Below are 45,653 nucleotides of genomic sequence, written 5' to 3'. Positions count from 1 at the left end.
TCAGCTATCAGCTATCAGCTATCAGCTATCAGCTATCAGCTATCAGCTATCAGCTATCAGCTATCAGCTATCAGCTAAAACTTTAAAGTGGTTCATTTTAAAAGCAAGTTTTATAACTTAAACATTAGCATTAAGTTATAAATACTGACAGGGAAATAAATGAGAAGGCAGCGAGCTTCGAGTGACGAGTATCGAGCAACGAGCTAGTGCTAAAACCTGAGACCTTTAATCTACTCTTTTAGCGCAGCGTCTCTTTGTCCTCTTTGTGAATAATGACCTTGCGCGGTATAAAGCTCCGCCTACAGTAAATTCAGAAGTTAACCATATCAGTAGGCGGGAGTTTACCTCGCGCATTTGTGTTTAATATCCTAGACCTGACGCGATATAAAATCGCTGCTACGAAAGGCACTTACTGCTAAAAACAATTTTTCACCACAGAGGGTTCCGAGGCGCTTTGCGCTACACAGAGGTGAATTGGTATTTTTTTTAAGCATTTCTCTGTGAACTCAGTGTTCTCGGTGGTAAATATTTTTTAAATTAATGACCTTGCGCGGCATAAAGCCCCGCCTAAAATAAATTTAGAAGGTAACCATATCAGTAGGCGGAAGTTTACCTCGCGCATTTTAATCTGACATCTAAAGTCTAATTTCTTGTTTAAACACAGAGAAGTGAATGAGAGTAAATGAGAAGACAACGGGCTTCGAGTGACGAGCTGCGAGCGACTGCTAAAACCTTTAACCTGAAACCTAGGAACCTAAAACCCGTGGCCCGCCCCCCGAGACCCGAATCTCACACCTAAATTTCAGGCATAAAAAAAGCCGCATAAAATGCGGCTTTGGGGGTTTAGTCTCACTTCACTTTGGGCGTGTCTCCAAAACTTAGTGAATACGTTACCAAGGAACTGTTGTATTTAACCTAAGAGATTAATTAAATTGACTCTAGGGCAATTTTAACCATTTCGTTGAACGTGGTTTGACGCTCATCTGCAGGTGTTGCTTCGCCTGTGATTACATGATCACTGACGGTAAATAATGCCATTGCTTTTGCACCGTATTCTGCTGCTACGCCGTATAAGCCAGCTGTTTCCATATCAACAGCGAGTACACCTAGTTTGTCTAGATCTTTATAAAACGTGTCGTCTGCTTGATAAAAAGTATCGGTAGTAAATACGTTGCCTACTTTTGCATCAATACCTAAATCTTTAGCTGCATTTACGCCGTTTAAAAGTAGGTCAAAGTTAGCAATGGCAGCAAAGTCAGTACCACGAACGCGGGCACGATTTACGTTTGAATCTGTGCTTGCACCTTGTGCAAAAATTACGTCGCGAATTTTAATATCGCTACCAATACCACCACAGGTACCTATACGAATAATATTTTTAACGCCAAAACTGACAATAAGCTCACGAGCATAAATTGACATTGAAGGAATGCCCATGCCAGAACCCATAATGCTCACTGGCTTACCTTTGTAAGTTCCAGTAAAGCCGTACATGTTACGTACGCCGGTTACTTGCACTGCATCATCTAAAAAGTTTTCAGCAATATATTGTGCGCGTAGCGGATCGCCTGGCATTAATACTGTTTCGGCAAAATCACCTACGTTTGCACTGATATGCGGAGTACTCATCGATTGTTTTCCTTTTGTTTGGCTAAAAGCCCTATTACTTTAAAAATAACGAGCGTATTTTTAAGTTACTTAACTGTGTTCAGCTTATCAATAAAGCCATCACCATATTCTAACGCTTTAAGATTAAACCATTGTGCAAGCGTTTGGCCAATATCGGCAAAGCTATTGCGTTCGCCCAGCGGGGTATTTTTCATCCCTGTCTGATAGGCAATAACCGGCACATATTCACGGGTGTGCTCAGACCCTGGAAAGGTCGGGTCACAGCCATGATCGGCGGTGATCATTAATAAATCATCCGGCTTTAATTGCGCTAAAATAGTGGGTAAGTAATCATCAAACTCTTTGAGCGCTTTCGCATAGCCAACAGGATTTCGGCGGTGACCAAACTTTTCATCAAAATCAACTAAATTGGTAAAAATCAAACTGTGATCCGGCGCAGTCGCCACCACTTCGCTGGTTTTTTCTAGCAAGTTCATTAACCCTGGCGCTTTATGCTTTTGGGTAATGCCTTGATGCGCATAAATATCTGAAATTTTACCAATGCTGATAACTTCGCCACCGTCTTTTGCAAGTACATCAAGCAATGTTGGCGATGGCGGTAATACTGAATAATCACGACGATTACCTGTTCTGGCAAAATCTTGATTATTAGAACCCAAAAATGGCCGCGCAATCACTCGCCCTATATTCATTTCATCAAGCAGCGCCCGTGCGATTTCGCAAACTTGATAAAGCTTCTCTAGGCCGAATGATTCTTCATGCGCGGCTATTTGAAACACACTGTCAGCTGAGGTGTAACAGATTGGTTTACCTGTTTTTACGTGCTCTTCACCTAGCTGCTCTAAAATCGTGGTTCCTGAGGCATGGCAATTGCCTAAAATGCCCGGAATACCTGTGCGAGCAATAAACTCGTCTACAAATTCTTGTGGGAAACTCGGCTGTGTTTTAGGGAAGTAACCCCAATCAAATAACACTGGCACGCCTGCCATTTCCCAATGACCCGATGGCGTGTCTTTACCGCTTGAAAGCTCTTTTGCGTAACCCCATGCACCTTGTGGTTCATGCCGCTCAGCAACTAAACAGGGTTCTTTACCAGCGGCTTCACATGCATCCACTAACCCTAATTTTGAAAGGTTAGGAAGCGAAAGCTTACTGCCAGTCTCGTCATAATATGCCTTGAGTAAATGTGCGAATGTATTAGCACCAACATCACCAAATTTATCTGCATCGGGTGCTGCGCCAATTCCTAAACTATCCGCCATTAAGATAATTGCTCTTGCCATTGTGACCTCACATCTGTTCTAGGTGGTTACTTTATCTGCTCTTCGAATTTTCCGTACAGGACATAAGTCCTGTTTCATAAAACCTAAACATTATAAATTTGCACTCTTAAGCGAAGCAAAAGAGATTAATCGTGTCTTTTTTGCTATTGTGATCTACCAACAATATATCCTTCTGTGTGGGTGAGAACTTTAGTGACACGAACTATTATAGCTATTGCAGGCGCATCGGCGTCCGGCAAATCTCTATTTAGCCAAACTATTTACAATGAATTGGTAAATGAGCTTGAACCAGGCGCTATCGCCATTATTGAAGAAGATGCTTATTACAAGGATCAATCGCATTTGCCGATGGCACATCGTACGCAAACGAATTACGACCATCCTGATGCATTTGAACACGAGCTATTGCTTGAGCATTTAACGCAACTTCGAAATGGCCACTCTGTTGAAGTACCAACTTATGATTATGCTCAGCATACACGTAGCGATAAAACGCGCCGTGTGGCTTCGGCTAAAATACTCATTGTAGAAGGCATTTTATTACTGAGTGATAAAGCGCTTAATAAAGAATTTGATATCAAGGTGTTTATAGATACGCCATTGGATATTTGTTTAATGCGCCGAATGCAACGCGACATGGAACAAAGAGGCAGAACATTACAATCTGTTGTTGAGCAATATCAAGCAACTGTTAGACCGATGTTTTATCAATTTATTGAGCCTTCAAAGCATAACGCTGACTTAGTTGTGACTCGAGGCGGTATGAATCGCGTTGCGATTGATATTATAAAAAGTAAAATAAAGTACATTTTACAAGAATAACAACGGGAAACGTTTGTATGACAACATTTATGAGCTTAGTAGGCATGCTAGTGCTACTAGGCATCGCTTTTGCGGCCTCAACTGATCGCAAAGCAATAAAACTAAGAACCGTGGGTATCGCATTTTTAATGCAAGTCATTATCGGCGGTTTTGTACTGTTTTTTGAAGCAGGCAAAAATGTATTAGCGAGTATGTCTCGCGCCGTTTCATCGGTTATTGGGTATGCCAACGATGGAATTGGCTTTTTATTTGGCCCATTAGCATCGCAAGATACGCTAGGGTTTATTTTTGCCATTCAAGTATTGCCAGTTATTGTGTTTTTCTCAGCACTTGTTGCTGTGTTATACCACTTAGGCATTATGGATTGGATAATTAAAATTTTAGGCGGTGGTTTACAAAAATTATTGAAAACCTCTCGCACCGAGTCGCTTTCAGCCACCGCAAATATTTTTGTTGGCCAAACTGAAGCGCCACTCATTGTTAAACCGTTTATTGCGACAATGACCAAATCTGAGTTATTTGCCGTAATGGTAGGTGGTTTGGCCACCGTAGCAGGCTCTGTAATGGCCGGTTACGTAATTATTGGTGTAGACCTTAAATATTTAATTGCAGCCAGTTTTATGGCAGCACCAGGTGGTTTCTTAATGGCAAAAATGATAGTGCCAGAGACAGAAACACCTAAAGATGATTTAGCCGATATAGATTTAGGCGACGACAAACCGGTTAATGTTATTGACGCAGCAGCATCAGGCGCAGCAAACGGTATGCACTTAGCATTAAACGTAGGTGCTATGCTTTTAGCATTTGTTGCACTGATTGCGTTATTAAACGGTTTATTAGGCGGTATTGGTGGGTTGTTTGATTACCCTACATTAACGCTACAAGAAATTTTAGGCTACTTGTTTGCCCCTGTTGCATGGTTATTAGGTGTACCGTGGAATGAGGCAATTTTAGCCGGCAGCTTTATTGGTCAAAAGTTAGTAGTAAATGAGTTTGTTGCTTACTTAGACTTTATAAATTATCGCGATACGTTGAGTGCGCATACACAAGCAATTGTTACCTTTGCCTTGTGTGGCTTTGCTAACTTATCATCGATAGCCATTTTACTAGGTGGATTAGGCGGTATGGCGCCTAGTCGGCGAAAGGATATCGCACGCTTAGGGCTCAGAGCAGTGTTAGCAGGATCTATGGCTAACCTTATGAGCGCAGCAATTGCTGGGTTTTTCCTCTCGCTAGCTTAGAAACTTAATGAGACGATCCAACTGTTGCAAAACAATAGGATAGCGCTTTAAGGGGTTAAAGCACTATCTGACTTGAACGATACTTCACCAAGGGCCGCAAGGCCCTTTTATCGTTTTTATAGCCTCTACTTTCTAAATCCTCAGAAATTCATACCTAAAAATTCCCTAGCAAAGCTTTCATTCACGCACTCTTTACGCCATCAAAAGCCATCATTGCACTTATACCAATCCGCAATAATACTTAATCATTTTGCGGGGCTAAACGTGTCGCTACCTGTGTTAAAAAATTCTCATTTAGAACAACTAAATAGCGAATTTTTTGCCTAGCTATCAACTCGTTTTTCCAGCCTCAAAATAGACCACTTAATTAAGCGAATTGGTATTACTAAAAAATATGAACAACTGTGTAGCTGTAGGAGCATTTACTTATTAGCCCTTTACAAGGCACTTGAGAGTATAAAAGGTAGCGAAGTTAACAAGAATGAATGGCTGTGAAGAGGTAATATAGGCATTATTGAGTGGGAACTTTTTGAGTTTTTCTGTGCTTAGGCGTGTTTAATATTGTCTATAGGCTTAATTTTTTACATAACGTTTAATGTAAGTTTCATAGCCAGACTCTGCCTTAAGCTGCTCAAGTGCTTGATTAAAGCGTTTTACTACCACAGGTGAAGCGGCTTTGTTAAAGCCAATATAGTTGCCTTTAAGCTCATCCACATGAATTTGCTTGAGCTTCACCAAGTCATCCCTAGAGTACCCAAATGGCTCAGTTTGATGATCAATAGTAAAGTCAGAGCCAATAATTAAATCGATGCGTTTTTTAAAAAACAGTCGCATAAATGAGTCTGCTTCACTAAACAGTAATAAGTTTTTATCGGTAACAAACCCAAGTCGACGCACCAGCATTTCATAAATGTCGCCTCGCACTATGCCCAACGAGTAGTTTTTAGCTTGTGATATATCATTCATCACAATATGGTCGCTAGTTTTTAATTTAAAAAAGTAGGTTTGGCTCGATACCAAAGGTCCCACCCATTCAAAAAGAGGAATACGTTCTTGCGTTTTTGCTAGAGAAATGATGGCTGAGTGTGGGTTATTTTGCACTAACTGGTAAGCACGCTTCCAAGGTAACATAATAAATTCGCACTCTAGTGCGGCACGAGCACAAGCATCTTTCACTATATCATGATTAATACCCGCTAGCTGCCCAGCTTCATTTTGAAAATTGTAAGGGGCAAAGCTTTCGGTATAAATAACCAATTTAGGCGCATTAGCCTGGATATTATGGCTAAATAGCAACCCTAACGCTAATAATGTAAATTTAAAAATAAACACCCCCTATAATTTAAGTAATAACCTTAACCTAGAAAGCATGTAGAAACTATTAATTTATAGCACTTTTATAATGTTAAAAATAGCAGGTGATGTAAATAGAAATGAAAATGACCGTGGTGATATATTTGCGCAACACAGTGGTGGCAGATCTTAAATTTTAGACACAAAAAAAGCGCCTTAAGCGCTTTTTTTCATTTTACTTAAAAGTAAAATTATAGAGCTGTGATGTTATCAGCTTGAGGACCTTTTTGACCTTGTGAAAGAGTGAACTCTACACGTTGGCCTTCAGCTAAAGTTTTGAAACCTTCGCTTTTGATTGCTGAGAAATGTGCGAAAACGTCTGGACCATTTTCTTGCTCGATGAAACCAAAACCTTTAGACTCGTTGAACCACTTAACTGTACCTGATACGATGTTAGACATAGTATTATTCCTGATATAAAAATTAAATTGTGCCCTAATGGGCGGTGTAGCAAAAAATGAGATGGTACTTAAAAACTTCAGGACGGTACTACAAGTATTACTTATACAACAACGAAATGGAGATTTATAAATTATCATGCTTTCTTTCTAGCTGCGGACTACTATATAGAGTTACAGACTCAAGTCAACCCTTAATGCGATTTAATTTATAAAATAGCTTAAGCAGCCCGCTTTATAAATTAAGTACTTGTTTAAAGAGCTTAAAATTCAAATTCTAGTGCCATTCTAAAGCTATGATTTTTCTCTGACTGGCTGATTTCAGTAATAAAACCGGCTTCCCACTTTAATTGTTTTTGTCCATCAAAGCGATGTAACCCTATAAATCCGGGGCCAATACCGACAAAGTCTTCGCCAAGATAAACCTCAACCGCGGGCTGAAAAGCAGACAAATAGCGGTAGCGATATTGCGCTCTAAATTCGCTTTCCCACTCATTTTGTATATCTTGGCCCCACTCGTACACTAAAAATGCATTCATAGTGAGACTTGCACGACCAAACTCTTTTTCAATCACAAAACCGGTGGTTGCTTCGTATGCGTCGGCGTCATGCTGTTTTTCAAATTCAAATAACGCGCCCCAATCAGCCCATAGCCTGCCTTGCTCTATTAACTGCCAACGAAGTTCTAACTCATACGCTTGCAAGCCAAAGTCACCATTATCATCGCGCTCGCCCACTAAATAGCCTTCCAATGCCATGGTGTCGTTAATTGCGCCGCCTAAGCCAACGCGCTGCGCTAAAATATTACCACTGTCGGTTTGATGTGACACAAGCCGCCACTCTAGCTCGCGCTCAAACGGCAACACATAAGGATGATAAACTTTATCAACCACTATGCCATCAGCATAAGCCAGCTTAGGTATTAATAAACAAAAACCAATTAATACAGTGGCTGCAAATAGGTTTATTGCTTTCATGATTGTTCCTTAGTTATTGATTTAGGAATAAAATAACAAACTGATAAAAATAACACGCTGCTCAGCACATAACTTAAAACACTGGTTAAATTAGGCGTAGCCTCATAACCGATAAGTGCGCGCAAAACCCGTCCAAACTCTGAGTTTTCAGTTAAAATAGCACGTAAATCCCATACGGTTGCCGTTGTTGCTATCAAATCAATTTGGCTCGCCAAATCAAGTGCCACAACCAGTTTTGCCGCACTGTTTAATGCTAACAATACCAATAAAGGGATAAGCCCAAAGCGCTGTTTGATTGCACTCAATAAAAAATACAACAACACACTAAAGCTACTGCATATCCCTAAGCCTAAAAAAGTGCCAATAAATAAGCTTTGTGCTGCTTCGTTGTTTTGCCAAAAGCCAATCAGGTAAATAATGTAATGACTTAAATAAAGAGTCATTACACTGATAATCGCAATCATAAATGCAGGCGTTGCTTGTTTAATGGCGTAGTACAGCGCACTGATAAACACTAAAACACATAAAGCAATTTGGGTATATTCTAAACCCTGGTAGTCGAACAAGGGACTAATTAGCGGAGCACTTTTTACAAATAAAAATGATAACCCCACACCTAAAACAAGCATCCCCAGTACCTTCACTAAACTTTGCTTGGCAATCACTTGGAGTAAAATAAGTAAAATGGCCACCGGCAATAACTGATTGAGGCTCATCACAAGGCTAGTTATTAGCATCAGAACCCTCCTTTTCGGTCGCTATTACAGCACCACGCGCCGTATTGGGCGAGAACTCGCCAAAAAATTCATAACGCCCAGGAGTTAGCGGCCCAATATAGATAACGCTTTTGCGATTAGGGTAAAGTACTTTCTCTCGGTTGAGATCGAAACTGTCGAATTCTTCAGGCGTACTATCTTGATTTTCGATTAACAAGCGTACCTTTTTATTGGCTGGCACCACGATTTCTGCGGGATAAAACAAATGATCTTTAAGTACAATAAGATAGTCTTTACTGGCGGCGTTAAATGATAAAAATACGCAACAATATAAATAGGGGTGAATAAGTCGTTTAATCACATTTAGCTCCTGCAAAAACTACCTGTACTTTTAAGCCGCCCAAATCGCTGTCTGTTAAATTAATTTCAGCGCTATAAATAGCAATAATGTGCTGGACTATTGCCATGCCTAAGCCCGCACCTTGTTCACCCGAAGGATGTTGGTCACCGCCAACGCGATAAAAACGGTTAAATATCCGTTGTTTTTGATCGTCCGTCATACCTGGACCGCTGTCTTCTATTTGCCAAATACGCTGCCTGTGCATCTGCTTTAGGGTAATTTTTATTTGTCCGTTTGCAGGCGCGTACTTTATAGCATTACTCAGTAGGTTTGAAATCAACGTCACTAAGGTAAACTCATCACCGTTAATAGTAAAGTCATCTCCCTCAAGGCTAATAGTGTGATTTTTAGCCTCTATTTTTTCATATAGTTGGCTAACTACTTCTTGCGTGATCGCTAATAATGACTGTTCTTTAAACTGCTTTTGCCACTGCTCTGGCTGAGTACGCCCTAGTATTAGCATTTGCTCCACTATATTGGTGAGTCGATTAATACCTTGAGTCATGGCTTGTAATTCTTGGTTATCGCCTTGTTGGGCGGCCAAATTATGCACATTAATTTTTAAACTGCTCAGGGGTGTACGTAATTCATGGGCGGCATCTGAGGCAAAAAAACGCTCTCGTAAATAGGCCGTTTCTACGCGTTTAAATAAGTCGTTTAAGCGGCTGATCACTGGTTTTATTTCTTCATCCGTCACCTGCCAATTGATCGCTGTGAAATCATTTGCTTGGCGCAGGGCTAACTGTTTTGATAAACGGGTTAACGGTGCCAGTGCATATTTAACAAAAAAGCTAATAAATAGCGCAAGCAAAGGAACCGCCCATAACATGGGTAACATGGCTGATAAAATCACCGCCTCGGCAAGCTCAAACCGCTTAGCAATCGGCTCGGCAACAATAACGGTGCGTAAAGAAGTAGCAAAAACGAATACCCGCATTCGCTGCCCTGCAATATTAAGCGTTTGAAAACCTGCTTGATATTGGCTCAAATCAAGATTTAATTCGTCAGAACCGCTAAGTAGCTCACCACTTTGCCAAATTTGATACAGTAACTGGGCGCTTTCTTGCATTTTTGGCGCCATAGCGTTTATAGATAGAGGCTGTTGCATCAAGACTCCAGCCACCACTTTTAGCTCACTATCGAGTAATTGCTCACCATGGCTCATACTTTTTTGATAGCCTTTTACTAAAGCTAAAAAGCAGGTTAACACCATCATTGACAGTAAGATAAGTGTTAAACGCTTACGAATTGACATAGTGCATGGTTACCTTTGTAAATTCAAGTTTGTGCAATCTAGGGGTGTTTTAATCACGTGAGCTATCTCTTTCCCACAACATAGCCAATACCACGGAGAGTTTTAATAAAATCGCTGTGGAATTTTTTTCGTAGGTGATGAATATGCACCTCAATGGTGTTAGAGCCAACCTCTTCACCCCATTGATAGAGTTTATTTTCTAACTGCTGCTTAGATTGCACGCGACCTTGGTTTTCCAGTAACGCTTTTAGCAGCATGTACTCTTTTCGCGGTAGAGAAAGTAGCTCATCGTTAAGTGTGACACTGTGCGCTGACGTATCCATAGTAACATCACCACATTGTAATAAGCTCGACTGAGCTTGATTTACACGTCGGCTCGCTACGCGCAAACGAGCAAATAATTCGGCTGGTTCAAATGGCTTAGCTAAATAATCATCAGCCCCCATATCAAGCCCTTGCACTTTATCATCTATGCTACTGCGAGCGGTTAGTATCACCACCGGAATGACTTTTTTTTGTGCTTTTATGTGCTTTAAAATTTGCGAACCATCACCATCAGGTAAGCCTAGGTCAAGTATAACCAACTCTATTTCGCCACTGCCTAAACATTGCAACGCATGCTTAACCGTTGCGCTGTGTTCTACACTGTAGCCTTCTTGGCGCAATGAGCGGCAAAGCCCTTGCGCCACAAGATGATCATCTTCAACTAATAATAAATGCATTGTTTGTTTTGTTATCTCTTTAGTTTTTTATCAACTTTAGCTAATAATTGGCTAATTGCTTGCTGACGATATTTGTCCGCTTTAGCGCGAGTATCACGAATACCGGCCGCTTGTGCAACTAACAAATGGGCTTTGGCTTGCTTATATTCACGTTCGTCGTATAAAAACTCACCATACAAGTAATTAGTATCAATGCCTTTTTGATTAAAAGCGAGTGCTTGCTTAAAAAACTTATCGGCGGTGTCATCATCACCAAAGCCAATTGGCCACCCTGGTACTTTACTGTATAAAGTTGCCAGGCTGGCATACGCTGAGCCACCTAAAGCACTGTCGTCTATTTTAAGGGCTTGCTCTAATGATGCCTTTGCATCTTTGGCATAACCCAACGCCCCTAAGCCGCCTTTTGCACCCGCAAAACTTGCCAGCACAATGCCGTTCCACGTATAGCTATTTGCTGAATTAGGATAGTTTTCGATAAATTGAGCACTTTGCTCACTCAGTTGAGTAAAGGCTTTGATTTGTGCGTCATCTTTAAGCTCATAATTAGCGACCGCCCATTGCTGTTGAATAGCGAGTAAGTCGCTTTGTTCGTCTGCAAATACCGGCGATGAAAACACACTAACAATGCTTAAATAAGCTGCTAAAGTAAATTTTTTCATAATAAATCCTCTATTATTTAGGGTCTGCTGACCTTTCAAGGTTGAATTTGCAGCAGCCTGTTTGGTATTTAGGCAAGGCAGCGCCTATGTGGTGTGGTTATTCCCCATAAATTGGCGATAACGCAGCATCAATGCCAAACAGGCGCTGCCCGAAGGGTTCTGCCTAGGGGCGATTTACTCTTTGTTGCTCGGTTTTTACTTAGCCCACTAGGTTACAAACCTCGCGCCGCGATTAAATCGCCCCTAGTTTGAACAAATTTCAATCCGCAAAGGTCAACAGACCCTAGTGAACAACTAACCTAAAAAGCTTTTTATTTTAGGGAGTTGTTTAGCAATTGCGTTATCTACAATACGTGGAAAAACGCCATTGATACGTGCAAAAAGTTTCTCAGGAAAACCAATAAATCGTCTGGTTTTATTTGAGTTTAATAACGCAACTAACTCATCAGCCACCAACTGCGGAGAGTCCATTTGATTACCAAGCGCTTTGTTCATTGCCCGCGTTTGAGCATCATTAATGTCGGTATCAGTTGCTCTAGGTGCCAAATAAGTAACTCTAACGCCAGTGTCTGAAAGCTCTCGTGATAACGCTTCGCTAAAACCACGCAAACCAAATTTACTGGCACAATAAAGTGTTTGATATGGGTAACCTATGCTGCCAAAAGACGACCCAACATTAACTATGGTGCCTGTATTTGCTTGCAGCTGCTCTAAAAACAGTTGGCATAGTTTCATCGGGACGGCTAAATTAGTGCTTAGTAGATTATCAATTTGTTCACTACTACAACTACTTAAGCTTTGCATAACATTAATGCCTGCATTGTTTATGAGTAATTTAGCACCGCCCAATTTTTTGGCTTTAATTGCCAATGCCAGCATGTTTTCTGCAACGGTTAAATCTCCCACAAAAGTCATACTACCTGGGCACTGGCTACTTAGCGCATTTAGCGCATCGCCATTACGCCCTACTAATAGTAATTGCCAACCTTGTACGTGCAGTGTTTTGGCAATCGCTTGGCCAATTCCCCCTGTGGCTCCTGTTAACACACATAAGCCGGTATTCATGCGTGTTGCTCTTGTGCTGATGCTTTAAAGAACGGCTCGTCATCTAAAGCGCGAAAAATATCACCGTACAAACGATAAAAACATTTTGCGCCATGTAAAATGGCTTGCTGATCGGCCTCATTAGTAATTTTGTTCATCAAGTTTTCAAAAAACTTTACGTGCTCTATATCAAGCGCACCATGAGAGGTTAAATAGCTAAATGCTTTTTTAGGTAAACCAACTGCATCAGCAATATTTGAAGCTGCGCCATCAGCCAGGGCAATTGAAGTCCCTTCGAGTACATGAACCATGCCAAAAAAGCTTAATGGATTTTTACGAGCGATACTGTCATAGGCATACGAGACCATCATTTCGGTAGCAAATTGTGGCTTACTATGGCGCACGCTTTCTTTATCAAAACCACACGCGGCAATATCGTTAAGCACCCATTCTTGATGGCCAATTTCCTCTTCAATGTATTCGGCTACGGCTTCACGTAACCATTCTTGTTCGTCGGTTAAACGGGCACCTAACGACATCATTAATGGCACAGTGTGTTTTACATGATGGTAGGCTTGCGCTAAAAATGACGCATACTCTTCAAGTGATGCTTGGCCTTTAAAAACGCGCTGTATAATTGGCGCAGCTAATAAGTACTCACGCTCGTTTTGAGTTTGTGCTTTTAATGTATTAAAAAAATCAGTCATGGATCACTTCTCCAAGTCGGTAAAATTGTTCAAAAATAAGGTTAAATTGCTGGCTAATAGCCTGGCGCTTAGGACGATTATTGGTCGTCAGTAACCCTTGCTGAACACTTAAAGGCTGAGCTAACCGATGCCACTTTTTAACTTGTGCATAATCGGGTAACTGTTGATTTATAAATTTCATATGCTCACTGAGTTTTTGATCACTCAACTCAGGGATTGCATAAATAATCGCGGTTAAAAAAGGTCTGCCCTCACCAAAAACAACGGCTTGTATAATCGCGCTTTGGCTCAATATTAATGACTCAGGCCATTCAGCACTGACATTACGGCCCATGCTGGTAATAATCAGATTTTTAAGTCGCCCTTTTATATAGAGCTTATTGCCATGCTTGGTCACTAAATCGCCTGTTGCATACCAGTTATTTGGGTTATGCGGCGCTTGATTTAAATACCCTAAAAATAGCTCACCCTTTATGTACAACTGGCCTTTTTCGATTTTGGTTTGTATGTGCGGCAGTACAGTGCCGGCACTCTTTAAATCATCATTTTTGGGCGTATTTAAACTTACGACAGATGCCGCCTCTGATAATCCATACCCCTGATAAACAGGTAAATTAAGCTCTCTGGCGGTGGCAATTAAAGCATCACTCACGAGCGCTCCGCCAACTGCAATAAACTGTAATGACTTTGGCGGCTGCCAACCTTGTTTTGCAAACGCAATTAAACACGTTAATAACTCAGGCACTAAAATAAGGGTGTTAGGTTTTACACTGTCAATTGCACTAATTAGTTTTTCAGGATTTTTTAACCCTGAACCAACAAAACCCAATTCGTTTAACGGCATTAAATGTACACAACCGCCACTTAATAATGGTGCATAAATACCTGCAATATTTTCCAGTAAGACAGGTAATGGCAGTAAACATAAGTGAGTTGGTTTACTTATACCTATTTGCTCACATAACGATTGTGCAACTTGCATTTGGCTTTGAGTTGATAAACACACCCCTTTAGGCTCGCCTGTAGAGCCTGACGTGAAAGTGATTTTTTGCGTGCCCTCAAAGTAACGAATCGGTTCTTTAACGTTGAGCTGATAAATATATAAGGTGTAATGATCAAACAAAGTAATAGACAATGTATGCACACCCAAAGAAAGCCTTGGCATATCACTTATAAACAGCTGTGCACCACACTGTGCCAACACATATTGCGTTTGTTGTTGACTAAAAAAATGGGCAATCGGTATAGCCACTTTATTAGCAACGCTGGTCGCAGCATCAAGTACCAACCATGCAGGTGTGTTATCAAGTTGAAATGCAATTGCATCAGCATCTGAATTTGCAAAAATTTCCGCTACTTTATTAATTTCGTGAAGCAGCTCAGCACCTGTGAACTGTTGTGTTTGATTCGCAAAATGCGCAACTACCGCCGGCTGAGTAGCTAAATCACTTAAGCTATTTAACATACTCATACCGCCTCCAGCGCATTGATTAATGCCGTAATGCCATGTGTATTTTGTTGTTTAATATCAAGTAGCATTGGCGTATTAAGTACTTGTAGATGTGCTTGCTCTAAATTAACAATGCATACTGTAGGCTGGTTCGCGTAGTAACTTCCCCATCTTTTTGGTTGCTCAACAACACTGCTGTTAGCCAATGCAATTTCATTACACGTTACCCCTAATAAACGCAATAAAGCGCGTACATGTTTGGTGGCACAAAAAACCAAATTAGTAGCACCAATAGCTCTTAAAGCTTCATTAACAATAATAAAATGCGATAACGTGGCTTTTCTGTGTGTTGAATAGAGATTACCTAACTCAAACACTTTACTGCGCTGTGTGCCCATTGGTAAAAACTGCTCAATGGGCGCTGCTAAATATTGTTCAATAAATAAAGGAGAAGTGGCGTTTCTAAGCCCTAAAGTGCAATGCCCTTGCTGAGTTTTATACTGACAGAGTAATGGCATAAATGAAGTTAGGCTGGCATTGTACGCAGCTAAAAAGCCTTGTTTTACTGTATCTTCAAGGCGCTGACGGTGTTCATCACATTCTCTGGCGCTCACAAACTGTGTGAACGACTGAAAAAGTGTTGATGCTGACTGTTGTTGTTGAGCTAATTGCATAAAAGCATCGCCTGTATTAAATCTATAGGTAGAATTTAATAGGCGAAACTTAAATAAAACTTAAGGTAAATTAATTTTTTAAAAATTTAATTTAGACTGGCAATAACGGTTTTATTTCGGCCCGTTTCTTTTGCATGATAGAGCGCTTTGTCAGCACATTTGTATACTTGATCAATATCATCACTGTGCTGCGGCCATGTAGCAATGCCGATGGAGACATTTATACAACCAATTTTGGCCATCGGTGTATTCGCCACTTCATTACGTAACCGCTCAGCAATAACAAACGCACTATCGCTATTTTCGTTCGGTAATATAAGTAAGAATTCCTCCCCACCAGTTCGCGCGACAATATCATCTTTGCGAGATACCTGCTTGATCACACACGTTAAAGTTTTTAGTACCTCATCGCCCACATCATGGCCAAAAGTGTCATTAACCCGTTTAAAAAAGTCGATATCTATTTCTAGAACCGCAAAGGGGATCTGTTCTTGAATTAATTTATCTAACAATAAATACAAACCTCGCCGATTATGCGCACCAGTTAGCGGATCGGTGAGTGCATCTTGGCGTAATTGCCCCATTTTCGACTGCAGTATATTAACTCCTTCTAACATGGCTGCTTTAAGTTGCTGACTTTCAAAATACCAAGATTTAATACTTTTAAGATTCGCCACGTTTTGTTGATCAGTCGATAAATTTGCACTGTCAGCTAGTAACCTAAGGGGCTTAGCAATAAAATGCGCTAACACACCAATCAATACAAAAGTAATTAATACAATTGGTAGCATTCGCTTAAGCACCAGCCCTTGAAAAGTATCTAACGTGGCAAGTGTTGCCACCTCACTACGCTGGGCAACTACGCCCCAATTAGCAAGTTTAACGGGCGAATATCCAGCAAGCATAGACACGCCTTGGCTATTCAAAACCCGGGTGTATCCATCTTCGCTTTGCAAAACACGCTCTATTACTGGGTTATTAATGACTTGTTCGCCAATCCGCTCAGTTTCAGGATGATAAAGTAAGGTTTTATTATCAGCCACCACATAAAAGTATGCCCCGCCATCGTAACTATGCTGTTTTAATAAGGCGTTTAAAATGCTCTGTTGTTCTAAATAAAAGCTACCGCCAATATAGCCATAGTAGTTACCAATCTCGTCAAATAAAGGATAAGAAAGTACAACAATTAAGTTATTCGCAAGCGATACATAAGGACGACTAACCAATGGACGCTGTAGTTTAAAGGCTTGTTTAGAATGAGGTGAATTAACGGTTTTATTAATAATATTTAATGAAACAGGTGAGGCCGCTTTAACGACACCTTGCATGTTAATTGCTACCGAATTAAAGCTATGTGTTTGGTTTAAAAGGCGGTTGGTTTCAGCTTGGAGTAACTCAGTATTGGTAATGTCTTTAGCAATAATTTTGGCTGAAAACTCAAGTTGCTGCATCGCAGCTGCTAAAAAGTAATCGGTCGCCGAGGCAAGCTTACTAGCAAATACATGGTTACTTTTGAGAGTATCTTCTATTACCCGTTCTTTTTGTACTTGGTAACTAATGTATAAACCACTGAACAAAATAGCGGCTGTAGCAGTGATAGCTAACAACAGAATTAATTGCCTAAGTTTAAAAGTAAATGGTGATCGAAAACGCAACTTATTATCATCCTAAGCAAATAAAAACGACTGCTATGTACTACATATATCCTAAATATAATACAGAAATTAAACTAAGTAGCCTAATTTTTGTTATTTTTGGAATAATAAAATGACATTTATTATATATGTCGGGTTTTGCAGTTAAGCTCAATAATAGTTAAGCTGCATGCACTTTATTTTTATTTAGCCTTGAGGTGTGTGTTGCTAAATAAGTACCTGTTGTCGTCTTCTCTTTTTTTAATCGGATGTTTCATGCCAATAAAATCTTCTTTTGCCGATTCTGCGCTGTCGCTTGAACAGCAACTTGGGCAAAAATTTATGCTCGATTTACGCTACTTTTGTCACCAAGGCAGCAGTAAGCGCTGCAGAACAGCATTAACCGAGTTACCAGATACACTAGCCAAAGCGATTAGCCGTTATGATATTGGCGGGGTTATTTTATTTTCTGAAAACACCCAAAGTATTGAACAAATAATTAGCCTTAATCAGCAACTGCAACAAGCTGCGTCTCACTCTAAATCAGGCTTACCGCTTTTTATTTCAATTGACCAAGAAGGTGGACGAGTAGCTCGACTGCCACGTGATGTGGCCACTTCATTTACTGGTAATATGTCAATTGGCGCCACCTACCCTGAGCATGGCACTTATTTCGCAACTCAAACCGCGAATGTTCTTGCCACAGAGCTTTCAGCATTGGGGATTAATGTAAATTACGCGCCAACCGTTGATGTAAACATGAACCCAGACAATCCTGTCATTAATGTCCGCTCTTTTAGTGAAAACCCAAATGATGTAGCAGTATTAGGTGCCGCACAAGTTAGTGAATTTGAAAAAAATGGCATTATTAGCGCACTAAAGCATTTTCCTGGGCATGGCGACACCAATGTAGATAGTCATACCGGCTTGCCTAAAGTGATGCATTCAAAAGAGGTGATTTACGCACAAGATTTAGCGCCCTTTAAACACATTATTGAGCAGCATAGTCCGGGCATGATAATGACCGCGCATATTCAGTATCCAGAGCTCGATAGCAGTACCTTGACTAATGTTGATGGCAAACAAATGATCAAGCCCGCGACAATGTCGCGTAAAATCATGACCGATATTCTACGTAAAGAACTTAACTATCAAGGTGTGGTGGTAACCGATGCACTTGATATGGCAGGTATTAGTCACTTTTTTAGTCCAACTCAAGCAATTATAAACACCTTTGCCGCTGGGGTTGATATTGCGCTTATGCCAATAGAGATTAGAACGCCAGATGACATTAAAAAGCTCGATGCTCTCATTGAGTCATTAGTCAGTGCGGTTAAATCAGAGCAACTAAACGCACAGGAAATTGCGCATTCAGCACAGCGTATTATCTCACTTAAAAGTAAATTTAAATTAAACGCTTTTCCTGATCCCATTAAAGCATTAGCCAATGCCAAACACATTATTGGTAATAAAGCACATCGCGAATTAGAAGCGTCACTGGCATTAGCGGCGATCACCCAAATAAAAAATAACAACAACACCTTGCCACTTAAGCTTACTGCAGGCCAACACATTCATATTATTATGCCCGATACGCGTAAATGTATGGCCATACAACAAGCCATAATGGCGCTCAGCTCACACGCATTAGTTTATAGCTGTAGCAGTTTACAAGGTTTTGACCCAATCGATGCTCAGCGTAATATAAACCAAGCTGATATTATTATTGCCGGAAATGCCACGCCTAATCAAAGCGCGGTGGAAATTGGCGGGATGGATGATTTAGCCGATAACCCAGACTTTGCCCTCAATAACGCAGAGCAACCTAAAGCACTTGAATCATTACTTAAAATGGCTAACAAGCACCAAATACCCACCGTGTTTATTAGTTTGCGAGCCCCTTATGATATTGCGCAGTTTGGCGACTCTGCCGATGCAGTATTAGCTTCATATGCTTATAATATTGACGCAGACAAAAACGAGCAAGTATCTGGGCCTGCGTTTACAGCACTTGCTAAAGTATTACTCGGTCAAGCCCCTGCTAAAGGCAGCTTACCGGTAACTATTAAACAATCAAAGAGCCACTAATATGAAACTCAATTGTGATTTAGGTGAAAGCTTTGGCGCGTGGAAAATGGGGCTTGATGATCAAGTAATGCCGCATATTGATATGGCAAACATTGCCTGTGGTTTTCATGCGGGCGATCCTAGTGTTATGGCCAATACTCTTAAGCTCGCTAAACAGCATAATGTTATGATTGGCGCTCACCCAAGCTACCCCGATAAACAAGGATTTGGCAGACGCTCAATGAACCTAAGTGTGGCCGAGCTCACTCAGTGTTTACACTACCAAATAGCTGCCCTTGATGGCATGGCAAAGGCACAAGGATTAACCCTTAGCTATGTTAAACCCCACGGGGCACTTTACAACGACATGATGAAACACCAGCCACTACTTATTGCTGTGATGGGCGCGGTTGCCAGTTACCCTGCTGATCTAAAATTAATGATACTGGCCACGGCTGATGCTAAACACCACCATACAATGGCACGTCATCTTGGACTAACGCTTGTTTTAGAAGCGTTCGCAGACAGGCTATATACAGATCAAGGGCACCTCGTAGCACGAAATATAGCAGGCAGTGTGCATGATAAAGCAGCATTATTGGCACAAGTTAAACAGCTTTTGGCCAGTAACAGTGTGACTACCCAGTCAGGAAAATCGTTAAAACTTAACGCCGATAGTATTTGTGTGCACGGTGATAACGCCCAAGGTGTTGCGCTTATTGAAGACATTAAGGCACTTTGCAGCGCAAGCGTATAACTTCCTCTAAGCTGTAAACCCCCTTTACAGCTTTTACTTTCTTTTATCACCTTCATTCATTGGTAGTTTTAAATACTGGCTTCGTCGCATCTGACTGTTAATTATCCCTCTCCTACCCTATAAATAGAGCAGTGATTTAAAACAGGGATAAATAATGAAAACGCTTTTAGCTATGAGTCTTATACTGGGCAGCAGTCAATTAGCTGTTGCCAATACCGATACATTACAACTTCAAGATATCTTTAATCTTGAATATGCCAACCAAATAGACATAACAGAAGACGGTAAAACCGTGTATTTTGTCCGCAACCGCATGGATATTAAAACCGACCGTAAAGTAGGCAATATTTGGTCTGTTGATTACAGCACTGGGCAACTACAACCATTAACTTCTGGTGTATATATGGATTACTCGCCAGTAGTCTCTCCTGACGGACAGCGACTTGCTTTCATATCAAACCGAGATGGTAGCAACCAAATATATATTAAATGGTTAAAAACAGGGGCTATCGCTAAGGTTAGTAATTTAACTAGCAATCCAAGCTCACTAACTTGGACTCCTGATTCAAACCAGCTGGTGTTTAGTATGTTTGTTCCAATGGCGGCGTCTGCGCCTGTCAGCTTACCTGGAAAACCAAAAGGTGCCACGTGGGCAGAGCCTGCTAAATATATTGACGATGTTTATTATCGTGCCGATGGAGGGGGTTATACTGAAAAAGGGTTTAGTCAATTATTTACACTTGATGCCAATGGCGGTAATGCTCAACAACTCACCAACGATAATTTTAATAATGGTGGGGAAGTCAGCTTTAGTAAAGACGGTAAAACATTGTATTTTTCTGCTAATCGCAATGAAAATAATGAATTGAAGCCCACTAACACTGAGGTATATCAACTCGATTTAGACTCGCTAGCCATTTTCCCTCTAACTGAGCGTAATGGGCCTGATCAACAACCTAAAGTGTCACCTGATGGCAAATACCTTGCCTATACAGGGTATGACGACAAGCGTACTAATTACGAAAACACCCAACTCTATATTCGCGATTTAAAAACAGGGAATACTCAAAGCCTAACCACCGATTTTGATAGAAGTGCTGGCCAAATTAAGTGGAGTGCGAACTCAAAAGGGCTTTATTTTACCTATGCCGATGAAGGGCAAACTGCGCTGGCTTATCAACCTCGAAGTGGCAAACGCAAAGTGATTACCGAAAAAATAGGCAGTGTTGCGTTTGGTCGCCCTTATTCCGGTGGCGATTTCGATATTAGTGAAAATGGTCATGTTGCATTTACATTGGCCGATACCCAGCGCCCTGCTGATGTAGCCACAATAAAGCGCGGTAAAGCGCAGCGCTTAACCGATTTAAATTCTGATGCACTTGCAACCAAGCAACTCGCTAAGGTTGAAGAATTATGGCTTAAATCAAGCCACGATGAGCTGCCAATACAAGGCTGGGTTGCTTACCCACCGGGTTTTGATAAATCAAAAAAATACCCACTAGTGCTTGAAATCCACGGTGGCCCTGTCGCTAATTATGGCCCGCACTTTAGTGCCGAAATACAACTATTTGCCGCTAAAGGGAACGTGGTTTTATACATGAACCCACGTGGTAGTGATTCATACGGTAAAGAGTTTGCGCAAACCATTCATCATAATTACCCAAGCAATGACTACGATGATTTAATGACGGGTGTTGATGCACTCGTTGCCAAAGGGTTTATTGATGAATCTAAACTATTTGTAACCGGTGGCTCTGGCGGCGGTGTATTAACAGCGTGGATTGTAGGTCATACAGATCGTTTTGCTGCAGCCGTGGTTGCCAAACCGGTGATAAATTGGATCAGCTTTGTACTCACTGCCGATTTTTATCCATTCTTTGCTGACTATTGGTTCCCAGGTAAACCATGGGATCATATTGAGCATTACATGAAACGCTCACCCATCAGTTATGTAGGTAATGTTAAAACCCCGACCATGTTACTCACGGGTGAGGCAGACTACCGTACGCCTATTTCAGAAACAGAGCAGTTTTATCAAGCCTTAAAATTGCAGGGGGTTGATACCGCGATGGTGCGTATTCCAAACGCTTCACATGGTATTACTGCCCGTCCATCTAACTTAATGACCAAAGTGGCTTATATTCAATGGTGGTTTGATAAGCATTCGAAATAAAACGCAGAGTTATGAGTGACGAGCTATATAAGCTCGTTGCTCGAAGCTCACAAGTGTAAACCCCCTTTACAGCAATAATGTGAGTAACCCCTTACATACTCAAACTAAATATCGGACTTAGCTTCAAACTGAGTTGGTAAAAAATCGGTTTATAGAAGAAATAGTGCTGTGAGTTAGTAAAAAATCGGTTTGAGTCACTGTTTATAAGCCCTCAGTTAGTAAAAAAAGGTTTTATAAGCTGCAGCAGTTAGTAAAAAATCGGTTTATTACTCTCTCGATACCTGCCTAAAACCTTTAAATTAATCGTTTAAGTGGCCAAATTGTGGGTTAGAAAGACAAATCCCCCCCTTTAATAATAAAAAATGGCCGTTATTAGCATGGTTAGTTAAAATCTGATCTGTATTAAGAGCAGCTAGTTAAATCGTGATCTGCTTTAAGTCAGTTAGTTAAACTCTGATCTATATGCGGCAAAAAACAGTTAATTTATCGTGCTTATACGTGTCAAAGCGTAACCAGACTATCAAGCCCTACAGCCGAGCATAAACATCCTTTAAATTTTATTTACACTTTTAACCTGCATTGCATCCCTGAATAACTAGCTAGTAAAATACTGATCTATTAAATTTTGCCTTTATGCAAGCATAAAAAAAGGGCCTTGCGGCCCTTAAGTAACACTATCTAGTTGAATTAAAATTGGTTCATAGTGTTAGCTTCACCACCGGCTTTAAGTGCATTCTCACCTGAGAAGTACTCTTTGTGTGTATCGCCAATGTTTGAGCCTGCAAGGTCTTGGTGTTTAACAGACGCTTGCTCACGACGGATTTCTTGACGCTGTACATCACGTACATAAGCCAGCATACCTAAGTCACCAAAGTAACCTTCAGATAGAATATCTGTGCTTAATGCTGCTGTGTGGTACGTTGGTAACGTGATTAGGTGGTGGAAAATACCCGCTTCACGTGCACCATCGCGTTGGAAGTTTTGTACTAATAAGTCAGCGGCTGCTGCAAGCTCTGTTGCATCCATTTCTGGAGCCATAAGCGCTTTGTTATCATCAAGACTTGGGTAAGCGCTCAGGTCACGACCTTCTTCCAGCCATTCTTGGTATACTTGCTCACGGAACTTCAGCGTCCAGTTGAACGATGGTGAGTTGTTGTATACTAATTTAGCATCTGGTACTTGCTCTTTTACGCGATTAACGAGTTCAGCAATTTGTTTTACATGTGGTTTTTCTGTTTCAATCCACAGTAAATCAGCACCTGACTGTAGGCTCGTTACACAATCTAGTACTACACGGTCTTTTTCAGTGCCTTCGCGGAACTGGTATAAACCATTGTCTAGGCGTGTTGGCTTACAAAGCTGACCATTAAGCTTCATTGCTGTTTCGCCTTCATTCAAGTCATCAACACTGTTTACTGGGGTTGTTTCTAAAAATGCATTGTATTGGCTTGCTAAGTCACCTGGTTTTTTTGAAACCGGTACTTTTTGCGTAAGGCTTGCACCTAGTGAATCGGTACGCGCAACGATAATACCGTTATCAATACCTAGCTCTAGGAACGCATAACGCACTGCGTTAATTTTTGCTAAAAAGTCTTCATGTGGAACCGTCACTTTACCTGCTTGGTGACCACATTGCTTAGCATCTGATACTTGGTTTTCGATTTGGATAGCACATGCACCCGCTTCAATCATCTTTTTAGCTAGCAGGTAAGTTGCTTCTTCGTTACCAAAACCGGCATCAATGTCAGCAATAATTGGTACAACGTGCGTTTCAAAGTTATCAATTTTGTTAAGTACTGCTTGAACGTCGCCGCCGTTTGCTTTTGCGTCGTCTAATTCATTAAATAAGTGGTCAAGTTCACGTGCATCCGCTTGCTTTAAGAAGGTATAGATTTCTTCGATAAGTGCCGGTACTGATGTTTTCTCATGCATACTTTGATCTGGAAGAGGACCAAACTCAGAGCGAAGCGCTGCAACCATCCAACCGCTTAGATATACGTAACTGCGCTTAGTTGTTTTTTGATGGCGCTTAATTGCCATCATCATTTGTTGGGCAGTAAAACCATGCCAACAACCTAAAGACTGTGTGTACTGGCTTGTGTCTTTATCGTATGCAGCCATGTCTTCACGCATGATGTCTGCTGTAAATTGTGCAATATCAACACCAGAGCGAAAACGATTTTGTAAACGCATACGTGTTGCGTATTCAGGATTAATTGTTTTCCATGCACTGCCCTGTGATTGGCATAATGTTGCTAGTGTATCTGTTTCGCCTTGATATGTTGTCATAATAAAGTCCTTCGAACGGGTATTAATATTTATTGTTGAGAGAGTGACTACATCGCGTTAGCTCTGTAGCGCTTAATTAAACATTAGGCTTATTTTTTAGATTTAGTAAATTTATAGTTTTTATTGTGGCTATACATATTGTGAATGACTAAAAAGCATTCAAAGCCACTTTTTTGCGATATGGTAGGTGTACGCATATAAAAAATTGCACACTGTCGGACCGTTTAAGGATATTAATTATGAGCCACACTCTCACCCATTCAGGACTCAGCGTTGATAAGCAACTTGCTGAATTTGTTAAAAAACAATTATTACCTGGTACTCATCTTGATGAACACCAGTTTTGGAAAAGCTTTGCCAACATAGTGCAAACACTTACACCATTGAACAAATCACTACTGGCTAAGCGTGAACAGCTACAAAAGCAAATTGATGACTACCACCTTGCAAATAAAAATGCTGACCAAGCTCAGTATCAAGCGTTTTTAAAAGATATTGGCTACCTAGTTGATGAGCCTGAAAACTTTAGTATTGAAACTCAAAATGTAGAGCCAGAAATAGCGTTGACTGCAGGGCCACAGCTAGTGGTGCCGGTTAGTAATGCACGCTTTGCACTTAATGCAGCTAATGCACGTTGGGGGTCGTTGTACGATGCTTTATATGGAACCGATGTATTAAGCGAAGACGACGGCGCCGAAAAAGGCAGCCAATACAACCCTGTTCGTGGCTTTAAAGTAATGGCTTACGCAAGGCAGTTTTTAGACAAAGCATTACCGCTTGAAAATGGCTCGCATATTGAAAGTACTAACTATTCTATTGTTGACGGCGCCCTTGCTATTACCCTGCGCGACAGTTCGCACACCACACTTAAAAACCCTGAGCAACTGATTGGCTATCAAGGTGAAGCACAAAACCCGAGTGTTATTTTACTTAAAAACAATGGATTGCATATTGAGCTGCAAATAGACCATCACCACCCTATTGGTCAAGCTGATAAAGCAGGGTTAAAAGATGTGGTGCTAGAAGCCGCACTAACAACCATTATGGACTGTGAAGACTCGGTTGCCGCAGTGGATGCAGAAGATAAAGTACAAGTTTACAAAAACTGGCTTGGTTTAATGCAAGGCAACTTGGTTGAAACGTTTAGAAAAGGCGACAAAATGATCGACCGCACGTTACAAGCTGACCGACAATATACAGGTCTTGATGGCCAAAAACTGACCCTCAAAGGGCGCAGTATGATGTTTGTGCGTAATGTGGGACATTTAATGACAAATCCAGCCATTACCGATGTAAGCGGCAATGATGTGTTTGAAGGCATTATGGATGCCATGTTCACCGCAACAGCTGCTTTGCACGATTTAAACACTAAAAACACGATTAAAAATTCAACCGCGCAAAGTATTAATATTGTAAAACCGAAAATGCATGGCCCTGATGAAGTCGCCTTTGCTAATACCTTGTTTGGTATGGTTGAAGAGGCGCTGAGCTTGCCTAAAAACACCCTTAAAATGGGTATTATGGATGAAGAACGTCGAACATCAGCCAACTTAAAAGCATGTATTCATGCAGCAAAAGAGCGTGTTGTGTTTATTAACACTGGCTTTTTAGACCGCACTGGCGATGAAATTCATACCTCAATGCAAGCGGGTGTTGTGCTGCCGAAAGCGGCTATTAAAGCACAGCCTTGGATCAGCGCTTACGAAGATCGCAACGTTGATATTGGCCTAGCCTGTGGCTTAAGCCATAAAGCGCAAATTGGTAAAGGTATGTGGGCAATGCCAGATAAAATGGCGATGATGATGGAGCAAAAAATAGCGCACCCTCAATCTGGCGCAAATACCGCTTGGGTGCCCTCCCCTACTGCCGCCACATTACACGCAATGCATTATCATGATGTTGATGTATTTAGCCTGCAGCAAAGCATTGCCACGCGTCAAATAGCAAGCCTAGAGAGCTTACTTACACCGCCGCTCATGCCCAACCCTGAAACGCTATCAAAAGAAGATATTCAAAGCGAGCTTGAAAACAACGCGCAAGGTATTTTAGGCTACGTAGTACGTTGGATTGACCAAGGAATAGGCTGCTCTAAAGTGCCTGACATTAATCATATTGGTTTAATGGAAGACAGAGCCACCTTACGTATTTCAAGCCAACATATCGCCAACTGGCTACATCATGGTGTATGTAGCAAAGAGCAAATACAAAAAGTGATGGCAAAAATGGCTAAGGTTGTTGATGGCCAAAACGAGCATGACAGCCTTTACACGCCAATGGCAACTAATGAGCAGACATTAGCTAAAAGTATTGCGTATCAAGCTGCTTTAGCACTGGTATTTGAAGGGGTTAGCCAACCGAGCGGTTACACAGAGCCGCTACTACACAGCTACCGCTTGAAATATAAAGCACAGCACTAACTTAAAACTTAACCTAAAAATAAAAAAATCAGCTTTACTAGGGTCTGTTGACCTTTCAAGGTTAAATTTGCAGCAGTCTGTTTGGTATTTAGGCAAGGCAGAGCCTATCTATACCCAAATTACCTTAATCTGCGAGTTTCAGTTGGAATTAAAAGCTATTTTGACAAGGCATTGATTGAAAATAATGGTTATTCCCTTGTTAAAATCAATAACGCAGCATAAATAGCTTTTAAACCAACCCGTAGGGCGTTTCACAGGAACTTACTCCCTTCGTTGTTCCTTTTTAAAAGGGAGGACCATTATTGCAAAGGGAACGCCTTAATATTAAGTCCCTGTGAAACGCTGAATTCTGTATATTAAGGCAATTTGGGTATAATGTGGTTATTCCCCATAAATAGGCGATAACGCAGCATCAATGCCAAACAGGCGCTGCCCTTCGGGTTCTGCCTAGGGGCGATTTACTCTTTGTTGCCTACATGGATGTAGGTAAGGAGCGTGAGCAGGACGCGGAAGCTTTGCTCGGTTTTTACTTATTCTTACATGGATGTAAGCCAGTAGAATAACGCAGGAGCAGTTATCGAGCCCACTAGGTTACAAACCTCGCGCCGCGATTAAACCGCCCCTAGTTTGAACAAATTATAATCCGCAAAGGTCAACAGACCCTAAGCTAATTTTTAATAACGCTAGTGAATAATCACTATTCAAATCACTACGAATTAATTTTTAATGGTCGCGTTGTGATAAACATTTTGTACGTCATCGCAATCTTCAAGCATATTGATAAATTTATCAAAGTTGGCAATAACTTCTTCATCAGTGATTTCAACATGTACTTGTGGCACAAAGGTAATTTCATCAACTTCAAAGTTAATGCCTTCAAATGCCTCTTCCAGTGCCGTTTTAGCTTTAAAATACTCAGTATGCGGTGCAAACACCGATACCTTGCCATCTTCGGCTTCTACATCGGTTACATCAACGTCAGCCATCATGAGGGCTTCTAACACAACTTCGTCGTCATCGCCCGCAAATCCTAAAACAGCAAGGTGATCAAACATATGTGCAACACACCCAGGCGTACCTATTTTTGAATCTGTTTTAGTAAACGGTAAACGTACATCTTTAATTGTGCGGTTTGGGTTGTCGGTTAAACAGTCAACAATCACCATACAATTACCAGGGCCGTAACCCTCGTAACGGGCTGAAGAGTAATCTTCCCCTGCCCCGCCGGCTGCTTTTTCAATTGCTTTTTCGATTACGTGCGCAGGAACTTGGTCTTTTTTTGCTTTTTCAATTAAGCGGCGCAATGTTTGATTTACATCGGGATCGGGTTCACCACTTTTGGCTGCAACGTAAATTTCTTTACCGTACTTCGAATTTACTTTAGTTTTTGCGTTGGCTGTTTTAGCCATCGAACTTTTGCGGACTTCAAATGCTCTGCCCATCTTGTGCCTCTATTGAATACATTTGGTTTGCGATATTTTACCAATTCAAACCGTATTGGGCTAGTGGTTCAACATGCTATGCTGTGCAAAAGCAGCTGGGTATTAATTTAAATAATACCCATTATGTTATTAAACAAATAAAACAAAGCTCAATTTAACATAACTCAACTTTTTTCAGCGTAATTGTCAATTAATGACACCAACTCATCAAATGCATGAATAACAAAATCGGCTTGTTCGGCATACCCGGGGGTCACATCAGGTGCATACAAACAGGCACGCATATTAGCATTGTGCGCCGCTTGTATGTCGTATAAATAATCACCAACATAAATCACATTATCAACCGGCATTTCCCATTGAGTTGCAACCGTTAATAAAGCGCTCGGATCGGGTTTTGCTGGTGCGTCTGTTCGGGTGAGTACTGTTTCTATTGGTAGCGGGTTATTCTGTAACTTTAATGTCGCCGCCTTATCAAAATTACGTGTAACAATGGCCATAGGTATGTTTTTAGCTTGTAGCGCTTTAACAGCCTCTACAACGCCAGGTAGAAGCTTAGCCGATTGCGCATCTAACAACTCATGCTGATGCACTATATTCATTGCTTCTTCACGCATATAGGGGGAAGGCAGTTGTTCTATGTAATCGAGTAAGTCTTGCTCTGCAGGGCAACCTACTTGGGCTTTTATCAATGAAAAGTTTAATTCTGAAGATACTAAAGTTCCGTCTAAATCAAAAATAACACCTTTGATTGCCTCAATTTGCGTTTTCATTTCATTCCTTGCGCTAAATAATTAGCTCAGTATGCTAGGTTTGGCTTAGGTTATCTAAACCTTTAATAAAAAGTATATCAATAAACATATAAAAAACAGCTCAGTCCATTGAAATTTAATTATAGCTCATTTGATAACGTAATAGTTTGGGTTTGTATAACTGGTATAGTAAAGACTTTACGATGCAATTAATTAACTCGATCAGCTATAAAGGAAAGTGCGCACCCTCTAAAGGTGCGCAATAATAGTGGTTATTTCGGCTCAAATTTCGCTTCAAGCCAGGTATCGTCTTGGCTAAAGTTTAAGGTTTTTATCTGTCCTCGCCCTTCAACATTCACCATATTCACTTGTGCAGGCCACAAATCACGCAGTGCACCATGACTCATTCTAATGCCCTCAATCTCATCGGGAATAGCAGCTTCTTGGTACACCCAAAAAAACTTACCATCCACTTGTGCACCTACATAATTAAGGGTGAGGGGCTCACCGCTCAAGGTTTGTAAGGCAACATGAGATTCAACATACTTGGCAAAGCGTTTTTGGTCACGCTTGTTACTCATAATATCCACTTTGCCTTTAAACAAGTTACCAACAGCATGCTCTGTGTCATGTAAATAAAAACGATGCATCAATTCAATGTTGTGCGTACGCTGATTAAATAACACCGTTGTAACGGATGATTTTAATTGATGCGCCATACTTGGCGCAGCAATTAAAAAACAAACAATAATAAGCAAAAAGCGCATTATTATTGGTCCTCGTCGTTATTTTTTTCGTCTTTTGGCTCGTCTTTTTTCAGCTCTGTTTTGATATCTTGCATAATATCACGGCTTACTTTTGCCTTGCTCTTTTCACGTTTATACACTTCAATACGCGAAGGAATAATACGACGTGGGTAGTGGTTATTTTCTACATCAACATCCGCTGTTTCCCAGCCTGGATCAACCGTTACTGAGGTAAGCGGTTTGTTTTTGTCGGTAATAATCAGCTTTTGTACGTTTTTGTGATTACGACGCCAAATTTCTGCAGGAATATAACGTTCCTCTTTAGTGCCATCTTCATACGTTAGCTCTAAAAGAATTGGCATCACTAAGCCACCGAGGTTTGAAAACTCCATCACGTAGTAGTTTTTGTCTTCTTCAAGCGCGCGATCAAGTGTTTTACGCTCCCACGGCTTTAAGCCTTTTAAAAACTTTTTGTACGTATTACGCTCTTTGTTTGTAACGGTAAAGCGATCGTTTTCGTCATAAAAATCTGTCACATCTGGATTTTGTTCAACCCACGTTTGTTTACCTTCAGCGCGATTACGCTCAACAAATAATGAACTTGGCTTATTCGCTTCAATATCACGTAAACGTTTAAAGTCGATATCTGGATTTTTGGTGTCTAAACGTAATTGATATACTTTATCAAGCGAGATATCAACATGGTCTGTGGTGTAGAACCAACCACGCCAGAACCAATCTAAATCAACACCTGAGGCTTCTTCCATAGTACGGAAAAAATCAGCGGGAGTAGGGCGTTTATACTTCCAGCGCTGAGCGTACTCTTTAAAGGCAAAATCAAATAATTCACGCCCTAAAATCACTTCACGTAAAATATTTAATGCCGCAGCAGGTTTAGTATAGGCATTAGGGCCTAAACGTAGCACGCTGTCTGATTGCGTCATGATAGGCACTTGAGTCTCTGACTTCATGTAAGCAACAATGTCACGTGGTTCAACGCCCCATGGAATCGTTGGATCCCATTCACGCCCAGCAACACCGTCTAAAAAGCTATTTAAGCCTTCATCCATCCAAGTCCATTGGCGCTCATCTGAATTTACAATCATTGGGAAGTAGATATGACCTACCTCATGGATAACAACACCAATTAAAAAGCGTTTTTCTGCTTGAGAGTAAGTGCGTGTACCATCGTCTTGTAAATCTGTACGTGGGCCATTAAAAGTGATCATTGGGTATTCCATACCCCCTACAGGGCCATTAACTGACTGCGCAGTTGGGTATGGGTAATCAAATGAATACTGTGAATACACTTCCATCGTGTGTACAACCGCTTCAGTTGAGTATTTCTTCCATAAGTCGCCACCTTCTTTAGGGAAGAACGACATCGCCATAACGAGTGGTTGTTCATCACCACCTTGCTGGTAACCTTTAGCATCCCACATAAATTTACGTGATGATGCCCAAGCAAAGTCACGAACATTTTCTGCTTTAAAATGCCATGTTTTTGTTTTGTCTGTACCGGCTTTTTCGTTTTCGAGCGCTTCTTCTTCGGTAACAACAAACACAGGGCGTTTTGCTGTTTCAGCTTCTTTTAAACGCTTGCGCTGAGTGCTGGTCAATACCGAGCTTGGGTTATCAAGCTTACCAGTTGCCGATACAATATGATCCGCAGGAACCGTAATTTCAACATCGTAGTCACCAAACTCTAAAGTGAACTCACCACTACCTAAAAACGGTTTGTTTGTCCATGCTTCGTAATCGGTGTAAGCCGCTAAGCGAGGAAACCACTGTGCAACCAAGAAAATATCGTTACCGTCTTCTTCAAAATGCTCGTAACCTGCACGTGCGCCTACCGCGTCTTCTTCAACGAGGTTAAACGCAAAGTCCATACTAAACTCAACATCCTTACCGGGTTTAAGTGGGGTATTTAAATCAATGCGCATTAAGGTATCAACCACAGTCACGCGCAGCGCTTTACCATCTTCATCTTTAACATTGCTAATGGTGTAACCCAGTTCATTATCGTCCATAAATTGCTGACGACGTAAATCACCTAAGCTTAACTTAGCAGGCTTTGCATCTGGCTCGTTCTGTAGGGTACTTTTAAATGTTTGCGTGGTTTCTGCAATTGAGTCATTTTTAAAAATATTTTGATCAAGCTGAAGCCATAAATACTTTAATGTATGCGGAGAGTTATTTTTATATTCAATTGTTTGACTCCCCGTTAAGCGACGCTTTTGCTCATCAAGCTTTACATCAATATCGTAATCAACGCGTTGTTGCCAATAATTTTCAGCAGGGGCACCTGCTGCACTGCGGTAAACGTTAGGCGTAGGTAAAGCTTCATCTAGTTGACGAAACTTATCAACATAACTGCCTTTAGTTTGCTCAACAGATGAGGCAAGCACAGTGCTTGCCATTGCCAAAGGCAATACAAACGCGCTCAGTGTAAATAAATTTTTCTTCATTGTTAATCCTGATCGATTTTAGTAACGCTACTGTGACAAATTTACAGCTTAGCTTCAATAAAATAGCGATAAAACCCTGCTTTTATAGGGTGATATTCCCCACCTTTTTGTAAATACAATAAATAGCGTTTTATACAACAAAAAAGAACGGACATTTCGTCAGAAATTGAATAAAAAAACAAAGGCAATTAATACGCCAAACAAAACTGTAAAGGGGGTTTACAAAACACACTGGCTATTAGGGTTTGTTGACCTTTCAAGATTAAATTTGCAGCAGATTGTTTGGTATTTAGGCAAGGCGGAGCCTATGTGGTGTGGTTGTTCCCCATAAATAGGCGATAACGCAGCATCAATAACAAACAGGCGCTGCCCGAAGGGTTCTGCCTAGGGGCGATCTACTCTTTGTTACTCGGTTTTGACTTAGCCCACTAGGTTACAAACCTCGCGCCGCGATTAAACCGCACCTAGTTTGAACAAATATTAATCCGCAAAGATCATCAGACCCTATTAAAAGTAGAGATAAAAGCAAAAAACACAGCTATTTTCATTAAAAAAGCTAAATAACGCAGTTTTAGGTTGATCTTTACTATGGTTTGTAATTAGAATCGCCCACTTTTTTAATTTGAGAGCATTTTTTTAGCGTTTCTCTCAAATATTTTTTGTTCTAACTAGTCGTAACAAGTGTGGTGAGTTTATGGATTTTTATGTCCTAAAAAAGCAGCAAAAACTAATTGCAATACCAGCAGACGTGCAAAATTGTAAGCAGTATATAAACTCGGGTTATCTGTATATTGATAAAGTCGCTGCTTGTAATGAAACTAATGCACTGCAAGTATTACAAGCTAAAAAAGCCAAAGCATTAAAGTGGCCTTTAACAATCGCGCTCGCTGCTTTGCCCGTTATTTTTATAGCTTGGTATACTTTAACCTAAAGCGATACTTGCATCTTTAATTGCCTTGGGTATATTGGCGCTCTTATGGTTTTTTAAGAGCGCAAAATGAAAGTTCTTCACACTTCAGACTGGCACCTAGGTCAGCAATTTTATGAACATGATCGCCGTCATGAACACCATGCTTTTTTCTCTTGGCTGTTAACCACCCTCGTTAACCAACAAATCGATTTATTGCTTGTTGCAGGTGACATTTATCATACTGCCACACCGAGTGCTAGCGCCGAAAACCAACTCTATCAATTTATAAAAAACGCCAAAGCCCAGTGCCCACAATTACACGTTGTTATTATTGCGGGTAATCATGACTCCGCTAATCGTATTTTGGCTGCACAACCCTTATTAGCCCAGTTTGATACTCATGTGGTAGGGCGGTTTGATCCTGCTAAACCCAGTGACGTTGTAATAACGATTAATAACGATGATAAACGCGCTGTGGTACTCGCTATGCCTTTTTTACGCACCAGTGACATTAGCACGCTTAGCCAAACCGAAAATGGCCCCAGTTACGCACAGGGCGTTGCAAAAGCCTATGAACTTGCTCTTGAACATGCGCTAACACTTAACGCTGAAAATACGCCTTTAATTGTTATGGGTCATTTGCATGCAAAAGGCGGTAATATTTCCGGTGACTCTGAACGTAATTTGGTCATTGGCGGTGAAGAAGCTATTTCAGCGTCGGTATTTGGTAAGCAAGCCAATTACGTCGCACTAGGCCACTTACATAAAGCACAACTAGTAGCTAAAAATGAGCAAATACGTTACAGCGGCACGCCTATTCCAATGTCGTTTTCAGAAAGAAAGTATACCCATCAAGTAAATGTGGTTGAATTTAGCGAGCAAAAAAACCAACCGTTAAACACCACTGTAAACCCCCTTTACATTCCGCGCTTAGCTGAAGTCATTGTACTTCCTGAAGGAGAATGTGTGCCTTTAGCGCAGCTGTGTGAGCAAATAAAAGCACTCGATACAGAGCAATACGACATTGCTCCTTACTTGCGAGTAAAACTTAAATCAAGTGATATCGATACCACCTTTCGAGAACAAATCGAGCAAGCACTTAAAGGAAAACAGGTTAATTTTTGTGGCATAGAGCGAGTTCGTGACCAGCAAATGAGTAATTCCTCAGAAACGGTATTTGAAGATTTAAGCTTTGTTGAAATGCTCAACCCAATTAGCTTACTCGAACAAGCATTTAATAATGATAAAGATATGGCCGCAGCGACCGTGCCCAATGAATTAAAAGCACTGTTAACCGACGTAATTGAAGAACTTGAACAGGAGCAACTGCTATGAAAATAACGGCTGTTCGTATTCATAATTTAGCCTCTATTGCCGATGCCGAAATCGACTTTTTAGCCTCACCACTCAAAGACGCAGGCCTCTTTGCCATTACAGGTGACACCGGCGCAGGAAAAAGCACCGTACTCGATGCTATCTGCTTAGCACTTTATACTAAAACTGCGCGTTTGAAAGGCGATAAAGGTAACCTAATTGATTTTAATGGCGATAACATTAAGCTTAACGATGCCCGGAATTTATTGCGCCGTGGCAAATGGGAAGGGTACGCCGAAGTAGATTTTAGTGGCCAAGACCAACAGCTTTACAGAGCACGTTATAGTATTCAACGTACGCATAAAAAAGTAACCGGCAAACTTAAAGTGGCCGAACATACTTTACATAGCCTACCCGATGAAACCTTAATTGCTGACAAAAGTGGCACCTTAAAAGCCATAGAAAATAAAATAGGTTTGACCTTTGAGCAGTTCTCGCGTGCGGTGTTACTAGCACAACATGAGTTTGCCGCCTTTTTAAAAGCCACTGGCGATGAGCGCGCGCAGCTTTTAGAGTGCCTGACTGGCACCGATAAATTTAGTCGAATAGGGCAGCGTATATTTGAGCGCAACAAAGCTATTAAAGATAAATTTGAATTACTAACGGCAAGTTTAGCCAGTTATACGTTATTGTCTGACGATGAGCTGAGTGAAAAACAACAAACGCTGGCTGATTTAAAACAACAAATTGAACACACTAAAACAACTTTAGCAACGACAGAGCAAGGCGTTAATTGGTATAAGCAAGCACATAGCTTGGAGCTGACATTAAAAAATGCTCAGCAAAACGAGCAACAAGCACATGCCGCACTCAATGCTGTTAAAGCGCAAACGGAGCAAGCGAAACAAGCGCAAAGTGCGCTTGAAATTAAAGATAACCGCCAGCGCTGTGAAAGCTTAACAGCACAAAATAGCCAGTTAAATACACAAATAAAACAATTAAACGAGCTTGATCACAACTCGCTGATCACCGAGCAAGCAAGTAACGTTAAAAAACAGCAAAACGAATTAGATACAGCAAAACAACAAAAGCTAACAGCAGAGCCTCTGATTGCAAAAGCGCGAGAGCTCGACAGCCAATTAGCAATATATAACCAAACTATAAAAAGTCTGACTCAACAAAGCGCCAAAGAGCAGCAACAATTAAGTGATTTACAACAGCAGCTACAACAAAACAAAATAAGTGCAGAGCAAGCCACAACTCAAATCACAGGGCATCAGCACTGGTTGAACGAGCAGAGTCAATTAAAGCCATTGGCAACTGATTGGAACTATTTTCATCATAGTTTTAAGCAGTTTTTTAATACTCAGACACAACTAAAAACAACCCAGCAGCAAGCTCAGGCTCACGCAGAGCAACAAACAATACTCACAGCAAAACTTAGCGAGCAAAATAAACAACTCGAACAAGCAGAGCAAACGCTTACAACGCAGCAGCAAAGCCTAAATAAGCTAAACCAGCAGCACGCTCAATTTAACATTGAACAATGCGACGTTAAGCTTAAAAACATTGATTATTTAAAAGATCAGCGCACACGCTATAAGCAGTTTAACCAAGAATTAAAACACACGGTGCAACAGCAACGTGATGTGGCAGAAAAGCTCAGCCACAGTGAACATTCTAAAACTACGCTGCTTACGCATTTAACCAGCAAAGAGCAGGCACTTAAACACGCAGAGCAAGCGCTTAATCAAGCGAGGCTTCGTGCCAGTGAGCATGTTGAGCATTTACGCGCACAACTGGTTCCAAATGAGTCGTGTGCCGTTTGTGGGGCTACAGAGCACCCGTTCGCGAGCAATCAAAGCCAACCTTTTACAAACCTAATAACCGACTTTGAAAATGCATATAATAACGAAAAGCAGCAACACCAAGATGCTCAAACACAGCTTCATCAGCACCAAACACAACACGCGGTTTTGGTGGCAGAGCATGCTCAGTACAGCCAAGCCATTAGTGATGCACAAGCCAAAATGCTGGAAATTAAAAATACCATGCAAGCGGCTAAAACCGAGCTTAATGAGTTAACAGTTGAGCAGCTTGATGAAACTTATAAGCAATTAAGTGAACAAAAAACACAGTATTTTTCGGCGCAAAAAAAGCTCAGTAATTTGCAAGAAACTGTTAACCAGCTGCAAAGCACAGTTAAAAAAGAACAAGCGACACAGCAACAATTAAACACACAGCATGTTGAGCTGAGCAATCAGCAATCTCAGCTTAATAACAAATGCGATGAACTAGCAACTCAAAACGAAGCGCTTATAAAAGAGCTCAATTTACATTTTGAACACAGTGATTTTTGGCACGCATTGCAAGCAGGCTCGTTACCGCTTAGCGATTTAGCTCAGCAGGTAGAACAATATCAGCAAATCCAAGCACGGCTTGAACAAAGTCAAAAACAATTCGACAGCGCCAATGTACAGTTACAACAACTAACACCGCTTATAACCAAAGCAGAGCAGCGAGTTAACACGCTCAATGAAGAATTAACCCAAACACAGCAACAGCACAATAATACGCAGCAACAGCGCTTAGCCTTGTTTGATAACCAAACTATTAGCGCCGATGACTACCAAGCTAAACTGTCAGCACAGCTAGAGCACTGCCAAAGCCAATTAAGTGCCAGCCAACAAGCATACGACAGCGCCGTAAAACAGCGCGATGAACACGCCATCACGCTTAAAAACCTTGAGCATCGTCTGGCAGATAACCACCAAGAATTAGTGATGCTTGAAACGCGTTACAACGACTGGTTTAAAGAATTTAACACCCTTCATGGCGATATCAGTCATGAGCAAGTCACATTTTTACTAACTATCAGCAACGACGATATTAAAACTCAGTTAAAACAAGGCGAGCAACTATCGCAAGCAGTCGTTGATGCCAGTGCCGCGTTAAAGCAACAGCAACAAGCTAATGAAAAGCATCAACAAAATAATCAGCCAACGCAAAGCGAAGCACAGCTAATTGAGCAACAAAACCACTTAAATACCCAGCAAACACAATTGCAAAATAGCTTACTCACCATCAACACCGCGATTGAGCAGCACAACCAAAATGCAAAAGCGCTTGAGGGCAAACAAGCTGAACTGAGCCAGCTCAAGCAACAGGTTGACCAATGGCATTTACTTAATAAAGTACTAGGTGATGCCACAGGTAAAACAATGCGTAATTTAGCGCAAACACAAACACTCAAAATATTGCTGCATTATGCTAATAGCCATTTAAAAACCCTTAACAAGCGTTATGAGCTCACTGCAATTGCTGAGTCACTTGATATAGCCATTATCGACCGCGATATGGCCGATGAACAACGCTCGGTCAATACGCTATCTGGCGGTGAATCGTTTTTAGTGTCGTTGGCATTAGCACTGGGACTTGCCTCACTATCTTCGAACAAAGTGCAAATTAACTCGTTATTTGTTGACGAGGGCTTTGGAACACTAGATAGTGAAACACTCAGTATTGCCATGGACGCGCTAGATTCATTGCAAGCGCAAGGTAGAAAGGTCGGTGTAATTTCACATGTAAGTGAAATGAGCGAACGCGTTGCTACGCAAATTCATGTCGCTAAAAAACCGGGTGGATACTCCACCATAAACGTAATTTAAGGAGACAGCATGCCCACTTTCAAAGGCGAAGAAGCACAAGAATATGATAACCGCATTACCCGTTTAGTCCCAGGCTATGAGCTACTTCATCAACTAACCAATGCACAACTGCAAACCACGTTAAGCGACGATGCACACATTTTAGTGATTGGTGCCGGCACAGGTAAGGAAGTATTAGCATTAGCACAAATAAATCCTAAATGGCAGTTTACTGCCCAAGACACCTCCAGTGATATGCTCGATATTGCAAAACAGCGCTTTGCAGAGCAAGGTATTGATAGCCGTGTCACTATTGAATGTAGCCCAGTTGATAAAGTAAAAGCGAAAGCAGACGCCGTATTATGTTTACTGGTGATGCATTTTGTAGAAGATAACGGCGACAAAAAACAAATTCTTAAAAGCATTAAAACTAACCTTAAAAAAGGAGCGAATCTTTACATTGCTGATTTAATGCGCCCAGAAACAACATTTGAGCGTGAGTCACAATTAAACACCTGTGCTCAATTAGGCTTAACTGAAGCTGGCAAAACTCAAATGGGGCATAACCTCGAAAGAGAGTTTTACCCCCTAGATCGTATGCGCTTTAGTGAACTACTGAATGAATGTGGATTTGGTATTCCAAAGCTTTATTTTAAAGCACTTGGCTTTAGCGGTTACGTTGTATAAATTTTTGTCAAAAAAAAAGCTAATATCATAATGATATTAGCTTTATTGCTTAACACTAGTTTAAGCGGAGTGAGTGCGCTTTAAAGCCCACTCCCTCTATAATTAGATGCAAACGATGTTTTCAGCTTGCGGGCCTTTTTGACCTTGAGTAACAGTAAACTGTACACGTTGGCCTTCAGCTAGCGTTTTAAAACCGTCGCCAGAGATAGCACTGAAATGTGCGAAAACGTCTGCGCCAGATTCTTGCTCGATAAAACCAAAACCTTTTGCTTCGTTAAACCATTTTACTGAACCAGTAGTTGTATTAGACATAATATGTATCCTAAAAATTAATTAAAGTGTGCCTGAAAAGAGGCGATTGAGCCGAAAAAATAGTTAACTTGAGGATATCGCGTAGGATTATTACTAAAACAACGGGGTACTAACAAATAAAACAAAACTTCTTTCAAACTTATAAATATTGATGGGTTAACACTAACCCATCAATTAAAACTATTTAGATGCAAACGATGTTTTCAGCTTGCGGGCCTTTTTGACCTTGCGTTACAGTAAACTGTACTTTTTGGCCTTCGGCTAATGTTTTGAAACCGTCGCCAGAGATAGCACTGAAATGTGCGAAAACGTCAGCGCCAGATTCTTGCTCAATAAAACCAAAACCTTTTGCTTCATTGAAAAATTTTACTGTACCAGTAGTTGTATTAGACATAATAATATCCTAAAAAAATAATAAAAAATTTGCCTTAAAATAGGCGTTTAACAGGAAGAAAACAAACATTTAACTTGAGGATATCGCGAAGGATTATTACTAATAACAACGAGGTACTTACAAATAAACAGGGCTTTCTATCAACCCGATGGCAAGCAGAATAACAGCAATACACTTTATAACAAGCTTTATTTACACTTTATTTTTACCTATTTAGGCAAAGCCCGCTGCCATAGGCTTTGCAGCGTCATCGGTTTAACTTTTTAAACTTCGTGTAAAACATAACCTGTTAAAAGTGCAAGTTACGCGCTCTTACAATATCTTTCATCACAATGGTTGAGGTTAAACGTTGTACACCCGGTAAGGCTGATAGCTTGTCATCGTAGAGTTGCTGAAACGCGGCTAAATCTTTAGTTACAACATGTAACAGGTAATCAGGGGTGCCAAATAAGCGTTGTGCATTGGTGATCTGAGGGATAGCATCGACTGCTTGCTCTAATTTGCTTAACGACGCTTTATCACCTTCTTTAATAGTAATAAATACTAACGCAGAAAAGTTTAAACCCACTTTTTCAGGTGATATTTCAGTTCTGTAGCCAACAATTGCTTTGCTTTTCTCAAGCTCTTTTACACGACGATGACAAGGTGACACGCTTAACCCAACACGATCAGCCAATTCAGAGAGGGTGAGCCTGCCATCAACTTGCAACTCAGCAAGAATTTTCCTATCTATGGTATCCATAGTTGATTATTTCCTAAAATGAACGCTTATATCAGTAAAATACAGTAACTTTTACTCATCAGAAAGAAATAAAATAGCAGCTCACTTATTTTGGGTTTTAGTGCATGGATATGTATGGATATTAATATTATTTTTTCTTTTTGGCTGGTATCAATCTTGTTTGTACTTACCCCCGGTGCCGATTGGGCTTATACAATCAGTGCAGGTATAGCGGGTGATAAAATCATTCCTGCAGTAGCGGGGTTAATACTTGGGCATTTAATGGCTAGTTTGATTGTGGTGATAGGGTTAGGCGCGTTATTAGCATCGCATGCCATGTTTATAAAGCTGTTAACCTTATTTGGTGCTTTGTACATAATTTGGATTGCCGTATCACTGTACCGATTTCCTCCAATGCCTGCAGCCTATAACGATGGCCAAGAACACACCTCAGACACGCCTCTAAAGTGGATGAGAAAGGGCTTTATAATTAGTGGCTTGAATCCCAAAGTGATGCTGTTATTTTTAGCCTTATTGCCGCAGTTTGTTTTACCAACACTGTCATTTTCTATTACTGAACAATTGCTGGTACTTAGCATTATTCATTTAGTTGGCTGTGCGCTGGTATATTGGTTAATAGGGGTAAGTGCCAGAAAAATCCTCAGCAATAATCCGGCGCTCTCACTAAAATTTGGCCGTGCATCGGCCTGCATCCTATTTATTTTGGGCTCGCTCATGCTAGTTGATAGCGCTAACACACTGAGCGTAACACTTACCTAAAAAACGAAAGTGGCTTAGATTATTCGCAACTGAGCCACTAATTCACTCAAACGGGCAATTTTAATATTACTCAGCTGCCTATAATCAAAATAGGGGCATACAATAATATTCTGGCTTTTATCTATAGCAAACTCATCATCAAGCCAATCAAGTTGGGCGTTTAACTTACCTTGTTGTATCAAGTTTTTAGCGTGAGTTCGCCCAGCTATAATGTGCAATTGATTTTTATGCTCAGTAAGCACCGGCGCACTAAAGAGTAATGCAGTCCCGCTATGCTGCTGTAACAACAGCTCATCTCGATATGCTTGCCAACTCACTGCTTGTTTAGCAAATGAGTAATACTCGCTTGGCAGCGTAAATAACACTTTGGCGTACACATTAAAAACTTTTCGCCAGCCATTGCCACAGTGCTGGTTTATGCTATTTATTTGCCCACTAACTACTGGCTCTAGCTGCGCAAGTGTTTCAAAGTAAGGCATAGGGGGCGCTTTTGCTACATACACAGCAACACTGAATGAGTCATCACCTAACCCTATTAACTGGCTGCTCACCTTAATTGCTCTTATTTTGCGCTAAAATACGATCAAGATTGTTAGCAAAGTTTTGTCTGTCACTTTGGCTTAATGGAGGCGGCCCACCACTCATTTCTACACCACTTGAGCGCATAGTATCCATAAAATCGCGTACATTTAGTAATGAACGAATGTTTTCAGTGGTGTAAAGCTCACCGCGCGGATTAAGTGCTTGGCCGCCATTATCAATCACTTCACTTGCCAGTGGAATATCTCCTGTGATCACTAAATCGCCTTTTTCAATCCGTTTTACTATTTCATCATCAGCCACATCAAAGCCCGATGACACTTGTAGTCGGCTAATAAATTTTGACGGTGGGATTCGCATGGCATGATTTGCAACCAGTATAGTTTCTGTTTGCGTACGCTCTGCGGCTCTAAATAAAATTTCTTTTATTACCACCGGACAAGCGTCAGCATCAACCCAAATTTTCATGCTAAGTTCTTTAAATTGCTTTAGTATTAAGGCGATCCTATAGCAATTTCTAAAGAAAAGGAAACAACATGAAACTCGCTTTTAAAACCGCATTATTTATTACCACCGTGTTTTTACTCAGTGCCTGTACCAGCGCACCCGAAGGAATAACCCCTGTTAAAAACTTTGATTTAGAGAAATACCAAGGCAAGTGGTATGAAATAGCACGATTAGACCACTCTTTTGAACAAGGAATGGAGCAAGTAACAGCCACTTATTCAATTAACGATGATGGAACGGTAAAGATATTAAACAAAGGGTTTATTAGTAAAGAACAAAAATGGGACGAAGCTGAAGGCTTAGCTAAATTTGTAGAAAACGCCGATACAGGGCATTTTAAAGTGTCATTTTTTGGCCCGTTTTATGGTGCCTATATTATTTTTGAGCTCGACCAACCTGATTATCAATATGCCTTTATTACCAGTTATAGCAAAGATTACTTATGGTTTTTATCGAGAACACCTACAGTGAGTAAAGAGCTCAAGCAGCACTTTTTAAGCCAAGTAAAAACGCTTGGTTTTGCAACAGATGAGATTATTTGGGTAAATCAAAAATCGCTGTAAAGGGGGTTTACATGCCCCTAGGTTGTAATAAAACGTTCACCTTACTGTAAGGTAAACTAAATAAAGAGGGGCTATATTAGCCTCACTTGCAAAGAGACAGGCAAGTACAAGACATAATGACAATCCCCCTTTTTTATTGGCAAGCCTGATGGCTTGCCATTTTTTTACCTCAATTTAGCCTATTCTTTGGGATCAGGTTTTTACTAACTAAAGCCCATTTAAACCAAAAAATAACGTACTCGTGGCTAATATCAATAATACAAGCAAGTTAAAAAGCTTAGTTAAATTGACTAAAAAACTATAAAAAATCATTATAATTAAAGCACTTAACGACATAAACCCGCAAAACTGTAGAGCGCCATAGCCGTGTAATTCGCTAACACAAAGCAGTAAACTTAGTAAAATACTGATCCAAGCAACACTCAATAAAATTAAACGCTGCTGATCAGTAGGGCGCTTGTTAAAAACATCCTTGAAATGATTAAACTTAGCCAGTGCAAAGCAGTTAAAAGCCACCAAACATAAACTAAAAGGGAGCAATGCCATCATACTTTTTGCTCCTGAGTGTTTATCGGACTAGGTTTTTTAGCTTGCAGCGTAGTACGTAATTTTTCGGTTTGTAACAAAAACAGCAAACCAAACAGTAAAAAGAGACTATCAAACATAAATAAAGCCCACTGTTCATTACGTAAATAACTGATTATATTCCCTTGTGTTGTTAGCGCATTAACCACAGGCACACTAAAACAAGCAATGCTGTTTATGGCAGCCATAACACACCACTGCAACTTGTCACGCTTTACAAAAGCGATAATAAGTACACACAGCCAAGTTAAAAAGAAGGCAAGTATCTCTTTATCCGCGCGCTCCATTGCGCGTGTGCTGATTAATCGGTTTGCTAAAAAGAACGCAGACGTTGCCAAGGGTAACCCCATTAAAGTTCCTAAATTAAGCGCTTCGACGAGTTTTAAACCCCATGATGGCTGAGCATTTTTTTTCATTCGCTCCCGAATACGCTTCGCCCACATAATACAGCCCGTGGCTATCATTATGCAGCCAGCAATGCCGCCTAAAAAGTATAAAACACGTAATAATGGCTCTGCTAAACGCCCAGTATGCATTGAATTTAGTGACTCATACAGCGCTTTACTGCCGGTGAGTTCATCATCAGTTTGAGCAACAAGCTCACCACTCGCTCCACTAAATATCAAACGCGGTGCTTGATCCCTTAATGTTTTTCCAGGACTGACCAAAACCATAATAGTCGCAGCGGCCTTATTCGGCTTATTTATAATCACCCGAGTTATATCAGCCTCTGGCCACTTAGTATAAACCTGATCCAAAACAGTATTGATAGGCACTAACGGTGCAGTGCCTTGCAACGACTCTGTTGCAGAACTACTTGGCGAAACATCATTAAAAAAGCCTCGTATTCCATCCTCATAAACGGTTTGCGCGGGGTAGGGGAAAATCATAAATATCAGGGTAATAATGCCCGTATAAGTAATCATTAAATGAAACGGTAAGGCAAATACCGAACTTAAATTATGCACATCTAACCAGCTACGGCTGCCTTTATTAGCTCTAAAAACAAACATATCTTTAAAAATACGTTTGTGAATAACGACGCCAGATATCAACGCAATGAGCATAAATAAACTAGCAAAGCAGACAATCCAACGCGCCGTTTTTACATCAATATAATGCAAATCAAAATGCAGGCGATAAAAGAAATTACCCCCTCGAGTATCTACAAAGGGTGCTAAAGGCTGCATGGTATTTGGATTTAAACGGGCATTTTCAAACTGCGCTCTGCGTTGTCCAGGCTCTTTTGGTTTTGCATAACCATACGTTAAATAAGGTATACGCTCCTCAGGAAGCGTTATACGCCAATTAGGCGCATTAGGTGCTTGCGCATATAAATACTCAACACCCGACACGATTTGTTGTTTTTGCGCGCCAATACGATCTGCCTGCTGCTCAATATTATGGACACTTGGCTGATTCCATAAGCTCACTTCATCTCTAAAAAAGCTAATAGTGCCTGCAAAAAATATTAAATACAGTAACCAACACACGAGCAAACCCACCCATGTATGTAACCACGTCATTGAACGAAAAAAACTCCCTTTCATAACCATCCCTTCAATAGCGATAACACGACAAGTTGCGCTGCAATACTTAGTAAAATACTGATCCAAACAGTTTTTAATGAATGAATATAAAAGCTATAAATAAACACTAGGGCATAAATTAAAATACTCGCAGACACACTAAGCAAAACCGCGTCAACTTTAGGCACAGGCACTACTGCACTTAATAGCGACACACTAACGGCTGTAAAAAAATACCCGCCAACAATAGCAATAAAAAAACGCGATAAAACCGCTAATTCATAGCTAAAGCGCTGCATAAATTGCCATAACATAGAAAAAACGGGTTTGGGAAAGTCTAAAAGACGGTTGGAGGCCTGCATAAACTGCAAATTCCTTTTAAACATAGCTAAAAAAAGATGGCGATATTATAACGCCAACAAATACAAAAGATAGTAATTCTTATTTGTATTTGAATGCAGCAATAGGCATTTAATTGAGTTAGTTAAATAGTGATCTATATAAAGATTAAAAGTCAGCTATAAAATAACCTATCTAAGTGAATGCTTGCTCTGGATGCGTTGCTGTTACCGGCTAAATACATAAAGACACAGTAAACACACGTCCGTGTATGAAATTAAAAGTTAAATAAAGCACTGTATTTAATAAGTTTTTCCATAGCCTTAACAGGTAATTTTGATATAAGAAGCTAATAATTAGAGACCTTTTAAGCTATAAATTTCTCTCAAATAACACTGGATCAGTATTTTACCAACAAGGCATAAAATACCGCTGGCATAAACCGATTTTTTACTAACTTATTACCAAAGAAAGCTAAAAAACAATCAAAACGATGAAAAAACAGGCTTGGAAAATTAAATTTTATACTTTTAAACCGACATGTTAGTAAAAATCTGATCTTTGATAAATGCAGTTTAATCCGTAATGATTTTAACTGGGAAGGTAACAATAGAGATACAACGCGTAAATTATGCTCAAAAAATAAACATTTCGCATAGATGTTGCAGTCACTTTATTTCACCGCTTAAGCACAGAGCGACTGCCATAAAAAACTACAAAGTGGTTATGAAAGATTAAAAATAGTTTATA

The 45,653-nt window shown here is 40.6% G+C and carries 40 protein-coding genes; 12 read left to right on the top strand and 28 right to left on the bottom strand.

From position 1 onward, the window contains the following. Positions 1-927: 927 nt before the first annotated feature. Positions 928-1,629, bottom strand: a complete 702-nt coding sequence (gene deoD / locus QL984_RS13390; RefSeq protein WP_008110728.1) for a purine-nucleoside phosphorylase — start codon at positions 1,627-1,629, stop codon at positions 928-930. Between the two features lie 65 nt (positions 1,630-1,694). Continuing rightward, a complete protein-coding gene (locus QL984_RS13385) occupies positions 1,695-2,912 on the bottom strand; it encodes a phosphopentomutase (protein WP_028834670.1) in 1,218 nt (405 codons plus the stop codon). 192 nt (positions 2,913-3,104) lie between these two features. Here QL984_RS13385 and udk point away from each other — a divergent pair, with 192 nt between their 5' ends. Beyond that, positions 3,105-3,734, top strand: a complete 630-nt coding sequence (udk, locus tag QL984_RS13380; RefSeq protein WP_013462847.1) for a uridine kinase — start codon at positions 3,105-3,107, stop codon at positions 3,732-3,734. A 17-nt stretch (positions 3,735-3,751) separates the two neighbouring features. After that, positions 3,752-4,975, top strand: a complete 1,224-nt coding sequence (locus tag QL984_RS13375) for a NupC/NupG family nucleoside CNT transporter (RefSeq protein ID WP_013462846.1) — start codon at positions 3,752-3,754, stop codon at positions 4,973-4,975. A 573-nt stretch (positions 4,976-5,548) separates the two neighbouring features. On the opposite strand, the gene QL984_RS13370 is transcribed toward QL984_RS13375, so the two are convergent. The 13 genes from QL984_RS13370 to QL984_RS13310 all read right to left on the bottom strand — a co-directional run bounded on the left by QL984_RS13370 (position 5,549) and on the right by QL984_RS13310 (position 16,937). Beyond that, positions 5,549-6,307, bottom strand: a complete 759-nt coding sequence (locus QL984_RS13370; protein ID WP_096038962.1) for a transporter substrate-binding domain-containing protein — start codon at positions 6,305-6,307, stop codon at positions 5,549-5,551. Positions 6,308-6,519: 212 nt separating this feature from the next. Next, positions 6,520-6,729, bottom strand: coding sequence for a cold-shock protein (locus QL984_RS13365; RefSeq protein WP_008467029.1), 210 nt, complete (start codon positions 6,727-6,729; stop codon positions 6,520-6,522). Positions 6,730-6,989: 260 nt separating this feature from the next. Next, positions 6,990-7,703 carry a hypothetical protein gene (locus tag QL984_RS13360; protein ID WP_028834668.1) on the bottom strand — a complete coding sequence of 238 codons (714 nt, stop codon included), beginning with the start codon at positions 7,701-7,703 and terminating at the stop codon, positions 6,990-6,992. Next, positions 7,700-8,440, bottom strand: a complete 741-nt coding sequence (locus QL984_RS13355) for a hypothetical protein (protein WP_064662776.1) — start codon at positions 8,438-8,440, stop codon at positions 7,700-7,702. The genes QL984_RS13360 and QL984_RS13355 overlap by 4 nt, the downstream gene beginning before the upstream one ends. Next, positions 8,427-8,780, bottom strand: coding sequence for a cupredoxin domain-containing protein (locus QL984_RS13350; RefSeq protein ID WP_028834667.1), 354 nt, complete (start codon positions 8,778-8,780; stop codon positions 8,427-8,429). The genes QL984_RS13355 and QL984_RS13350 overlap by 14 nt, the downstream gene beginning before the upstream one ends. Further along, positions 8,773-10,074, bottom strand: a complete 1,302-nt coding sequence (locus tag QL984_RS13345; protein WP_029609982.1) for an ATP-binding protein — start codon at positions 10,072-10,074, stop codon at positions 8,773-8,775. Before QL984_RS13345 ends, QL984_RS13350 begins: the two co-directional genes overlap by 8 nt. A 62-nt stretch (positions 10,075-10,136) precedes the next feature. Continuing rightward, the gene (locus tag QL984_RS13340; protein WP_138764687.1) at positions 10,137-10,796 is read right to left on the bottom strand and encodes a response regulator transcription factor; all 660 of its coding nucleotides are present in this window, start codon (positions 10,794-10,796) and stop codon (positions 10,137-10,139) included. A gap of 11 nt (positions 10,797-10,807) precedes the next feature. Then, on the bottom strand, positions 10,808-11,455 hold the full coding sequence (locus QL984_RS13335; protein WP_013462837.1) for a hypothetical protein: 648 nt from the start codon (positions 11,453-11,455) through the stop codon (positions 10,808-10,810). A gap of 294 nt (positions 11,456-11,749) precedes the next feature. Beyond that, a complete protein-coding gene (locus tag QL984_RS13330; protein ID WP_138764782.1) occupies positions 11,750-12,520 on the bottom strand; it encodes an SDR family oxidoreductase in 771 nt (256 codons plus the stop codon). Continuing rightward, positions 12,517-13,206: an iron-containing redox enzyme family protein gene (locus QL984_RS13325; RefSeq protein ID WP_016900001.1), complete on the bottom strand. Its 690-nt coding sequence runs from the start codon at positions 13,204-13,206 to the stop codon at positions 12,517-12,519. Before QL984_RS13325 ends, QL984_RS13330 begins: the two co-directional genes overlap by 4 nt. Continuing rightward, a complete protein-coding gene (locus tag QL984_RS13320; protein WP_138764781.1) occupies positions 13,199-14,677 on the bottom strand; it encodes an AMP-binding protein in 1,479 nt (492 codons plus the stop codon). The genes QL984_RS13325 and QL984_RS13320 overlap by 8 nt, the downstream gene beginning before the upstream one ends. Continuing rightward, positions 14,674-15,330 (bottom strand): thermostable hemolysin, encoded by a 657-nt coding sequence (locus QL984_RS13315; RefSeq protein WP_138764780.1) that lies wholly within the window; start codon positions 15,328-15,330, stop codon positions 14,674-14,676. The genes QL984_RS13320 and QL984_RS13315 overlap by 4 nt, the downstream gene beginning before the upstream one ends. An 86-nt stretch (positions 15,331-15,416) precedes the next feature. Beyond that, positions 15,417-16,937 carry a sensor domain-containing diguanylate cyclase gene (locus QL984_RS13310; RefSeq protein ID WP_290172858.1) on the bottom strand — a complete coding sequence of 507 codons (1,521 nt, stop codon included), beginning with the start codon at positions 16,935-16,937 and terminating at the stop codon, positions 15,417-15,419. A gap of 303 nt (positions 16,938-17,240) precedes the next feature. Between QL984_RS13310 and QL984_RS13305 the strand changes: the two genes are divergently transcribed. The 3 genes from QL984_RS13305 (at position 17,241) to QL984_RS13295 (ending at position 21,961) form a co-directional block, all read left to right on the top strand. Continuing rightward, positions 17,241-19,052: a glycoside hydrolase family 3 N-terminal domain-containing protein gene (locus QL984_RS13305; protein ID WP_290172857.1), complete on the top strand. Its 1,812-nt coding sequence runs from the start codon at positions 17,241-17,243 to the stop codon at positions 19,050-19,052. A gap of 1 nt (position 19,053) precedes the next feature. Then, the gene (locus tag QL984_RS13300) at positions 19,054-19,788 is read left to right on the top strand and encodes a 5-oxoprolinase subunit PxpA (protein ID WP_290172856.1); all 735 of its coding nucleotides are present in this window, start codon (positions 19,054-19,056) and stop codon (positions 19,786-19,788) included. A 154-nt stretch (positions 19,789-19,942) separates the two neighbouring features. Then, entirely contained in the window at positions 19,943-21,961 is a 2,019-nt protein-coding gene (locus tag QL984_RS13295) for a S9 family peptidase (RefSeq protein WP_290172855.1), read from the top strand. Between the two features lie 687 nt (positions 21,962-22,648). Here QL984_RS13295 and QL984_RS13290 read toward each other — a convergent pair. Next, the gene (locus QL984_RS13290; RefSeq protein ID WP_036955489.1) at positions 22,649-24,250 is read right to left on the bottom strand and encodes an isocitrate lyase; all 1,602 of its coding nucleotides are present in this window, start codon (positions 24,248-24,250) and stop codon (positions 22,649-22,651) included. A gap of 239 nt (positions 24,251-24,489) precedes the next feature. Here QL984_RS13290 and QL984_RS13285 point away from each other — a divergent pair, with 239 nt between their 5' ends. Next, a complete protein-coding gene (locus QL984_RS13285; RefSeq protein WP_036955491.1) occupies positions 24,490-26,667 on the top strand; it encodes a malate synthase G in 2,178 nt (725 codons plus the stop codon). Positions 26,668-27,383: 716 nt separating this feature from the next. Here QL984_RS13285 and QL984_RS13280 read toward each other — a convergent pair. From QL984_RS13280 to QL984_RS13265, 4 genes are all read right to left on the bottom strand, one after another. Next, complete coding sequence (locus tag QL984_RS13280; protein ID WP_013462824.1) at positions 27,384-28,109, bottom strand: YebC/PmpR family DNA-binding transcriptional regulator; 726 nt, start codon at positions 28,107-28,109, stop codon at positions 27,384-27,386. Between the two features lie 164 nt (positions 28,110-28,273). Next, positions 28,274-28,882, bottom strand: coding sequence for an HAD family hydrolase (locus QL984_RS13275; protein ID WP_024602424.1), 609 nt, complete (start codon positions 28,880-28,882; stop codon positions 28,274-28,276). Positions 28,883-29,133: 251 nt separating this feature from the next. Further along, positions 29,134-29,628, bottom strand: coding sequence for a DUF6702 family protein (locus tag QL984_RS13270; RefSeq protein ID WP_016899988.1), 495 nt, complete (start codon positions 29,626-29,628; stop codon positions 29,134-29,136). A 2-nt stretch (positions 29,629-29,630) separates the two neighbouring features. Then, positions 29,631-32,075 (bottom strand): M1 family metallopeptidase, encoded by a 2,445-nt coding sequence (locus QL984_RS13265; RefSeq protein ID WP_024602425.1) that lies wholly within the window; start codon positions 32,073-32,075, stop codon positions 29,631-29,633. A 694-nt stretch (positions 32,076-32,769) separates the two neighbouring features. Here QL984_RS13265 and QL984_RS13260 point away from each other — a divergent pair. From QL984_RS13260 to QL984_RS13245, 4 genes are all read left to right on the top strand, one after another. Then, entirely contained in the window at positions 32,770-33,006 is a 237-nt protein-coding gene (locus tag QL984_RS13260) for a hypothetical protein (RefSeq protein ID WP_013462818.1), read from the top strand. Positions 33,007-33,072: 66 nt separating this feature from the next. Beyond that, positions 33,073-34,320 (top strand): exonuclease SbcCD subunit D C-terminal domain-containing protein, encoded by a 1,248-nt coding sequence (locus tag QL984_RS13255; protein WP_036955494.1) that lies wholly within the window; start codon positions 33,073-33,075, stop codon positions 34,318-34,320. After that, positions 34,317-37,967: an SbcC/MukB-like Walker B domain-containing protein gene (locus tag QL984_RS13250; protein ID WP_138764618.1), complete on the top strand. Its 3,651-nt coding sequence runs from the start codon at positions 34,317-34,319 to the stop codon at positions 37,965-37,967. Before QL984_RS13255 ends, QL984_RS13250 begins: the two co-directional genes overlap by 4 nt. Before the next feature lie 9 nt (positions 37,968-37,976). Beyond that, positions 37,977-38,633 (top strand): class I SAM-dependent methyltransferase, encoded by a 657-nt coding sequence (locus QL984_RS13245; protein ID WP_016899984.1) that lies wholly within the window; start codon positions 37,977-37,979, stop codon positions 38,631-38,633. 102 nt (positions 38,634-38,735) lie between these two features. On the opposite strand, the gene QL984_RS13240 is transcribed toward QL984_RS13245, so the two are convergent. From QL984_RS13240 to QL984_RS13230, 3 genes are all read right to left on the bottom strand, one after another. Continuing rightward, positions 38,736-38,945 carry a cold-shock protein gene (locus QL984_RS13240; protein WP_007377377.1) on the bottom strand — a complete coding sequence of 70 codons (210 nt, stop codon included), beginning with the start codon at positions 38,943-38,945 and terminating at the stop codon, positions 38,736-38,738. 184 nt (positions 38,946-39,129) lie between these two features. Beyond that, positions 39,130-39,339 carry a cold-shock protein gene (locus QL984_RS13235; RefSeq protein ID WP_008463923.1) on the bottom strand — a complete coding sequence of 70 codons (210 nt, stop codon included), beginning with the start codon at positions 39,337-39,339 and terminating at the stop codon, positions 39,130-39,132. A gap of 289 nt (positions 39,340-39,628) precedes the next feature. Continuing rightward, the gene (locus QL984_RS13230) at positions 39,629-40,081 is read right to left on the bottom strand and encodes an Lrp/AsnC family transcriptional regulator (protein WP_013462814.1); all 453 of its coding nucleotides are present in this window, start codon (positions 40,079-40,081) and stop codon (positions 39,629-39,631) included. 114 nt (positions 40,082-40,195) lie between these two features. On the opposite strand from QL984_RS13230, the gene QL984_RS13225 reads away from it, so the two are divergent. Then, the gene (locus tag QL984_RS13225) at positions 40,196-40,840 is read left to right on the top strand and encodes a LysE family translocator (protein ID WP_036955500.1); all 645 of its coding nucleotides are present in this window, start codon (positions 40,196-40,198) and stop codon (positions 40,838-40,840) included. Positions 40,841-40,854: 14 nt separating this feature from the next. On the opposite strand, the gene QL984_RS13220 is transcribed toward QL984_RS13225, so the two are convergent. After that, a complete protein-coding gene (locus QL984_RS13220) occupies positions 40,855-41,391 on the bottom strand; it encodes a hypothetical protein (RefSeq protein ID WP_036955502.1) in 537 nt (178 codons plus the stop codon). 1 nt (position 41,392) lies between these two features. Next, complete coding sequence (locus tag QL984_RS13215; RefSeq protein ID WP_028834651.1) at positions 41,393-41,848, bottom strand: YaiI/YqxD family protein; 456 nt, start codon at positions 41,846-41,848, stop codon at positions 41,393-41,395. A 68-nt stretch (positions 41,849-41,916) separates the two neighbouring features. On the opposite strand from QL984_RS13215, the gene QL984_RS13210 reads away from it, so the two are divergent. Further along, a complete protein-coding gene (locus QL984_RS13210) occupies positions 41,917-42,450 on the top strand; it encodes a lipocalin family protein (RefSeq protein WP_036955505.1) in 534 nt (177 codons plus the stop codon). A 207-nt stretch (positions 42,451-42,657) separates the two neighbouring features. On the opposite strand, the gene QL984_RS13205 is transcribed toward QL984_RS13210, so the two are convergent. The 3 genes from QL984_RS13205 to QL984_RS13195 are packed head-to-tail and all read right to left on the bottom strand — an operon-like array spanning position 42,658 to position 44,926. After that, positions 42,658-42,999 (bottom strand): DUF3325 domain-containing protein, encoded by a 342-nt coding sequence (locus tag QL984_RS13205; protein ID WP_016899981.1) that lies wholly within the window; start codon positions 42,997-42,999, stop codon positions 42,658-42,660. Further along, positions 42,996-44,585 carry a PepSY-associated TM helix domain-containing protein gene (locus QL984_RS13200; RefSeq protein ID WP_036955507.1) on the bottom strand — a complete coding sequence of 530 codons (1,590 nt, stop codon included), beginning with the start codon at positions 44,583-44,585 and terminating at the stop codon, positions 42,996-42,998. Before QL984_RS13200 ends, QL984_RS13205 begins: the two co-directional genes overlap by 4 nt. After that, entirely contained in the window at positions 44,582-44,926 is a 345-nt protein-coding gene (locus tag QL984_RS13195; protein WP_033103215.1) for a hypothetical protein, read from the bottom strand. The genes QL984_RS13200 and QL984_RS13195 overlap by 4 nt, the downstream gene beginning before the upstream one ends. Positions 44,927-45,653: the final 727 nt, after the last annotated feature.

The sequence above is a fragment of the Pseudoalteromonas sp. APC 3495 genome (assembly GCF_030407645.1).
GTDB lineage: Bacteria > Pseudomonadota > Gammaproteobacteria > Enterobacterales > Alteromonadaceae > Pseudoalteromonas > Pseudoalteromonas tetraodonis.
This window is presented reverse-complemented; position numbering and strand designations above follow the sequence as displayed.

What these genes read in the sequence shown, in the direction of transcription:
- deoD (WP_008110728.1), bottom strand. Translation starts at nt 1,629, where the DNA reads ATGAGTACTCCGCATATCAGTGCAAACGTAGGTGATTTTGCCGAAACA.
- QL984_RS13385 (WP_028834670.1), bottom strand. Translation starts at nt 2,912, where the DNA reads ATGGCAAGAGCAATTATCTTAATGGCGGATAGTTTAGGAATTGGCGCA.
- QL984_RS13375 (WP_013462846.1), top strand. Translation starts at nt 3,752, where the DNA reads ATGACAACATTTATGAGCTTAGTAGGCATGCTAGTGCTACTAGGCATC.
- QL984_RS13365 (WP_008467029.1), bottom strand. Translation starts at nt 6,729, where the DNA reads ATGTCTAACATCGTATCAGGTACAGTTAAGTGGTTCAACGAGTCTAAA.
- QL984_RS13360 (WP_028834668.1), bottom strand. Translation starts at nt 7,703, where the DNA reads ATGAAAGCAATAAACCTATTTGCAGCCACTGTATTAATTGGTTTTTGT.
- QL984_RS13355 (WP_064662776.1), bottom strand. Translation starts at nt 8,440, where the DNA reads ATGCTAATAACTAGCCTTGTGATGAGCCTCAATCAGTTATTGCCGGTG.
- QL984_RS13345 (WP_029609982.1), bottom strand. Translation starts at nt 10,074, where the DNA reads ATGTCAATTCGTAAGCGTTTAACACTTATCTTACTGTCAATGATGGTG.
- QL984_RS13340 (WP_138764687.1), bottom strand. Translation starts at nt 10,796, where the DNA reads ATGCATTTATTATTAGTTGAAGATGATCATCTTGTGGCGCAAGGGCTT.
- QL984_RS13335 (WP_013462837.1), bottom strand. Translation starts at nt 11,455, where the DNA reads ATGAAAAAATTTACTTTAGCAGCTTATTTAAGCATTGTTAGTGTGTTT.
- QL984_RS13330 (WP_138764782.1), bottom strand. Translation starts at nt 12,520, where the DNA reads ATGAATACCGGCTTATGTGTGTTAACAGGAGCCACAGGGGGAATTGGC.
- QL984_RS13325 (WP_016900001.1), bottom strand. Translation starts at nt 13,206, where the DNA reads ATGACTGATTTTTTTAATACATTAAAAGCACAAACTCAAAACGAGCGT.
- QL984_RS13320 (WP_138764781.1), bottom strand. Translation starts at nt 14,677, where the DNA reads ATGAGTATGTTAAATAGCTTAAGTGATTTAGCTACTCAGCCGGCGGTA.
- QL984_RS13315 (WP_138764780.1), bottom strand. Translation starts at nt 15,330, where the DNA reads ATGCAATTAGCTCAACAACAACAGTCAGCATCAACACTTTTTCAGTCG.
- QL984_RS13305 (WP_290172857.1), top strand. Translation starts at nt 17,241, where the DNA reads ATGCCAATAAAATCTTCTTTTGCCGATTCTGCGCTGTCGCTTGAACAG.
- QL984_RS13300 (WP_290172856.1), top strand. Translation starts at nt 19,054, where the DNA reads ATGAAACTCAATTGTGATTTAGGTGAAAGCTTTGGCGCGTGGAAAATG.
- QL984_RS13295 (WP_290172855.1), top strand. Translation starts at nt 19,943, where the DNA reads ATGAAAACGCTTTTAGCTATGAGTCTTATACTGGGCAGCAGTCAATTA.
- QL984_RS13290 (WP_036955489.1), bottom strand. Translation starts at nt 24,250, where the DNA reads ATGACAACATATCAAGGCGAAACAGATACACTAGCAACATTATGCCAA.
- QL984_RS13285 (WP_036955491.1), top strand. Translation starts at nt 24,490, where the DNA reads ATGAGCCACACTCTCACCCATTCAGGACTCAGCGTTGATAAGCAACTT.
- QL984_RS13280 (WP_013462824.1), bottom strand. Translation starts at nt 28,109, where the DNA reads ATGGGCAGAGCATTTGAAGTCCGCAAAAGTTCGATGGCTAAAACAGCC.
- QL984_RS13275 (WP_024602424.1), bottom strand. Translation starts at nt 28,882, where the DNA reads ATGAAAACGCAAATTGAGGCAATCAAAGGTGTTATTTTTGATTTAGAC.
- QL984_RS13270 (WP_016899988.1), bottom strand. Translation starts at nt 29,628, where the DNA reads ATGCGCTTTTTGCTTATTATTGTTTGTTTTTTAATTGCTGCGCCAAGT.
- QL984_RS13265 (WP_024602425.1), bottom strand. Translation starts at nt 32,075, where the DNA reads ATGAAGAAAAATTTATTTACACTGAGCGCGTTTGTATTGCCTTTGGCA.
- QL984_RS13260 (WP_013462818.1), top strand. Translation starts at nt 32,770, where the DNA reads ATGGATTTTTATGTCCTAAAAAAGCAGCAAAAACTAATTGCAATACCA.
- QL984_RS13255 (WP_036955494.1), top strand. Translation starts at nt 33,073, where the DNA reads ATGAAAGTTCTTCACACTTCAGACTGGCACCTAGGTCAGCAATTTTAT.
- QL984_RS13250 (WP_138764618.1), top strand. Translation starts at nt 34,317, where the DNA reads ATGAAAATAACGGCTGTTCGTATTCATAATTTAGCCTCTATTGCCGAT.
- QL984_RS13245 (WP_016899984.1), top strand. Translation starts at nt 37,977, where the DNA reads ATGCCCACTTTCAAAGGCGAAGAAGCACAAGAATATGATAACCGCATT.
- QL984_RS13240 (WP_007377377.1), bottom strand. Translation starts at nt 38,945, where the DNA reads ATGTCTAATACAACTACTGGTTCAGTAAAATGGTTTAACGAAGCAAAA.
- QL984_RS13235 (WP_008463923.1), bottom strand. Translation starts at nt 39,339, where the DNA reads ATGTCTAATACAACTACTGGTACAGTAAAATTTTTCAATGAAGCAAAA.
- QL984_RS13230 (WP_013462814.1), bottom strand. Translation starts at nt 40,081, where the DNA reads ATGGATACCATAGATAGGAAAATTCTTGCTGAGTTGCAAGTTGATGGC.
- QL984_RS13225 (WP_036955500.1), top strand. Translation starts at nt 40,196, where the DNA reads ATGGATATTAATATTATTTTTTCTTTTTGGCTGGTATCAATCTTGTTT.
- QL984_RS13215 (WP_028834651.1), bottom strand. Translation starts at nt 41,848, where the DNA reads ATGAAAATTTGGGTTGATGCTGACGCTTGTCCGGTGGTAATAAAAGAA.
- QL984_RS13210 (WP_036955505.1), top strand. Translation starts at nt 41,917, where the DNA reads ATGAAACTCGCTTTTAAAACCGCATTATTTATTACCACCGTGTTTTTA.
- QL984_RS13205 (WP_016899981.1), bottom strand. Translation starts at nt 42,999, where the DNA reads ATGATGGCATTGCTCCCTTTTAGTTTATGTTTGGTGGCTTTTAACTGC.
- QL984_RS13200 (WP_036955507.1), bottom strand. Translation starts at nt 44,585, where the DNA reads ATGAAAGGGAGTTTTTTTCGTTCAATGACGTGGTTACATACATGGGTG.
- QL984_RS13195 (WP_033103215.1), bottom strand. Translation starts at nt 44,926, where the DNA reads ATGCAGGCCTCCAACCGTCTTTTAGACTTTCCCAAACCCGTTTTTTCT.